At 48.5% G+C, this 45,049-nt stretch carries 34 protein-coding genes (1 of these 34 cut by a window edge); 8 read left to right on the top strand and 26 right to left on the bottom strand.

The window, feature by feature from the left end; translation table 11 throughout:
• Positions 1-98: 98 nt before the first annotated feature.
• Together AC5JBY_RS33590 and AC5JBY_RS33585 are read right to left on the bottom strand one after the other, a co-directional pair.
• Positions 99-1,283 carry an endo-1,4-beta-xylanase gene (locus AC5JBY_RS33590; protein WP_495909098.1) on the bottom strand — a complete coding sequence of 395 codons (1,185 nt, stop codon included), beginning with the start codon at positions 1,281-1,283 and terminating at the stop codon, positions 99-101.
• A gap of 197 nt (positions 1,284-1,480) precedes the next feature.
• Positions 1,481-5,632, bottom strand: coding sequence for a hybrid sensor histidine kinase/response regulator transcription factor (locus tag AC5JBY_RS33585; protein WP_495909097.1), 4,152 nt, complete (start codon positions 5,630-5,632; stop codon positions 1,481-1,483).
• A 179-nt stretch (positions 5,633-5,811) separates the two neighbouring features.
• On the opposite strand from AC5JBY_RS33585, the gene AC5JBY_RS33580 reads away from it, so the two are divergent.
• From AC5JBY_RS33580 to AC5JBY_RS33550, 7 genes are all read left to right on the top strand, one after another.
• Entirely contained in the window at positions 5,812-6,177 is a 366-nt protein-coding gene (locus tag AC5JBY_RS33580) for a helix-turn-helix domain-containing protein (RefSeq protein ID WP_495909096.1), read from the top strand.
• Positions 6,178-6,223: 46 nt separating this feature from the next.
• Positions 6,224-10,462 (top strand): hybrid sensor histidine kinase/response regulator transcription factor, encoded by a 4,239-nt coding sequence (locus tag AC5JBY_RS33575; protein ID WP_495909095.1) that lies wholly within the window; start codon positions 6,224-6,226, stop codon positions 10,460-10,462.
• Between the two features lie 400 nt (positions 10,463-10,862).
• Entirely contained in the window at positions 10,863-14,183 is a 3,321-nt protein-coding gene (locus tag AC5JBY_RS33570; protein ID WP_495909094.1) for a SusC/RagA family TonB-linked outer membrane protein, read from the top strand.
• Between the two features lie 12 nt (positions 14,184-14,195).
• Positions 14,196-16,121 (top strand): RagB/SusD family nutrient uptake outer membrane protein, encoded by a 1,926-nt coding sequence (locus tag AC5JBY_RS33565; RefSeq protein ID WP_495909093.1) that lies wholly within the window; start codon positions 14,196-14,198, stop codon positions 16,119-16,121.
• A 71-nt stretch (positions 16,122-16,192) separates the two neighbouring features.
• A complete protein-coding gene (locus AC5JBY_RS33560; RefSeq protein WP_495909092.1) occupies positions 16,193-18,097 on the top strand; it encodes a glycoside hydrolase family 43 protein in 1,905 nt (634 codons plus the stop codon).
• 24 nt (positions 18,098-18,121) lie between these two features.
• Positions 18,122-21,247: a beta-galactosidase, LacZ type gene (gene lacZ / locus AC5JBY_RS33555; RefSeq protein WP_495909091.1), complete on the top strand. Its 3,126-nt coding sequence runs from the start codon at positions 18,122-18,124 to the stop codon at positions 21,245-21,247.
• A gap of 136 nt (positions 21,248-21,383) precedes the next feature.
• Entirely contained in the window at positions 21,384-22,226 is an 843-nt protein-coding gene (locus AC5JBY_RS33550) for a glycoside hydrolase family 16 protein (RefSeq protein WP_495909090.1), read from the top strand.
• A gap of 95 nt (positions 22,227-22,321) precedes the next feature.
• Here AC5JBY_RS33550 and AC5JBY_RS33545 read toward each other — a convergent pair whose 3' ends face one another.
• From AC5JBY_RS33545 to nudK, 21 genes are all read right to left on the bottom strand, one after another.
• Positions 22,322-23,152: an alpha/beta hydrolase gene (locus AC5JBY_RS33545; RefSeq protein WP_495909089.1), complete on the bottom strand. Its 831-nt coding sequence runs from the start codon at positions 23,150-23,152 to the stop codon at positions 22,322-22,324.
• Between the two features lie 163 nt (positions 23,153-23,315).
• Positions 23,316-23,909 (bottom strand): Crp/Fnr family transcriptional regulator, encoded by a 594-nt coding sequence (locus tag AC5JBY_RS33540; RefSeq protein ID WP_495909088.1) that lies wholly within the window; start codon positions 23,907-23,909, stop codon positions 23,316-23,318.
• 77 nt (positions 23,910-23,986) lie between these two features.
• A complete protein-coding gene (locus AC5JBY_RS33535; protein ID WP_495909087.1) occupies positions 23,987-24,541 on the bottom strand; it encodes an NADPH-dependent FMN reductase in 555 nt (184 codons plus the stop codon).
• Positions 24,538-25,677: a redoxin domain-containing protein gene (locus tag AC5JBY_RS33530; RefSeq protein WP_495909086.1), complete on the bottom strand. Its 1,140-nt coding sequence runs from the start codon at positions 25,675-25,677 to the stop codon at positions 24,538-24,540. The genes AC5JBY_RS33535 and AC5JBY_RS33530 overlap by 4 nt, the downstream gene beginning before the upstream one ends.
• A gap of 253 nt (positions 25,678-25,930) precedes the next feature.
• A complete protein-coding gene (locus tag AC5JBY_RS33525; RefSeq protein ID WP_495909085.1) occupies positions 25,931-26,431 on the bottom strand; it encodes a hypothetical protein in 501 nt (166 codons plus the stop codon).
• Positions 26,432-26,464: 33 nt separating this feature from the next.
• Positions 26,465-27,340, bottom strand: coding sequence for an NmrA family NAD(P)-binding protein (locus AC5JBY_RS33520; protein WP_495909084.1), 876 nt, complete (start codon positions 27,338-27,340; stop codon positions 26,465-26,467).
• Between the two features lie 458 nt (positions 27,341-27,798).
• Entirely contained in the window at positions 27,799-28,191 is a 393-nt protein-coding gene (locus tag AC5JBY_RS33515) for a VOC family protein (protein ID WP_495909083.1), read from the bottom strand.
• A gap of 62 nt (positions 28,192-28,253) precedes the next feature.
• Entirely contained in the window at positions 28,254-29,099 is an 846-nt protein-coding gene (locus AC5JBY_RS33510) for a hypothetical protein (RefSeq protein WP_495909082.1), read from the bottom strand.
• Between the two features lie 256 nt (positions 29,100-29,355).
• The gene (locus tag AC5JBY_RS33505; protein ID WP_495909081.1) at positions 29,356-30,042 is read right to left on the bottom strand and encodes an acyloxyacyl hydrolase; all 687 of its coding nucleotides are present in this window, start codon (positions 30,040-30,042) and stop codon (positions 29,356-29,358) included.
• Positions 30,043-30,150: 108 nt separating this feature from the next.
• Positions 30,151-30,918, bottom strand: coding sequence for a LytR/AlgR family response regulator transcription factor (locus AC5JBY_RS33500; protein ID WP_495909080.1), 768 nt, complete (start codon positions 30,916-30,918; stop codon positions 30,151-30,153).
• Entirely contained in the window at positions 30,915-31,910 is a 996-nt protein-coding gene (locus tag AC5JBY_RS33495) for a sensor histidine kinase (protein ID WP_495909079.1), read from the bottom strand. The genes AC5JBY_RS33500 and AC5JBY_RS33495 overlap by 4 nt, the downstream gene beginning before the upstream one ends.
• 91 nt (positions 31,911-32,001) lie before the next feature.
• Entirely contained in the window at positions 32,002-33,189 is a 1,188-nt protein-coding gene (locus AC5JBY_RS33490) for an MFS transporter (protein ID WP_495909078.1), read from the bottom strand.
• A gap of 108 nt (positions 33,190-33,297) precedes the next feature.
• The gene (locus AC5JBY_RS33485) at positions 33,298-34,377 is read right to left on the bottom strand and encodes an NAD(P)H-dependent flavin oxidoreductase (protein WP_495909077.1); all 1,080 of its coding nucleotides are present in this window, start codon (positions 34,375-34,377) and stop codon (positions 33,298-33,300) included.
• A 22-nt stretch (positions 34,378-34,399) separates the two neighbouring features.
• Positions 34,400-35,131 carry an SDR family NAD(P)-dependent oxidoreductase gene (locus tag AC5JBY_RS33480; RefSeq protein WP_495909076.1) on the bottom strand — a complete coding sequence of 244 codons (732 nt, stop codon included), beginning with the start codon at positions 35,129-35,131 and terminating at the stop codon, positions 34,400-34,402.
• Positions 35,132-35,143: 12 nt separating this feature from the next.
• Entirely contained in the window at positions 35,144-35,362 is a 219-nt protein-coding gene (locus AC5JBY_RS33475) for a tautomerase family protein (protein WP_495909075.1), read from the bottom strand.
• A gap of 26 nt (positions 35,363-35,388) precedes the next feature.
• Entirely contained in the window at positions 35,389-35,925 is a 537-nt protein-coding gene (locus AC5JBY_RS33470; protein ID WP_495909074.1) for a YceI family protein, read from the bottom strand.
• Positions 35,926-36,037: 112 nt separating this feature from the next.
• Positions 36,038-36,613 (bottom strand): Crp/Fnr family transcriptional regulator, encoded by a 576-nt coding sequence (locus AC5JBY_RS33465; protein WP_495909073.1) that lies wholly within the window; start codon positions 36,611-36,613, stop codon positions 36,038-36,040.
• A gap of 88 nt (positions 36,614-36,701) precedes the next feature.
• Positions 36,702-36,950, bottom strand: a complete 249-nt coding sequence (locus AC5JBY_RS33460; RefSeq protein WP_495909072.1) for a hypothetical protein — start codon at positions 36,948-36,950, stop codon at positions 36,702-36,704.
• 141 nt (positions 36,951-37,091) lie between these two features.
• Positions 37,092-38,489 (bottom strand): hypothetical protein, encoded by a 1,398-nt coding sequence (locus tag AC5JBY_RS33455; RefSeq protein ID WP_495909071.1) that lies wholly within the window; start codon positions 38,487-38,489, stop codon positions 37,092-37,094.
• Positions 38,490-38,784: 295 nt separating this feature from the next.
• A complete protein-coding gene (locus AC5JBY_RS33450; RefSeq protein ID WP_495909070.1) occupies positions 38,785-39,654 on the bottom strand; it encodes a pirin family protein in 870 nt (289 codons plus the stop codon).
• Between the two features lie 110 nt (positions 39,655-39,764).
• Entirely contained in the window at positions 39,765-40,340 is a 576-nt protein-coding gene (gene nudK, locus AC5JBY_RS33445; RefSeq protein ID WP_495909069.1) for a GDP-mannose pyrophosphatase NudK, read from the bottom strand.
• Positions 40,341-40,476: 136 nt separating this feature from the next.
• Between nudK and AC5JBY_RS33440 the strand changes: the two genes are divergently transcribed.
• Positions 40,477-41,298, top strand: a complete 822-nt coding sequence (locus AC5JBY_RS33440; protein ID WP_495909068.1) for a hypothetical protein — start codon at positions 40,477-40,479, stop codon at positions 41,296-41,298.
• Positions 41,299-41,499: 201 nt separating this feature from the next.
• On the opposite strand, the gene AC5JBY_RS33435 is transcribed toward AC5JBY_RS33440, so the two are convergent.
• The 3 genes from AC5JBY_RS33435 to AC5JBY_RS33425 form a co-directional block, all read right to left on the bottom strand.
• On the bottom strand, positions 41,500-43,011 hold the full coding sequence (locus tag AC5JBY_RS33435) for an alkaline phosphatase family protein (RefSeq protein ID WP_495909067.1): 1,512 nt from the start codon (positions 43,009-43,011) through the stop codon (positions 41,500-41,502).
• Between the two features lie 64 nt (positions 43,012-43,075).
• Entirely contained in the window at positions 43,076-44,557 is a 1,482-nt protein-coding gene (locus tag AC5JBY_RS33430) for a SusD/RagB family nutrient-binding outer membrane lipoprotein (protein ID WP_495909066.1), read from the bottom strand.
• Positions 44,558-44,566: 9 nt separating this feature from the next.
• A protein-coding gene (locus AC5JBY_RS33425) for a SusC/RagA family TonB-linked outer membrane protein (protein WP_495909065.1) crosses the window boundary here: on the bottom strand, positions 44,567-45,049 show its end. 2,730 nt of this gene lie beyond the right edge of the window; only the last 483 of its 3,213 coding nucleotides appear in the window; the start codon falls outside the window, past its right edge; its stop codon occupies positions 44,567-44,569.

The following is a 45,049-nucleotide window of genomic DNA, read 5'->3' as shown; positions in this document are numbered from 1 at the left end:
GAAATCAGGCCGCTTAAAATCTTAAAAAAAAGTCCAACTTTTTGGGGTCACTTCACAATCGCCGGCTTTTTGTTTGAACTGTTGAGGTCCCGTATCGATCAATCATTCAATTTTTCGGTAGTAGTGCTGTTGTTTCGGATGCCGATCACTGCGTAGAAGGCTGGTTTCGGTTTGCTCTCCCGGTCGAATAGCAAAGGGTAATTCGTTCTGCCGCGGATAGGGAAGTTATTTAACCACGACTGGCCATCGTTCACGCCCCAGAAAGTAACACGGCTTATTTTGTCCTTGTGCTTAAGGAACAGCCTGAATAAGTCTTCGTATGCCTTGCCCAGCTTAACCTGCACTGAATCGGGCAGGCCACTGGTATAAGGATTCATTCCTTCTTTGGCTTCGGCCGTGCGGCCAACGTCGGCTGTGTTGTTCTGCCAGGGATTGGGCAGCACGGTGAGGTCCAGTTCCGTGAACATCACTTTCACGCCGAGTGCGGAGTAGGTGAGGATGCTTTCCTCGATAGCTGCCAGCGGCAGGTTGTTGATATGCCAATGCCCCTGAATGCCCACACCGTCAACACGTACGCCAGCTGCTTTTAGTTTCTTGATCAGGGCAATCGTACCTGCTCTTTTCTTCGGCTGTTCGATATTGTAATCGTTGTAATAAAGCTCTGCGTCGGGTGCTGCTTGCTGAGCCAGCCGGAAAGCCTCCGTGATATATTCTTCTCCAAGATATTGCAGGAACACAGATTTACGCAGCGAGCCATCTTCATTCAGTGCCTCGTTCACTACATCCCAGGAGGCTACTTTCCCTTTGAAATGACCGGCAACTGTTGTGATGTGACTGGTAAAGAACTGTTGCACAGAGTCTGCGTTTTTTACGCGACGCATGTAGCCTGGCAACTGGCTATGCCAAATAAGTGTATGACCATTTACAGGCATCTGGTGTTGCTGTGCGTAAGCTACGATCCTGTCGGCGGGTTCAAAGTTGTACCGGTTCCATTCGGGATGTAGGTGCATCGACTTCATCTGGTTCTCCGGCGTGATGGCATTGAATTGCTCAGGGATCAGTTTGGCTGTTATCGGTTCCTTGCCCGACACCTGGTCCAGGTTGAGCGCAGTACCAATTAGGAAGTCATCCTTGAAAGTTGTTTTCAAAGAAGGTGTGCCGGTAGTTACTATAGAAGCGGCTGCCGGTGTTGCTGCAGAGCTGGCTGTTTGCCGGGCAGCACAGCCGGATAACAGCAGTGCTGCAAACAAGCAGGCAGGTGCTAATGGTAATGATCTGTTCATGGGTATGATGAGTAGATGAATGTTTAATTGGAGTTTGCTATTGCAGAATACAAAAGACGAAAAAAAATAGCAATAAGAATAGCCGACAGCCATCTTCCTTCAATAATTGAGACGATAAAGCTAAAACGGTTGAGTCAGTGGTCAGGCCGCTCCAGCGGCCAGACTACTGACTCAACGTGTTTCTTGTCTGTTATACGCTAAGAATTGCTTGTACCTTTTTTCACTTTGGCAATGTATTCGGAGGGTAGCAGGTTGAATTTGCTTTTGAAAGATTTGGCAAAATAGTTGGGAGTGGTGAAGCCGACCAGGTAGGCGATCTCTGCAATGGTCATATCGCTTTTTTCCATCAAGGCAGCAGCTTTGTCCAGCCTGTAAGAGCGTATATATTCAACCGGGGTTTGTCCGGTTAGTTCCAGCAGTTTATTGTACAGTGAGCTGCGGCTCATACCTACTTCCTTGCTCAGGCTCTCCACCGACAGTTGCGAGTTGGTGAGGTTGTCTTCGAGGTAGCGCACTACCTTATGCAACAGTTGTTCGTCGGCCGATTCTACTGTTACTTCTGGCGTAAGCACTTTGAGCTGCCGGGTGTAGGTAGATTTAAGTGTATTGTTCAGGTGCAGCAGGTTTTTGATCTTTACGTGCAGTACGTCGAAGTTGAAAGGCTTAGTGATGTAATCGTTGGCGCCCGTTTCCAGTCCGGCGATCTGTTGCTCTTCTGCTGTAAGCGCCGTAAGCAGTATCACGGGGATATGATTGGTGCGCTTGTCGGTCTTCAGCTTTTGTACCAGCGTGATGCCATCCATCTCGGGCATGGTAATATCGCTGACGATCAATTGTGGATGATGCGCCAGTGCTTTTTGCCACCCTTCTTTGCCATTCGCTGCTTCCAGCACCTTGTAATGATTCCGGAGATTGTCTTTAAGGTAAAACCGGAAGTCTTCGTTATCTTCTACCAACAGCACCAATGGCAGATCGGTTGCGCTAACTGGTGGAGTTGTTATTGGCGCTAATGTCAATCCTTCAGCGGTTACAACGTTGTCTTCGGGTAAAGAGGAGGCTGCAGCAGGGAGTGCCGCTTGCTTTTCGGCAGGATCCATGAGCACGATCTGTAAAGGCATTTCGATAGTAAACGTAGAACCTTGTCCGGGTTCACTGTCTACTTCAATTGAGCCGCCATGCATTTTGATGAACTCTTTGGTAATGGACAGGCCAATACCTGTGCCCTGGTTCAAAATAGCTGAGCTGGAATTGGTTTGGAAAAAACGTTCGAATATCTGGTCCTGTTTGTCTTTTGCAATACCAATACCGGAGTCCTTCACTTTTATTGCCACCCACAGATGCTGCGGATCGGCCGGCTTGTCCAGCGTTGACAACTCAACACGTACATTGCCACCTTCGAGCGTGAACTTGAAAGCATTGGAAAGAAGATTGAAGAGAATGCGCTCCAGTTTGTCGTGGTCGAAGAAAGCGTGCAGCATAGGAATATCACTCCTGAACAGGAAATGAATATGTTTCCTTTCTGCAAAATCCATGAAAGCATCCGTTACCTCTTTAAGGAACGTTACCAGCTCGCCGGGCGCCAGCTGCAGGCTCAGCTCATGTTCTTCCATTTTGCGGAAGTCGAGCAACTGGTTCACGAGGTTCAGCAACCGCCGTGCATTGCGTTTGATCATGCCCAGTTTGTCGAGTCGGTTATCGGTCTTTTCACTGGTGATCAGTTGATCCACTGGCCCCATGATCAGTGAGATCGGTGTTCTGAAATCATGGCTCAGGTTGGTGAGGAATTTGATCTTCAATCGGTCGAGTTCCTGTATGCGTTTGGCTTCCTGCCGTTCCTGTTCCAGCAGGAATTTTTTCCGGAGGCGTTTAATACCCAGGTGACGGCTATACAGCAACAGGCCACAAATGACTGCCGCATAAAAGATATATGCCCAGGTAGTACGCCAGAAAGGCGGGTGTACGTAAATACGGAGGATGGTATCGTTACTGCTCCATACGCCGTCATTGTTGCTGGCCTTCACGCGAAAAGTGTATTCGCCCGGATCGAGGTTGGTATAGGAAGCCGTGTTGATAGTGCCGGTATAGTTCCAGTCCTTATCGAAGCCTTCGAGCTTGTAAGCGTAATTATTTTCTTTCGGAAGCGTATAGTTGAGCGCTACGAAATTCAGGACAAAGTTTTGTTTGTAGGCAAGGTTCACCTGGTCAGCCACGGAAATATGCGATTGGATCGGCGCATCTTCTCCAGGTATAACCGACTTGTTGGATATCTTCAGATCAGTCAGCATTACCTGTGGCACATTGCGGTTGACGGTCAGCTTGGCAGGGTCGAAGTAGTTGAACCCTTCAAGGCCGCCAAACATAAGATCGCCTTCCGATAAACGGATGCCCGAAGAGCGGACAAAATTGTTATTCTGCACACCGTTATGATGCGTGTAATTACGAAACGTTTTTTTTGCTACATCGAAACTGCTGATGCCGGTGTTGGTACTGAGCCACAGAAGGCCGTTGAAGTCTTCGATGATCTGGTACATCGTTGTATTCTGTAAACCATCTTTTTCAGAGAAGGTGGTAAATGTTTTTTGAACAGGATCATAGAGGCTAAGACCTTCACCAAAAGTACCCAGCCACATGCGTCCGTGACTATCGCGCAGGATCGTCTGCACCTTATCACTGGGCAGCCGGTTATTGCCTTGGGTGTAAGTGGTCCATTGTCTGCGCTGCGGATCAAATACATTGACGCCACCACCATGCGTACCAATCCACATATTGCCGGCTGTATCTTCTTCGATGGCCCGCACGTATCCGTTCATGGGCAGCATTACTTCATTGCCGGCATCAGGCCGGGGGCGGGGAGTCAACTTCATTACTACTTTACCATCTTTCAATACATTCACCCCTTCACCATTCATGCCGATCCATACCTGTCCCTTGCTGTCTTCCTTGATACAAAAGACGTTGTTGGAGTTGAGATCGCCGGCGCCGGGACCTTGCCTCATGTACTGACGTTTACCGGTAACAGGATCAAGGATGATAAGCCCCCACGCGTACGTGCCGATATACAGTTTGTTGTCGCGCGACATTTGCATGGCCAGTACAGAAAGCGGATGCTGGCCATGAACAGGCAGGCCAAGGTCAACTGCACTTACCTGGTCGGTTTTCCGGTTATACCGGAACAGACCGCCACCGTCGGTGCCGATGAATACTTCTCCATTCCTGCCTTCTGCAAAAGAACTGACGATAGCCGTAGGACGCGTTTGCGGAAAGAAAGATCTACTCAGCTTGATATCGAAAAGATTCAGGTTCTTGTCGTATTTGTTGATGCCGCCACGGAAAGTGCCCAGCCAGTAAATGCCCTGTTGATCGATGTAGGCACATTTGATCCATTTACTGGTGAGGCTATGCATATAACCAGGCCGTGGGAGATGCGTGATCACCCGCTGTGAACGTGTGTCTGCTATGTTCAGGCCTTCGGAAGTTCCTATCCACAGGTTGCCAGCTTCATCAGGCGCTATGCAGTTGATCTCACGGCTGCTCAAAGCACTCGCAGGGCCGCTCAGGTAGCTATAAGAATCGAAGCCGGCCCCATTGGGACGGAAAGTGCATAGCCCGGCAGGTGTACCTATCCAGATTGCTCCATCCTTGTCTTGCGTGATAGCCCTGATCTCATTGCTGATGAGACTGCCTGGTTGATTGGGAATGTATTGATAATGCCTAACCCGTTTAGATGCCCATTCGTACAAATAGATCCCTTGCATAGTGCCTACCCAGATACGTTGCTGGTTATCTGCAAAAACAGCGGTCAGCACTTTGGGCGTTGGGCGGCCATTATCGGCTGACGACAGGTCGATTCGTGATAAAGTATTAGAAGTGGGGTCCAGCTGGAACAGGTTTTCGTATTGTGCCACCCACACTTTGCCCGACTGGTCACTGCAAATGCCCCTGACCACCCCATTAGCGGGCAGTTCGCCGGTTTGGCCTTTGGTGGGATAGTGAATGAAAATATCCTTTTGGCGGTCGTACCGGCTCAGGCCGCCGCCGCTGGTGCCGATCCACAGGTTGCCTGCCGGGTCTTCATGAAGCGTCAGTATTTCGTTGGCCCGCAGGCTGGTGGAGTCGCCGGGAACGTGCCGGTAAACGGTAAAATTGGTGCCGTCGAATTTATTCAGCCCGTCATCCGTGGCAAACCACATCATCCCATAATGGTCTTTGGTGATAGCATTGACCGAATTCGATAAAAGGCCGTCTTTGGAAGAAAGTGCTGTGAAGTTAATATGGGCCGGTTGCGCCCATCCTGCATATACAAGCAGCAACAGCAGTACGGAAAGGGCGGTATGTTTAAAATTGAACATAGCGTAAGACAATCGTTAAAACGCTGAAACAGAATGCAGGGGAGAACATTTGTGCGACAAATTTCAACAAATGAAGCATCCAACGGTCTCCCGTCCAGCTACCTTTATGACTCTGTGAAATTGACGTTTATTTTTCGCTTTTCCGTCTCAAAAATAGCCGTTCTAAAAAACGATGTGCCATGAGCAGTAAAATAAATCCCCGGGAAAAAGAAGAGCTGTTGAAGAAACTGCAGGAATGCCTGTTTGAACAGTCAGCCACTAAAGACCTGAATGTAGAAAGTCTGGCCAGGCTCATGCACATGAGCCGTCCTACGCTTTACCGGAAAATGAAGATCATTTCCGATCGCACACCCAATGAGCTGATCAATGAAATACGCCTGAAAAAAGCAGCAGAGCTGTTGGCTGCCGGAGACCACCGTGTATTTGAGGTAGCGAAGATGGTGGGGTATACCTCCCAAAGCAGCTTTGGCAAATCCTTTCTCAGGCAATTCAAGGTAACCCCTGCTACTTACCAGCGCGCGAAAAAGATCATGGACGCCGCGTAAAAACCCTAAATTTGATCGTTATCGTGTGAGATAGCGTATCAGAAAAATGCAGAAACTCATTGCTTGTTTACTGGGGCTACTTTGTTTGCAGGTACTCGTGGCGGCTGATGATCCCAGGATTACGCGCCTCGGCGTGGAGAAAGGCTTGTCCAACAACTCCATACGCTGCATTTACCAGGATAGGGATGGCTTTATCTGGTTTGGCACCTTCGATGGCCTCAACCGCTACGATGGCTATGAGTTTAAGGTCTTCCGCAACAAACAGAACGACTCCCTTTCCCTGCCACACAATTATATATATTCCATCCACCAGGACCAGCAAAAGAAGTTATGGGTGGGCACCGGACAAGGGTTGAGCATTTACAACAGCCTTACGTCAAAATTCTTACCAGCCTGGTTCACTCCATATGGTACCAGCACCCGCGAAAAGATCACGGCGATGGTCGATCATATAGTGTCCGACGATAAAGGCAATGTCTTTATCGGTACCAATGGCCGTGGACTGATGGTGCAACTGGCGGGAACAACGACGGCCATACAAATACCTTTAAAAGAGGCGGGGCGTGAACGACTGGATTATGGCGTGGATGTAGAGATCGACGACAAGCAGCGTGTGTGGTTGTTTGTCTCAGGCAGTGGTTTGTTCAGGTATCACCGGGGCACCCAGCAAATAGAACCTGTGAGCAATGCCATCAAATTTGCGCATACCCTGGAAGCCGATAGTGAAGACAATATCTGGATAGGCACTGCCAATGGCTTGCACAAATACTCACTCACCGCAAGAAGCTATGTAAAGACCTATACAGCCGAAACAGGTAAGCTCACGTCCAATAACATTTCCTCTCTTTCATTCGATAAGAACAAACAACTCTGGATCGGAACAGAAGGTGGAGGAGCCAACATTCTCAATCCGGTTACAGAGACAGTTTCCCATATATTGCCGGGCGAGAACAGCCGTTCATTATCCAGTGAATCGGTGACTGTTATTTACCACGACAACGAATCGCGCCATTGGCTGGGCACCCTCAAAGGAGGCGTCAATATCATCGATCCGCAGATCAGCCAGTTCCAAACCATTGCCCACGATCCGCTCAATCCCAATAGCCTCGTCAATAATTTTGCGGCTTGCTTCTTTGAAGATGCCAATGACAACCTGTACATCGGTACGGATGGTGGCGGCATGAGTATCTGGAACCGTAAGACCAATACTTTCCATAACTACCGGCACGATGCGGCCAATCCCCGCTCACTCACCAGTAACATGGTCACTGGTATCCTTATCGATCACCGCAACCGTACCTGGGTCTCTACCTTTGGCGGCGGCATCAATAAATTCAACAAAGCAACGGGTACCTTCCAACAATACAAGTGCATCAATGATGTTACAGGTATAGAGAACATCAACGTTTGGAAATTACTCCTCGATAGAGAAAATACGCTGTGGGCCACCACCTTTGGCAGTGGAAAATTATACCGCTACAATGAACAGACAGACCGGTTCGAAGTATTCGACCAGGAATTGTATGACCTTGTTTCCATTTTTGAAGATACACGGGGAGCCCTTTGGGCTGGCAATTCCCATCAACTGGTCAACATCGATAAGCACAATAAAAAACATCGCTTCTTCGAAATGAAGAAACCGGTGAGGTCCATCTATGAAGACCATAAAGGAAACTTTTGGGTAGGGACGGAAGGCGCAGGTATCCTGTTGTTCGATCGTGTGGCGGGCAAAATAATGGCCCAGTATGCCGATGCGGATGGACTCAGCAACAATTCAGTACTCAATATTTCGGAAGACAGGCTGGGCAACCTTTGGTTAAGCACATTCAATGGCCTTTCTACTTTTGTACCCACACAAAAGAGCTTCAACAACTATTACCAGGGTGATGGATTGCCCAGTAACCAGTTCATCTACAGCGCAGCCTTACGCCTGCGGTCGGGAGAACTGATCTTTGGCAGTATCAATGGCTTTGTACTGTTCGATCCCGGAAAGATCAGGCCACGCAGGTACCTGCCGCCGGTGCTCATCACGGGCATGCGCGTCAACAACAACCGCGTTACCGAGAAAAGAGAATATATAAAAGATACGAGCGGCAATCACATTGCCAGTCTGCGTATGCCTTATAATGATGCTGTGTTGTCGGTTGACTTTGCGGCACTCGAATATTCATCACCCGGCAAAATATGGTATGGCTACTACCTCGAAGGATGGGACAAAGGCTGGAGCTATACCAATAACATCCGCACCGCCAACTACACCAACCTGCGCGAAGGCGATTATACCCTGCATATTAAATCCACGAATGCGGCAGGAGAGTGGAATACGAAAGAAACCATATTGGCCATTCGTGTACTGCCGCCCTGGTACCGCACCTGGTGGGCGTATGCGTTGTATGCCTGCGTGGCCGGTGGGCTGCTCTACCTCTATCTGCGATACAAAGCCCGGCAAACACGCCTCGAGTACCAGGTACAGATCGCCCGGCTCAACGAAACCAATGAACGGACAGAAAGAGAAAAAAGTCAGGCCCTCCTGGGATTGGAGAAAGCAGAGCGCCAGCGCAGCGAAACTGAGCTGGAGCTGGCAAAAGCCGAAAAGGCAAAAGGAGAAGCGGCGCTGGAAGCACAACGCGTGATCAATGAAAAAGAACGTGAGCTTAACGAGAAAAAGCTGGCCTTCTTTACCAATATCTCACATGAGTTCAGAACGCCGCTTACCCTGGTGTTGAATCCCATCAAAGACCTGCTGAAGAACAAAGAACAACAGGTGGAAGCAGGCGATCTCCGGATAATATACCACAACGCAGGTCGCATGTTACGGCTGGTAGATCAGCTCCTGCTCTTTCAAAAAGCCGATAAAGAGCTCGATCAGCTTAAAATAACGAAAGTCAACCTTACTACATTAGTACGAGAAGTATATGCTTCCTTCACACAGGTAGCCAAAACCCGTAAGATCGAATACCTGTTGCACATAGAAGACGATGAAGAGGAACAATTCATCTACGCCGACCGCGAAAAACTGGAGATCATATTATATAACCTGTTGTCGAATGCCTTTAAATATACCCCCAGCAATGGACGGGTATACATTCAGGCGCAATACGAAGAAGAACAGGTTGCTATTCAGATAGGAGACAGTGGTCCGGGCATACCTGCCGATGCACGCGAGAAGCTGTTTGAGAAATTCTATCAGGCCAACACGGCAAAGGCGGGATTTGGGATAGGCCTGTTTTTAGTAAAACACTTCGTCAATGCCCACAAGGGGACCATCGACTATACCAGCGAAGCAGGAAAAGGTACGGTGTTTACCGTGCAGGTGCCGATAGGCACGGAATATCTTGCTTCAGGGCAGGAGATTGGAGAAGATGCAGAGACGACGATCATCGAAGAGTTGCCGGAAACAACGATGCTTACGGAGGCAGACGACCCGGCCTTGCAGGATGCCAACACGCCCCTCACCACGGAAAGCCGGAGTATATTGGTCGTGGACGACAATGCCGAGATACGCCAGTACATACGCCAGCTGTTCAGAGGGCAGTTCCTGGTTTACGAGGCGCGGAGTGGGGAAGAAGCCCTTACCCTGGCCGGTCAATACCTGCCCGATGTGATCATCAGCGATGTGGTGATGCAGCCCATGTCGGGCATCGAACTTTGCCAAAAGATCAAAAGCGATCCTGCATTGGGGCATATCCCGGTGATCCTCGTTACGGGCAACGCCTCCACGGAAGCGCGATTGAGTGGGGTAGAAGGTGGGGCAGACGATTACATTTCAAAGCCATTCGACAGGGACCTGCTGGTAGCCCGTGTGGCTGCCCTGCTGAAGAGCCGGAGCAACCTGCAGAAGTACTTTTATAATGAGATCACCCTCCAGGACAACCCCCTGAAGATCTCCTCCAACTACAAGGAGTTTCTGGATAGTTGCATCACCATCGTGGAAGCCCACCTCGATGATGACCAGTTTTCCATTGCCACCCTTGCACGGGAACTGGGCATGAGCTATTCCAAAATGAACAAGAAGATCAAGGCTGTGTCCGGTCAGCCGGCCAATGCCTTTGTGAGGTTCATACGCCTGCGCAAAGCCGCCGAGCTGTTCATCAATACCAATTATAATATCTCCGAAACGGCCTTCCAGGTCGGTATCAGCGACATCAAACATTTCCGCAAACACTTCACCAGTCTCTTCGGTATGAAGCCCTCCGCATACATTGAAAAGTATCGCCGGCACCTCGGAAAGCAGTACAAACTCAATGAAAAAGTAGTGAAGCGCGACGAAACGGCACCGAATTGATCGACTTGCCTGACTATCAATAGCTTGATTTCAGAATGACGTAGATTTGAAGTATCACTCCATGTTAAAATGCCCCCTTTTTAGCAAAATAGCCCCCCTGTCCCAAAGTTAAGGAACGCATAAATTGTGATACATTTAGTAAAGATTGCTAAAACCCCTAAGCAAGGTTTCACAAACTGCTTGCGTATATGAAAAAAGTAAACCGATTGACGTGCTGCCCCTGGCTTATTAGCCAGCCATCCACACATTACTCATCGTTCCTTCCTCCCTGATCGACAGATCACACAAGCTTTTTAAAACGATAAAATACAGGCGACTAACTAACTGCCGGACTTGCCAATGATAGCAAACTGCCCGGTTTATTTACAAACTGAAATTAACACTGAAAATCAACAGCTTTATGCAAAGATTTTTACCCAACAAACAAGGGGCGATCATGCTGCTGCTTGCCTCCCTGTTTATGCTGCCGCTAACGATGCTGGCTCAAAACCGCCAGGTCTCGGGTACCGTCATAGACGCTACCACCAATCAGCCTGTAGTAGGCGTTTCCATTACCATTGCCGGTAAAACCTCCGGAGGAACGACTACCGACGGGAACGGAAAATTCTCTCTCGAGGCGTCTGTTGGAACCTCCCTCACCATTTCATCATTAGGGTACGCCGAACAAACCATTAAGGTACCCGCCTCCGGCGACATCGCCATCAGGCTGCAGGTAAGCAGCAAGGAGATGAACGAAGTAGTGGTGATCGGTTATGGACAAGCCCGGAAAAAAGACCTGACCGGTGCTATCACACAGATCAAGCCCGATAAACTGGCTGATCAAAACCCCAACACGGTGCAGGATGTTCTTCGCGGTACACCTGGTATCAGCGTAGGTCTCGACCCCAACGCCAAAGGCGGCGGTTCTATCCAGATCCGCGGTCAGCGTTCCGTATACACCGATGGAGGTCACAACGACCCCCTGATCGTGTTGGACGGAATGATCTTTTATGGTGAATTATCTGAGATCAACCCCGACGACATTGCCCAGATCGATGTACTGAAAGACGCCTCCGCCGCTGCTGTATACGGAGCCAGGTCTGCCAATGGTGTGTTGATCGTTACCACCAAAAGAGGACAAAAAGGTAAACCCAAGATCAACTTCACCAGCAACCTCGGCATCACTACCATGGGCGCCAACCGTGAAGTATTTGATGCGAATGGTTATATGAGATACCGTGAAGACTGGTACTCATCCGCCACCTACGGCGTAAATGCTGCCAACAACAATGCATACGAAGCCTACCAGGTACCACAATCTGGTTGGGGCACTGCAAAAAGGCCTGGGTTCTACCACCAGCCTACCGAAGCCAACCTGGCAAAATACGGTGTCACCCTCGACCAGTGGAAAGCTTATACCGCAGCTTCCAACGGAACAGCCAGCGATAATGAGATTTGGGCTAAGCGTTTGCTGCTGTCGAGCACCATACTCGAAAACTTCCTCGCCAATAAAACATTCGACTGGTACGACCATTCCTTCGGGACCGGCCTTAACCAGGATTATAATATAAGCGTTTCCGGCGCCAACGAACAGGCCAACTATTACCTCTCTGCCGGATACCTCGATAACAAGGGTATCATTGTAGGCGACAATTACAGAGCCATCCGCTCCAACATAAAAACCGAACTCAAAGTGACCAAATGGTTCGAGATCGGCGCTAACATCAACTTCCAGAACCGGACCGATGGCAGCATTGCTACCGACTGGCAAAGACAAGTGATCCGCAACTCACCCTACGCTCAGTATTATGATGCTACGGGCAAACTGGCTGTGCATCCCCAGGGCGACGCTATGTTGAACAACTATGGCTACAATTACGATTTTGACAAACAGTACCTCTCCCTCCAGAAAGGATACACTGTCCTCAATGCGATTGTGAATGCCCGGGTGAAACTACCTTTCGGTATCACCTACTCGTTCAACGCTTCACCCCGCTACCAGCAGTTCCGTGATCGTTACCACGAGTCGAGCCAACACCCCGACTGGAAAACAAACAACGGTCTTATCAACCGTGAGCAGACCCAACGCTTTGACTGGTCACTTAACAATACCATCAACTGGGAAAAGACCTTTGCTACCAAACATCGCTTTGCCGTTACCCTCGTGCAGGAAGCAGAGCAACGCGCACAATGGAAAGATAGGATAGAAGCCCGCGACATCAGGCCCAGTGATATCCTCGGATACCACGAAGTGCAGAACGCCGATAAAGCAAAAAGTAACTTCGATTCTGAAGACATTTCAGAAGCTGCCGATGGTATGCTGGCCCGCCTGTTCTACTCCTTCGACGATCGTTACATGATCACCGGATCATTCCGTCGTGATGGTTACTCAGCTTTTGGTGCAGATAAAAAACGCGCCAACTTCTTCTCTGCTGCTGTGGCCTGGACCTTCACCAACGAAAAGTTCTTCCACTGGGAACACATGAGCACGGGTAAACTCCGTTTCTCTTACGGACAGAACGGTAACCGCTCACTGGCCGACGTATACATGGCCCTGGCCAACCTGACAGCAGGTACTGGTGCAACAGCAGGTTACCTCGACCCCAACGGCAACCTCGTACAATACAGGTACCTGTTCATGGATCGCCTGGCCAATACCCAGCTTTCCTGGGAAAAAACAGAGTCTGCCAACCTGGGCCTCGACTTCGGATTCCTGAATGATCGCATTACCGGTTCGTTCGATTACTTCTACACGCCGACTGTCGATATGATCATGCAGCGTAGCTTGCCTGGTTATTCCGGCGCTTCCAGGATTGCTTCCAACCTCGGTAAAGTGTTGAACAAAGGCTTCGAGCTTACGATCAATACCACCAATATCAAGAACAAGAATTTCAGCTGGAATACTACTTTCGGGTTCTCTAAATACAAGAGCGAGATCCAGCACTTGTACTATGAGTACACTACACCAGTTACAGATCCTTCTGGTAATATCACCACCTACAGAGAGCGTGATGATATTGGCAACAGGTGGTTTATCGGACAACCGATCGGCGTTATCTGGGATTACCAGGTAATCGGCATCTGGCAGAAAGATGAAGCGACAGAAGCCGCCAGGTATGGACAACGCCCCGGTGATCCTAAAGTAGCCAACAACTACACTGCCGACGATATCAAAAATGCCAACGGTACTACTACTCCGGTATATAATGATAATGACAGAGCGTTCCTCGGACAATCTTCACCGCCCATCATGTGGTCGCTGAGAAACGATTTCACCTGGAAGGACTTCAATTTCGCTTTCAACATGTATTCATATTGGGGACATAAGTTCACTGCAGGCATCTACCTCAATCAGGATAACGGTACCTCGCTGGTGACCAACCTGGCCAATACCTGGAAGAAGAGCTACTGGACCCTCGATAATCCAACCAACGACGTAGCTCGTTTGGATGCCAAAGGCCCTGCCGGCGTAGGCTCACCAGGAAAACTCTACGATCGCTCCTTCATCCGTTTGGAGAACATTACGGTAGGTTATACCCTGCCCCGCAACCTCCTCGGCAAAACAGGTATCGAAAGAGTGAAAGTATTTGCCAGCGTGCGCAACGTAGCGGTATGGACCAAACAAAAGAACTGGGAATACGGCGACATCGAAACATTCAATACCAGTGGCGATGCCCCGCAGATGTTCCGCTCGGGTATGGCGCCAAGGGCATTCAATTTTGGATTAAACGTATCTCTCTAAAAACGATTGACAATGAAAAAGATGCTGAAAACGATATTCAATAAGAAAACAGCATGCGCCATCGTATTGGGCGGTATGCTCGTTACACAACCCGGTTGTACAAAACAATTCCTGTCGCCGGACCCCACCTCCTTTTACGCACCGGATGGTACCCTCGTTAACCAGGCTGGTCTCGATGCAGCCTTGGCTACCGTAGACCGTCACCTGCGTACCTACTGGAGCTATTTCAACTACCAGGATTTGAGTCTCCCGATCGCCACTGATTACATGTTCTCCGACATGGCCGTTGCCAGTAAGACCGATGATGGAAATATCCTCATCGATCTTGCTACCCGTGTAACGCCCACCGATATGCCCGAGAGAATGATGTATTTCTGGGATGAGACGTACAACGGTATCAAATATGCCAACACAGTGATCGGTTACGTAGACAATGCGACCGGTATGAGTGATGAAACCAAGAATATATACCGTGGCCGCGCTATTTTCCACCGGTCACTGCGCTATCTTGATCTGTGTTTCAGGTTCAAGGATGTACCCCTGGTAACCAAGTTGCTGAAAGGACCTAAAGTGGATTACAAAAGCACCAAACGTGAAGAGATATTGAAGATGATCACCGCTGAGATGGAGAAGGCGGTAGAGTGGGTGCCCGAACAAAAGAACATGAGCCTCGTAGGGTTGGTCAACAAAGGCGCCTGCCGCCAGTTGCTGATCAAATGTTACATGGCTACCGGTCAATGGCAGAAAGCCGTCGATCAGGCCGACATACTGATCAATAGCTCCGGATATTCTTTGATGACAGCCAACTTCGGCAACTTCATCAACCCCTATCCGCAAACATGGCCCATCACGCGCAACGTGATCTGGGACCTGCACCGTCCTGAGAACAAAGGCATCGCCGCCAATAAGGAATCCATCCTGATGATGGTGAACCGCAACGGTACCGATGCCGGTACGAAGATGAACTTCATGCGTAACTTCCTGCCCTGGTTCGATGCCGCCGGTACTACAACACCCGATGGAAGAAACCAGGCTTTAAGGTATGTTGCTACTTCTAATAGCATCTTCCGTGCACAATACGATTATACACATGCCCTGGGCCGTGGTATCGCACACATCCGCCCAACATGGATGGCCACCAACGAGCTGTGGACAAACATCAGTGATGCCGGTGACCTTCGCCACAACAGTACCGTGGGCAACTGGGCACGCGTAGATTCATTGAAATACAATGACCCTGCAAACGCTACCTGGTTTGGCAAGAACCTGCGCTTGTATAATGGTGCAACCCTCCTTTGCAACGACACCATCCGTCAATGGTTCGATTGGCCGCATTACAAATACTACATTGAAGATCCCCTTGAAACAGGCAACGTCAACGAAGCGAACCACCGCGGTGGGGCAGGAGACCTGTATTGCTACCGCCTGGCAGAAACTTACCTGCTCCGTGCAGAAGCTAAGTTCTACCTTGGTAATGCTTCCGGCGCTGCAGACGATGTAAACAAAGTAAGACAGCGTGCAGGATGTACACAATTGTTCACTACGGTGTCGATTGGCGATATCATGGACGAACGCGCCCGTGAGCTCAATATGGAAGAATGGCGCTATGCCGAGCTGAGCCGCGTATCCTATTGCCTTGCATTGAGCGGCAAAGCCGACGAGTGGGGTAATACCTATACCGTGCAGGACCTCGCTACAAAAAGCTATTGGTTCAACCGGGTATCACGTTATAATAACTATTATAACAAAGGAAAAGCAGTTGTAAGAGGCCGTTCCTATACGATCGGTGCACACAATATCAACTGGCCCATCCCCCAAGGTGCGATCAATGCTACGGGCGGCGCTAAGCTTCGCCAGAACCAGGGCTACAGTGGCTACGATGCAGCCATTGTAATGTGGGAAAAATGGGAAGATGCAGTAGCAGACGAGAGCAAGTAACAAAGCACAAAAGTGCAAGAACAATAATCACCAGCCTGCCACCCGGCAGGCTGGTTTTACTGAAGATTCACATGCAAAGATTTATTGGCCTGAGCGCCGTGTTGTTGATAAGTACCCTCCTGCAGGCACAATCACCTTACAAAGCCTATCTGTTTGCCTATTTTACCGGCAACGACAAATACGAAGAACAGATCCGTTTCGCACTCAGCAACGACGGCTACCACTACCAGGCACTGAACAACAACCTGCCAGTTATTCCCTCCAAAAACATTAGCTCCACCGGCGGCGTCCGCGATCCCCACATCCTGCGTGGTGCAGACGGCAAAACATTTTACATGGTCGTTACCGACATGGTCTCCGCCAACGGCTGGAATTCCAACAGGGCCATGGTATTATTGAAGTCGACAGACCTCATCAATTGGACTTCATCAGTAGTCAACCTACAAAAGCGATTTCCCGGCAACGATAGCCTCCTGCGCGTATGGGCGCCACAAGCTATTTACGACAAGGCCACCGGCAAATACATGATCTACTTTTCCATGAAACACGGAAAAGATCCGGATAAGATCTATTATGCCTACGCCAACAAAGAATTTACCGACCTCGAAGCCGGGCCCAAACAACTATTTTATTCGCCCAACAACGGCGCCTGTATCGATGGCGATATTGTAAGCAAAGACGGAAAATATTACCTGATCTTTAAAACAGAAGGCGCAAAAACAGCCGGTCTGAAAGTAGCAGTCTCCGATAAGCTCACAGAAGGATATGAATTGCGCGATGAATACATACAACAAACCACCGATCCGGTAGAAGGTGGGGGCGTATTCAAGCTCAACAACAGCAATGAGTACATCCTGATGTACGATGTATATACCAAAGGAAAATACCAGTTCACAAAGACCACCGACCTGCAGCACTTTACCGTTATCGATCAGGATATTTCGATGAACTTCCATCCCCGTCATGGTACGGTAATGCCCATTACAGCTGCTGAGGCAAAGCGCCTTGAAGCAAAATGGGGTGCGAATACAACAAAGAATAAAAACGCTAATAATCCCGTCCTTGCCGGCCTCTATGCCGATCCCGACATCATCTATGCAGAGAAGACTGGTAAATACTATATCTATCCCACCAGCGATGGGTTCACCGGCTGGTCGGGCACTTACTTCAAAACATTTTCATCGCCCGATCTGGTACATTGGAAAGACGAGGGTGTAATACTCGATCTGCCCAAAGACGTGAAATGGGCCAACAGGAACGCCTGGGCGCCCACCATCACCGAGAAAAAGATCAACGGCCAATACAAATACTTCTATTACTTCACCGCTGCACAAAAGATTGGCGTAGCCGTAAGCGATAATCCGACGGGGCCTTTCGTAGACATGGGCAAGCCCCTTATCGATCAACGACCCGATAGTGTAAGAGGCGGACAACAGATAGACCCCGATGTATTCACCGATCCGCAAACAGGCAAATCCTATTTATACTGGGGCAACGGATACATGGCAGGCGCAGAACTGAATGAAGACATGGTAACCATCAAGCCCGGGACCACTAAAATATTGACACCCGATAGAACATTCCGCGAAGGCACCCATGTACTCTATCGCAAAGGCGTGTATTATTTCCTCTGGTCCGAAAACGATACCCGTGATGCAGATTACCGTGTGCGCTACGGAACATCCGATAGTCCGCTCGGCAAGATCACTATACCTGCTAATAACCTGGTAATAGCAAAAGATACCACACAGGGCATTTATGCTACAGGTCACAATTCCACCATACAGATACCGGGCAAAGATGAATGGTACATCGTGTACCACCGCTTCAATTATCCCCATGGTATTGAAATGGGCAAAGCGGCCGGCTACAACCGCGAGGTGTGCATCGATAAACTGGAGTTCAACAGCGATGGCAGCATCCGGCTTGTAACGCCTACACATAAAGGCATCAAACCGGTGACAACTAAAAAATAACAGGCAATACAATAACAGACCAGTATGAAAATGAAAATAGTGAGCGCCCTTATCCTGGCAGGAATGACGTTGGCAGCCGCCCCTGCATTTGCCCAACAGGCCAGCAATGACTGGGAGAACCCTGCCTTGCTGGATGCAAACAAAGAAGCGCCCCACGTCACCTTCATGCTATTTGATAATGCGAACGATGTAACAACAGATGACTATGCACGTTCCCGCTCATACCAGTCACTCAATGGCAGCTGGAAGTTTGCCTACGTAGACCGCTACGCAGATCGCATACAGGACTTCTATCGTGAAAACCTCGACACCCGTCAGTGGGCAGATATCACCGTGCCTTCCAACTGGGAGTTGAAAGGATTTGGCATACCCATCTATACCAATATTGCTTATCCCCACCCCAAAAATCCACCAGCTATCGGACCGGATAACCCCGTGGGCACTTACCGTAAAGAATTTGATGTGCCTGCAAACTGGGACGGACAGGAGGTGCTGTTGCATTTTGGTTCCATTACCGGTTGTGCATTCATATACGTTAATGGTCAGAAAGTAGGGATGACCAAAGCCGCCAAAACCCCCGCTGAATTCAATATCACCAAACAATTACGTAAAGGAAAGAACCTACTGGCAGTACAGGTCTTCCGCTGGCATGATGGCAGCTACCTGGAAGACCAGGATTTCTGGCGTCTCAGCGGCATCGAGCGTGACGTATACCTGTACGCACTGCCTAAACAATCTGTGTGGGACTTTTTCCTGCAGCCCGATCTCGATGCGCAATACAAGAATGGACAGTTCAAAGCAGCCGTAACGCTCAGGAACTTTCAACCTGCCGCTTCCGGCAAAGGAACCCTTGTTGTTAGCTTGCTCGATGCAGCGGGCAAGCAAATTTGGAAACAGGAGCAGAAATATACCACTACTGCCGACAGTTTTCAAACCATACAATTTCAGGGAAAGATTGCCAACGTACTGAAGTGGAGTGGGGAGAATCCTAATTTGTATCAATGTGTGATCAGCATGAAGAATGAGGCTGGTACAAACCTGTTCACCGGTGCAAAAGTGGGATTCCGCAAAGTGGAGATAAAGAACGCACAACTGATGGTGAATGGCGCGCCCCTGGTCGTGAGAGGCGTAAACCGTCACGAGCATGACGACGTGAACGGCCACGTACCCTTGAAAGAAATTATGCTCACAGATATCCGCCTGATGAAAGAACTGAACATCAATGCCGTCAGGTGCTCTCACTATCCCAACGATCCGCTGTGGTACAAACTCTGCGACCAGTACGGTATCTATGTGGTAGACGAAGCCAACATCGAAACCCACGGCATGGGCGCTGAATTCCAGGCCTGGTTCGACAAGAGCAAACACCCGGCTTACCTGCCCCAATGGGCGCCGGCACATATGGACCGCGAAGTGCGCATGGTAGAGCGCGATAAGAACCATCCCTCCATCATCATCTGGTCGCTGGGCAACGAATGCGGCAATGGACCTGTTTTCCACGACGCGTACAAATGGATGAAGCAACGCGACCCATCACGCCCCGTGCAGTTTGAACAGGCAGGAGAAGACTGGAATACTGATATCGTTTGCCCCATGTATCCCTCCATCAACAACATGAAGCGGTACGCAGCCGATACCTCTAAGAAACGTCCCTACATCATGTGCGAATATGCTCATGCCATGGGCAACAGCAATGGTAACTTCCGCGAGTACTGGGACATCATGGCTACGTCACCACATATGCAGGGAGGATTCATCTGGGATTGGGTAGACCAGGGACTCAAAACAAAAGACGACAATGGAAAAACATATTGGGCCTACGGTGGTGACCTCGGTGGCTTCTATTGGCAGCACGATGAAAATGGTGTAGCCGATGGTATCCTCAGTTCCGACCGTACACCCGATCCCGGCGCATATGAAGTAAGAAAGGTATACCAGCCTATCGCCTTCACTGGCAAAGACCTCGCTGCAGGAAAGATCAATGTGAAGAATCTCTTTTCCTTCACCAACCTCGATCAATATGATTTCAAGTGGGAGCTATACTCCAATGGCAGAAAGATAAAAGAGTCTGCATGGACGATGACGCTGGCGCCCGGTCAGCAAACCGACATTACCCTGCCGGCGCGTGAATGGAAAGGCGAAGGAGAATTACATCTCGTGGTAACAGCACTTACCAAAAAGGCAGAAGGCATATTGCCAGCAGGACATACGTTCGCAACAGAGCAATTCCTGATTGCGGGCGACTACTTTGCCAACCGCGCAAGAGTGGGTGGCAATCTCCAGGTTAAGAAGTCGGACGCTAAACTTGAATTCGAATCCGGGGATATTACCGGGGAAATAGATCTGAAGCAGGGAACTATCAGGAACTACCGGTCAAAGACAGGTGCGCAATTAGACCGTTTCCCTGAACCCTACTTCTGGCGGGCGCCTACCGATAACGACTTTGGCAACAGCATGCCTGCCCGGCTGGGTATCTGGCGTGCAGCACATCAGGCCAGAACGGTGAAAAGCGTCACGGCAGGCGAGCAAACGAGCGAAGGCATCGCGGTAAAAGTAACGTATGACCTTACGTCCATTGCAGTACCATACACCATTGAATACTTCATACAGAACGATGGCAGCATTCGTATTACGGCCGCTATGGACATGACGGGACGTGAACTGCCCGAGTTACCAAGATTCGGCATGCGCGTTCGCCTCGATGGCCGTCTCGATAGCCTGCAATACTATGGCCGTGGCCCCTGGGAAAACTACAGCGACAGGAAAGAATCGGCCTTTATGGGCGTGTACACCGATAACGTGCGCAACCAGTATTATAAAGGCTATATTCGTCCGCAGGAAAGCGGTTACAAAACGGATGTTCGCTGGCTGGCGCTTACCAACGCACAGGGAAAAGGCTTGTACATCGACGGCCTGCAGCCGATTTGCTTCAGTGCTATACAGTACAGCGCCGAAGACCTCGATCCGGGACTCACCAAAAAGCAACAGCATCCGACCAACCTGCCGCCTTCGCGTTCGGTGTACCTCAACATCGATCTCAACCAGCGCGGGGTAGGAGGAGACGATAGCTGGGGCGCCTTGCCACACCAGCAATACCGCCTGCTCGATAAAAAGTATTCCTACAGCTATGTAGTCAGGCTGATTAATTAGTTTTCAGTCGTCCCGACCAAAGGTCGGGATGACGGTTTTCAGTCGCCAGCTCTGGCTGGTGACGAGTATTTCAAAGCCTCTGGCTTTGATCGTGGTAAAAGGGTTAGTTGATTCAACGATATAAAAACACTCGATCTTGAAAAAACTATTATACATAGCAGCTGTCGCCATCGTGGCAGGTTGCAGCACCTCCAAAAAAGTTGATGGCAAATATGCCAGTGAAGGCTATAAGTTAGTCTGGGCAGATGAGTTCAACAAGAAAGGCACACCCGACACCACCAACTGGGGATACGAAAGAGGCTTTGTGCGCAACGAAGAACACCAGTGGTACCAGCCGGAAAACGCGGTGTGCAAAGACGGGCAATTGGTCATCGAAGCAAAGCGCGAACAAAAGTCCAACCCGCGCTACACGGAAGGAAGCAAGGATTGGCGACGCAGCAGACCCAATATTGAATATTCTTCATCCTGTCTGCTTACCCGTGGCAAACACGACTGGCAATACGGTCGCTTTGAAATGCGTGGCCGCATCAGCATCAAAGATGGCATCTGGCCTGCCTGGTGGACGCTGGGCGTCAGCAAACCCTGGCCCGCCAACGGTGAGATCGATATCATGGAATACTATAGTGGTAAACTGCTGGCTAACATTGCCTGCCTTGCCCCCAACCGCAAAACAGAATGGTTCAGCAACACATTTTCCATCGACTCCATCGGTGGCGAAAAATGGGCCAGCCAGTACCACACCTGGCGTATGGATTGGACAGAAGAATACATCGCCCTGTACGTTGATGATATCGAACTCAATAAAGTATCATTAGAAAAGCTATACAACAAAGACGATAGCAAATACAATCCCTTCCGCCAGCCACATTACATGCTGCTGAACATGGCCATCGGCGGACTGAATGGAGGAGATCCTACTAAAACAACTTTCCCCCAACTATTTGAAGTAGATTATGTGAGAGTCTACCAAAAGAAATGACTTCACATCGTTTTGTCATTTCGAACGAAGCCATTCGCGACTATGAAGTGTAAGCCTGTAGCGGCGCAGTGAGAAATCTGCTTGCGAAGTAAAAGCTACGCACCTGAAGCTGCAATAAACTCCGCGATCATGTCCAGCGCTGTCTGCGCATGATCAGAATAGATATCCTGTTGCGGCCACACGTGCACAGCGCCTTTAAAAAGTTCAAGGCGTGCAGCGACACCGGAGGAGAAAAGGCGTTCGTACAACACAAGCGAATCTCCCTCCAATATTTCATAAGTGCCACATAAGATCAACACCGGTCCCAACCCTTCAAACGAAGCATTCACTGGCGATACCAATGGATCGGTAAGTGGCCTTTCGCCGGCATACAATTGAGCACATTCCAGCAGATAGGGCTTGGATAAAATTGGGTCGAGGTCTTTCTTCAGCCGGAAACTCTCATGCTTGCATTCCAGGTCAGCCCACGGCGAAATAACGACGCTGAAAGCTGGTAATGGTAATTGTAGCTGGCGAAGCTGTAACTGAACAGCCATGGTGAGGTTGCCGCCCGCACTATCGCCAATAATACCGTAGCGGAAACCCGTTTGGTCAGCCTCCAGCGATTGGATCACACGAACGACGTCATCGATGCCGGCAGGAAAAGGATGCTCAGGCGCAAGCCTGTATTCTATAAATAAGATACGGCGTCCGGTCCTTTGAGCAAGATAACTCACCAGGGGGCCATGAGAGCGGACAGAACCAAACATAAAAGCGCCACCGTGCACATACACCAGGAAGTCTGCAGGTTGCTGCTTGCCGGCCTCATAAAACCAGTAACAGTCCACACCGGCAATAGATACATATTCCTGGACAATATCTTGCGCAGCTGGATATAGTAAGCCGAGCGATTCGAAACCCTTTCTTTGTTGAACTACATCCGTCATAAATAAACATTTACCACAGCAAAATTGCATGTTACAACCTCCTGAAAAATTAAGATATCTTAATTTTTCAGAACAAAGCCCGACGTGTCTCTGTAATGGCGCAAGCATGCAGCGTAGATAAGTGAGGAGGGGTGCTTGTGCCTGACTTTGGACTATAAACAAGTTATTTCTGCCTCAGCGCTTTGGAGCGTATGGTATTGAAAAATTCAGGCGTAAAGCCAAGGTAGGTAGCAATATGCTTTTGAGGAATGCGCTTGTCGAACTCCGGATATTTTTCCCGGAAATAATTATAACGTTCTTCGCCGGTCATGGTAAGTAATTGCATAGTCTTCAGGTGTTGCTGTGCCAGCGAATGTTGATATGAAAGCCGGAAGAAACGTTCCAATGATGGATGCTCCGATAAAAAAGATTCAAGCCCGGCATGTGTTAGCTGGATCAGTTCACAATCTTCCACCGCAATAATATTGCAAAACGCCGGGGTAGACAGTGTCCGGCTGTACAAGTCTGATATCCACCAGTCTTCAACAGCGAAGTAAATATTATGCTCCAATCCTTTGTCATCTGTATAATAGGAGCGGAGACATCCCTTCACTACATAATATTCATGCGAACAAACCTCGCCATTGCGCAACAGTAGCTCTCTTTTTTTGAGCAGCTTATGTGTGGTGATGGAACAGAGCGCAAGCTCCTCAGTTGGCGATAATTGAGTATGACGATTGATATTGGCTAGAAAACGTTGAAGCGACACATCTGACATACAGTACCTCGGCTGATTTAAAGATGAAGGTACTTGATTTGAGCGGCATCATACCTGGTGTTGGTCCAAACAGCTGATTAAGCATCATCCCCAATGCGATTCGCAACCAGCATCCTGAAAGCTTCGATGAAAGATAGCAGCGCTTCCTGCGTTTTAGTGTCAGTGATCTCTCCCAGATCATTGATCTTACCTTTCACACCCTGGATCAGCAGCGTAGTATCGGAAGAGAAGGCTGCCATCAGTGTACGCATGATGCGTTGCAGTTCCTGGTGGCCGGTTTCACCATGAGCAGAGGCAGTGATAATGCCCAAAGGCTTATCTGTGAAAATAGTAGTCGCAACACACCATTCGATAGCATTCTTCAAACCACTGGGAATGCTGAATACATATTCAGGCGTGCAGATAATGACACCTGCAGCCGCTTCAACCGCTGTTCGCAGGGCAACTACTTCCGGAGGAGGATTATTAGCTGACGATTCCGGATCGAAATGAGGCAAATGTTTAAGACTATTATAAACATTGAAATGCAAGTCGTCAGGAGCATGAGCAGAGAGCCAGTGTACCAGTTGCAGGTTGGCTGAACGCTCACTGGCGCTACCGATGATGACCAAAATTGTCTTTTGTATTTTCATTCAAAAATTTCCGCCAGCTTCTCCCGCAAAGCCTTTCCCCGCAAGTCACGGGCAATGATCTTTCCGGAAGGATCAACAAGGAAGTTGGTAGGAATACTCCGCACACCATAAATTTTTGCCACTCCATTATCCCAACCCTTCAAATCACTTACTTGAGCCCAGTGCAGTTGATCCTTCTCGATGGCTTGCAGCCAGGCAGTCCGTTGACCGCCTGCGTCCAGCGACACACCCAGCACATTAAAACCCTTATCCTTGAATTGCTGATAGGCAGCCACGAGGTTAGGATTCTCTTCCCGACAGGGACCGCACCAGCTGGCCCAAAAATCTATGAGCACATACTTCGACCGGAAGTCGGACAGCTTGATCATCTTGCCATCAGGCGCAGCTTGCTCAAAATCGGGGGCAGGCTTACCGATCTGTGTAAGCTCAGGCGCAGCCAGTTGCGTTAAGATGCCTTTGCCAAGAGCCGTTTGCTTCAAGGCAGGAGATAATAGTTCATACACCCTTTTCGATTCTGCATTCACTGCTGGCTGAGAGGCGGTGTGCGACAGGCTGATGAGGCTGAGATATGAGTCGGGATGCTTTTGAGCAAAAGCAAGGTGTACTTTGAAAGATTCATTGAACAACGCTTGCTCCCGGGCTAAAAAACCGTCCCTGACAGTCTGGTCCTTTTGTTGGGCTTCAGGTAAAGCCGTGAATTCTTTATTCAGTGCAGCGAGTTGGTCATCGTTGGTTTTTAACATCTCCCTGAGTTCCTGGTGTTGCACGTGTATTGGAGAGCCTTTTACCTGAACGTTTTTTAAAGAGTCTTTCGCGGCAAGCTGAACAGCAGTAGGCTCCAGGTACCAGCGGAAATAATCCATGTTCTCTCCCCGGGCAAGTTTATCTACATAAGGATTCTTGTGAAGGAACAGGCCGGAGTATACAGGATAATGCAGCTTGCCTTTAAAAACAAAACGTCCGCCGGTCTGCACCAACGCCGAATCAGTGATCTGCTGATCTTCCACCTGGTACACAAGAAAGACCTTGTCCCCATTTTTCAAGGCATCTACTTTGCCGTTAATGGTAAAGCTATCCTGAGCAGGCAGAGATGATGCAGCATGTAACAATAGAAAGGATAACAACAAACGGGTCATATAAAAGACAATTTTAATAGGCTTCGAATAAGAGGTTAAAATTACCGAAACTCTTTCACTTTGTCATTTCAAGCGGTTCTCCCTTCTTTGTAATTTCGGACGGTTCCCACTTCTTTGTCATTTCGAACGGAGCGATAGCGAAGTGAGAAATCTGCTATCGAAGCAAAGGAATCTCGAAGCAAACCGCTAACTGGCGCAAGTATGCAGTTTGGCTTTGTGCGGATGGGTACTTGTGCCCTGGAGAATAAAGCAACTATTTAAACGTATCAAAAACAACTTTAGAATAAGCATCATAAGTTTGCTTCTCTGCTTTCGGATATTCCAGCAAGGCAAAACAAAACGCATCTTCCTTGATGATCATCTTATGATAAAATACCTTGTTCTCTTTAGTACCGGAGAGGACATAGAAGTTGGCTCCTTTTTTCTTATAGGTAATAACAGTTGAAGCGCCCGCTTTCTCAAGGCTGCCTACGTCCAGTGCAAACTGTTGCTGCAATGTCAATGGATCACCATTCGCATCCTGGTTCAGTCTTCCAAAAACGGTCAGGATTACCTCGCCCTTTTTATTGGTAAACCTCCGCCCATCTCCATTCTGAGCTTCTTCCTGTGGCGTTAGCACGTTGGCAGGATAATCGATACAATAACCAAACCGCCCATTGCAATATTGGTTAGCAAGAGTAGAAGTCGCTTTTGGATTGACATTCATTTGCAATAAGGCAAACAAAGCCAGCAATGATAGATACAAAATATTCATACCCAAATATAACCGGTTCTGGGATAAAAGAATTTAAGCGGGTTGCCGCTGCTGTTGATCAATCATCTTCCGCACATATTCTTCTATCGTCGTCGCCCCTCGTATCGGATTCTTCGCCACCTCAAAATCTGGTTTTAATACAATCCTTGTCATGGCGGCCATAGAAGCCGCGGCTTTCGGAGAGAATCCGGCTTGTTGCATGGCCGGTTCCCATTGATCAGGAGGTATCGGTACTACTTCAACAGGTTTTTCCAGCGCCTTGCCAAACGCAGCAGCCACATCTTTGGGAGAATATAACTGTGGACCTTCCACATAATGTAAACCAATATCAGAAGTGGGAGCCATCAGCAATCGGGCAGCTACTTTGCCAATGTCCTGGGGAGCTACCATCCCAAGCTGGTGATCAGGAGGAAAAAAGCTATACAATTTTCCTTCTTTCGCAACACTATCATAAGCATTGTCCCAGTTGCTCATATAGTACCCTGCACGGATAATACTGACAGGAATATCCAGTTTGTGCAAACCTTGCTCCATATCATACAGCACACCCAGATCGCCAATGCCGATACCCGGCTGTGCGCCATAAGTTGATTCGGCCACTACCTTTTCAATACTGGAACCTTCAAGCGCCTGCAAGATGGCGGCAACGCTGGCCAGTTCTTCCTGAACCGTATCGGAATCAGGTGGAGCAGGAGGATTCAGCAAAAATAGCCGGCTGCCTTGTTGCAATACCTTCCTGAGATCTTCAGGTTGATGAATATCAACGATGGCTGCTTTAGCGCCGCGCTTTTCCCATTCCGCAGCTTTCTCTGTGCTGCGCGTCACCACGACAACTTCCTTGCCTGCCTGCAATAAAGAGTTGGCCACTTCTGATCCTACATGACCCGTTGCGCCTAAAATGATGTACATAACATTAGAATTACATCCTTACGGACTTAAATATTATGCCATGGCTGGCGCTGTTCATAAAATACCAGCTTGTCCTTGTTTGGTCCAATTCCTCCTACTTGGGAGGGTTTCGCCTTCACCCGCAGTTGTGTCCATTACTTGTTAGCACTACATTTGATTAACGACACTATTGATGACAATTGGACAGTAGAAATGACAGAAAGGAAATTTTTACACGGGAATGCAAAAAATCTGCTGTAGGGCTGGAGTATAGCAGAAGTATGTCAACGGTATGTCAGAAGTATAGATAGTGTATTCAAATAGTGGAGTTGACCAAAAAGTGCAGTTTTCACCAAAAACAGCAGGGCTGCTGGCGCCCATCCCTTGTTGGAAAGGTTAACCACTCTCTAGTTCATTGACAATTCGAAAAATTGAGTACAGGTGTCTTCTCCTTTTCAACCTGTCAACCTATCAACTAGTTACCCTATCGGTGTACATAGTTCAACGAGAAAGCCATTGAGGTCGCGCACGTAAGCCACTGTCTGGCCCCAGGGTTTCAACGCAGGACGGCTAACCTCAGTAGCGCCTGCCTTCAACGCAGCTTGAAAAGCAGCATCGACATCAGTAGTCGTAAAAGCTACTTCCATACCCAAAGGTTGCTGCTTGCTGTCACCGGCAATGAATCCGCCGGGGATCTCATGCGATATCAACTCGATCGTGGCAAAAGCAAGCGAGGTGCCACCCGTATCCAGTTGGCCAAACTCTGCAGTGTCTGCAATAAAAGAACGCTTAAATCCAAAAGCGTTTTCGTAGAATTCAATCGTCTTAACAACATCTTGCACGTAGAGAATAGTATAGCCAAACTTGAGCATAAAGAAAGATTTGAAGAAGGCTCAAAGTAGAACAATTTCGCGAAACTAAGGCCAATAAAACATTACTCTTCCGTTGCCTTTCTGAACTCTTGAAAAACCTTTTTACGATATAGTTTCAGAAGCTTCCTTTCCAGTTTGAAATCACTCAAATCTGCATTAACATCCATGCCAGTAAAATAAAGCCGCGTTTTACCCGCCTTCATAGTGCGCATGGTAAAATCGAGGTTACGCAAAGTGTCCCCATCGAGAATGAGTTGATTGATCTTGTATAACTTTAGATCAGGATCAATGATCTCCTCACGGTAATTTGGATTAATTATAAAAGGCTTGATACTATCAAAAGCCAGCTGGTCATCCTGCAGCTTTTGAACGATCTCATCCTGGCTATAACGTAAAGTGATATAACAGTTATAACACTTCAGATTGCCGTCGGTCCTTACATAACGATAATATCGGGGAGGCTGGGTTGCCATAAAGCCAACCATCAACGGGATCAATACAAACGCCGGATGAACCCGGCTGATCTTGATAGCCTTCAGCCGGTCGATATGCTGCATGATGTAAAATGGTATGGGTAGCAACAACAATACGAATAGGTCAGAATAATCGACCACCCGTGTAATTCCAATAGGAGCCACCCGGTTATAAATATCGATCAGTCCGGATGAATAAGGCGACTTCCAGAAGATGAAAAATACAGCACTGATCCATATAGAATGATAACGAATAACAGGGAACAGGTAAGCCAGCAATAGTGGTAATAAAATGATACCTGCTGCATCAGATAGTTTACCTGTCAGCCAATTGGAAAATTCCCATTTGAATAGGTGATCGTTCAACAACAATAAAGCCAGACAGGCAAGCGTAACATAGTTAAGCAGTAAGTATCGGTTGCGGGAGGTGGTCATAGCTGGAGAAGAGTTTAGATACTAAAAATACTTGTTTAAACGGGCCACTTATCCGCCCCGTAAAAATTTAACTTTCCTGCAACCACTATTCGTACGGGATAAACGAAACCTCTTCCCGGTAATAAACCACCCCATATAACAGCCAGTTTATATAAGTGTGGTACAGGCTGACAAACAACAATACCACCACAATCGCCCAAAGTATAATACGCATCGTTTTTATATTCATAGCAGTTATATTAATAGTGAACGCTACTCAAGGTCTGAACGAAACACCTACAAAGAATCCATTACTATCATGAGAGGGATTACGTTCCACTCCTTTGCTATCCCCGTTTGATACATGCACATGGCGTATGCCCATCGTAAGAGCAGTAAAAGAATTTAAGCGTACCTCGGAGCCAATACCATATTTAGTGATCCCATTGAAGTAGGTGCCCATCCGTGCATCCTGGTGCGTAGGCTGGGGGAATCGATTCGAGAAATAAATAAACCCTCCGCCCGATTCGAAATACAGGTTCCAGTTAGTCCGATTAATAGGATAGAAGCGGGCAAAAGGCCGGATGGCAATACCTACGGGACTATTTACACTATCACGTGGAAAATAAATACCGGCCTCTATGCCGACCGACATCCACCTACGCAGTTGAAAATTGATACCACTACTGCCTTGTGCCAGGAAAGTATAAGGATATTTATAACCCCACGAAACACCGCTCTCGCTGAACACAGAAACACGCTGTTGCAAATGAGGATCACTTTTGGTGAGCAACAAGCCGGCACCAACAGCCACAGCTGGAAGAAGAAATCCCATCGCCGTATGCAATTGCACCGGCTTAAAACCTAAAGGATTGGTATACCACTTGTCCTGTGGAGGATATTGAGCATAAGAATGATTACATACAAACAGAACGACAATGAAAAAAAGAAATAATGAACGCATGGCTATAAGGAATTTAGTACATGCGCAAAAATGTAAAAGCTGGAAGAGCAATACACTGGATATTGGGGTAAAGCAGGCAAATCGGCAGCTAAAGCAGGCAGGGGTTGCCTACTGATTGCTGCCTTCCAGCCAATGAAGAAAATCAGAGGCTTTGGCCTTGCTCACGATAACTGTTTCCGGCGTAGGAGCCTGCAGCTTCACAACGAGCTTGCGGGCGAAAAAACGTTCAGCATTCACAATTGCGTGCCGGCTGATCAGGAATTGCCGGTTGGCCCGATAAAAAAGAAAGGGATCAACGAGTTGCTCCAATTCATCGAGCGTAGAAGTCAGGAAGTACTTTTGATTGTTGAGCGTAGATACAGCTATCAGGTTATTGTCAAGATAAAAAAAGGCGATCTCCTTTACAGGCAATGGAATGATCTTTTCCTGCTGATGAACCAGCAAAGCAGTCTTATACGAAGGAGGTAACTGTTGCAGCAGGTTGTGCAGCCCTTGTTGCGCAGACCCCTTATCAAAAGCAGCCTTCAACAAACTGAACTTGTCGAGCGCCTTCGCCACTTTTTCCCGTGTGATAGGCTTTAGTAGGTAGCTCACCGCATTGGTGTCAAATGCGTGCAGTAAAAAATCATCGAACGCTGTACAAAAGATCACAGGCGTTGAAATACGCTTTTGCCTGAACAGGTCGAAACAAAGGCCATCCGCCAGTTGAATGTCCGAAAAGATAAGATCGGGTAGCGGATGCGTGGCAACCCATTGCAGCGCCTGTTCCACCGATTCGATAGTGGCTACTACTTCAATGTCTGTATCGATCAACTGCAGGATATGTTGCAGCTCCCGGGCAGCCCTGATCTCATCTTCGATAATTAAGACCTTCATGATACAACCGGAAGTTTTACAGTGAAAGAAGTGGCACTTTGTTCGATCAGGATGTCCTTGTCAAACAACAATCGGTAACGTTGCGCAATATTGCCCAGACCGGTTCCCGTACCTGTTGTTGCGGACGACTTCGGTTGATAATTATTTTCTACCACCAGCAAGTCCTTATCGCCATAGATCGAAATGGTCAACGGTTTATAGCTCGCGGCAACATTATGCTTGATGGCATTCTCGATCAGCAATTGCAAAGTAAGCGGCGGGATCTTTGACGATAAGATAGCATCCGGCACATCGACCCTGATCACGATGGCGTTTTCCATCCTTGTTTTGATAATATATAGATAAGAGTGACTGAAAGCCAGTTCTTCTTCCAGTCGGGCAGTATTACTTTCCTTATACTGCAATAAATAGCGATATACATTCGAAAGCTCGTTTACGAAATCCTTAACCACCTGCTCCTGGGTCAGTGTGCTTAACGTATTGAGCGTGTTGAACAGGAAGTGCGGACTGATCTGTTCCTTCAGTGAAGAAAGATTAGCCCGTAGTTGAGCCTGTTTCAGCTGTTCGAGTTCCAGGCCGGCCCGTTGCTTTTCACCCAACACATAGAGATAGTACTGGATGAAATAAATAAAACCACTGATCAGACAGCCACGTACCAGCACCACTACCAACCTTCTCATAGGAGCTACTGCAAAAGGATAAACCATGGCACGGGCAAAAAGCTGATCATACAAATAAGCACATAAGCCCATCCCAATGATAATACCGGCGCGTAGCCAGATGCGTCTCGCAGCAGGCTGTAGCCGGGCAGTTCGAACGATTACCGATGAATGAATAAGCCAGCAGCAGTAAGCAAACACAAAAAAATAGGCAATGCTGGCTAAAGAGGTTGACCAGCTGACACTTTCCGACCTGAGCAGGCGCGGAAAGGAGGCCATCACCGAGATGCCGGCACACAGGAAAAGACCAAGGACCCGGTTGTTCTTTTTCACGCCCTTAAATTATCGAATTCTCCCACCCCAAACAGCAACGGAAGGCGAAACGGGCAAAAAGGCTGATTAAGCGGGCAGTCCCTTTAAAACCTTATGCCTGCCGGGGCCGCAGATCACCCAGCACAAGCACAACAGTGATGATACCGATCACAAAAAAGCTCACCACAAGTGGGAAGACACTATGCACCAGGAAGTGACTGATCAGCGAGCCAAGAGAAGCCCCAATGAAAAAGAACGCAGTACCATATACAGAAGCAGCTACGCCTGCCATCTGTCCCATCGGTTCCAATGCAAGCGCACTGCTGTTGGGTTCTATCGCCAGATTGATAGCCATCAAAAAAGCCACCGCTACAAAAAAGAACAACATATTGGGTGGATCGCCGAAAGAGAAAGTATAGACCAGCAAAACACTGCTGATCACGGTGTAAATGATGAGCAGCCATTTAAGGGTAACACGTGCACCATATCGCGAGGAAAGACGCGAATTGGTAAAAGAAGCAATCGACATAAGCAGCCCGATACCGGCAAAGATCCAGGCAAACAATTCCGGCCGGCCATAGATCTCACCCACAATATGTTCAGAACTGGCTACGTATGAGCTGAGTGCCGTAAAAAGAACAGTAGTGATACAGGTATACCGCATGAACACCCGGTTGCCGATCACCTTCCTGATCGATTGACTTACACTGGCCCAGTTGAGCGGCGTCCGTTGATCACGCGGAAGTGACTCTTCCAGCCGCAACGACCACACAAAAACGATCACTGCGAACAGGGGAGGAGTGAGAAATACCCCTTGCCAGGAAGAAGCTGAGAGAATAGCCATGCCCAGGAAGGGAGCCAGCACAGGCGTAAACAAAAAGATGGTAAGTATCAACGACATGATCCTTGCCATCTCATCACCCACAAAGCGGTCCCGCACCCCGGCAATGGTCGACATAAAAACTGCCGACGCGCCCATGCCGGCTACAAAGCGGGCGGCAAACAACAACGGCAGACTCGGAGCAAAAGCTGCTGCCAGTCCACCAGCTATATATAAGGGAAAGCCCACTCGTAGAATGGGCAGTCTTCCATAGCGGTCCGATAAAAGACCAAAAATAAGTTGAGCCACCTGGCCCATGAAAAAGAACCCGATCACCTGGGCGGTAGCCGTAGATTCAGCCGGCAAGCCAAAGTGAGCACGCAGTTCGCCAAAGGCAGGCAACATAATATCGATACCCAAAGCCGTCAACATCATGGTACAGGCCGACAAAGCAATAAATTCACCTGGTTTCATTTTCATAGACAACAAAACTATCGACTATACCAATAATAAACAGGGTGTGAGACAGACAATAAAGAGGGGTAATTAGGACAATATCGTGAACCTGCCCGACGTCCACAAACCAGTTTATTTACTTTGAATTAGAGCGCCCGCTTCTTCGATCAGCGACTCCATCAACACAGCAGCCTTTTTATGCTTCAATATAGGAGCAATCTGTCCACCCCAGAACAGGATCATATCATGCTTTTGCTGCTCGATGGCAGCTTTCCGCAACGATGACATAAAGGTGGTTTGTAAAGGAAAGGGGAGAATGTTTTGTTCTTTGCCAATTACGTCAACACCAACCGGTGTGCGCAACCCCCTGCCCAGCCGGCCAGTGAAAGCACGCGTCAGCATGGTATACTTTGCAGCGGCTGAGAACAGCGCAGCTTTATGCGCAGGCAAAGCGCCTGATTCATCAGTAGCAAGAAAAGCCGTCCCAACCTGTGCAGCATCAGCGCCCAAAGCAAAAGCAGCAGCAATACCACGGCCGTTGGCAATGCCACCGGCAGCAATAACGGGCACCTTCACCTTTTCCCTGATTAGCTGCAGCAACACAAAGGAGCCGGTAATCGATTGTTCAGCCGGTGCCAGGAACGATGGCCGGTGACCGCCCGCTTCAAAACCCGAAGCAATGATCATATCCACGCCCGAGTTCTCCAGCGCTATCGCTTCGTCAAGTGTAGTAGCTGCACCCACAAGCACAACCCCACGTTTATGCAGGTCTTCAATAACCGTAGACGGAAGCAGGCCAAACATAAAGCTGAACACTTTCGGTTTGATATCATAGATCACCTGCAATTGATTCTCGAACCTTGATTGAAAAGGAGCAGGTTTGGCAGGTAGTTCAATACCCGCGGCATCGAAATAAGGTTTGAACTGAACCTTCACCCGTTCATAATGTTCATCACTCACGGTGCCATTAACGGCATCAGTATCGGAAACCCATAAATTCAGGTTGTAAGGCTTATCCGTAGCAGCTTTGATCTGCTTGTTGATATCATAGATTTCGGAAGCACTCATGGTGTAGGCGCCATAGCCACCCAGGCCGCCCATATTGGAAACCGTACTCACCAATTCAACAGAAGACAGGCCACCGCCAAATGGCCCCTGCAAAATGGGATATTGAATGCCCAGTAGCCCGGTTGCTTTAGTATTGTACCACATAGGTAAAACATTTAAAGAATGATCAAATGTAATGGCCTGCGCCCATACCACCATCCGCATGGATGATCGCACCGGAAATATATTTATTCTTCGCTATGGAGTATACCATTTGCGCTATCTCCTCCGATTCACCAACACGGTTGAGCAGGTGCAGGCCCGCAAGCTGATCAACACCTGCACCATGCATAGGTGTACGGATCACGCCCACGGCAAGCGTATTCACCCGCACATTATCCTTGCCAAACTCGGCAGCCAGTTGCAGCGTAAGCGCATGAATGGCCCCCTTGCTGGCAATAGGAGCGGAGGCTGGCGCTCCACCTATAGCATGATACACGAGCGGCGTACCAATATTGATCACCACACCATCATGCTGCTTCAACATCTGCGGCAGAATAGCCTGCGTGGTAAAATAAGTACCCTTCAGGTTGGTATTCAGAAAACGGTCAAGATAGGCTTCGTCCACTTCCAGGAAAGGCTTGAGGTCATAGATACCGGCATTGTTTACCAACACATCAGCCGAGCCAAACTTTTCAAGAGCGGTTTGCAATAAACGTTCACCGGTCCTCTTGTCATGTACATCACCCGTCACCATGGCGAGCTGCTCACCGGCGCCCAACTCCTGGTACACAGCCTCCAGCTTATTGGCAGTGGCAGAATTGATCACCACATTATCACCTTGTGCCAGAAAATAACGCGCCACTTCTTTACCGATGCCCGAGGAGGCGCCAGTCACAATCACAGTTTGCTTTTTCATTGTCGACATAATTTATTTTTTATCAGCAGTAATACCCTGTTCCCGCAGCACAGAAGTTTGCACACCGGCATAACCCCAGTTGTCAGTATCGATCTCCTTAATAACGACATGCGTAAGATGCGGGTCCTTATTCAATACTTCAGTGATCAGATCAGTTACACCTTTGATCAACTGTTGCTTTTGTTCTCTGGTAACACCTTCACGGGTTACTTCAATTTTTACGTAAGGCATACAATAAGATTTTAAAGATTAAGAAATTAGTTGGCAGATTGGCCGGTCAGCGACACATGCAGATCGAAGTTGTTATAGATCAGCGTATCGCCCAGGTCCTTGAAGAAATTACCGGAGCGAAACCGGATATTATACTTCGTACGGTCCACTGTGATCTTGCCGGAGGCGGTTACCGTACTGCCATCACGGTTCACTTCAGCATCGAAGCTCACAGGGTGAGTAATACCCTTGATGGTCAGGTTGCCATCGATGCGGTAATCGATACCGTCAACAGGCTCTGCACCGGTGATCTCGAAGACAGCTTCAGGGTACTGCTCTGTACCGAAGAAGTCATCGGAAGCCAGGTGACCGGCAAATTGAGCATTGGTAGCTGGGTCAGTTACATCCAGTATTTTGATGGAGGCAACGTCGATTACGAACCGGCCACCCGAAAGCAGGTCATTGTTGAATGACAGGTTGCCCTCTTTAATGCCAATAGTACCATTGTGGGCGCCGGTTACTTTACGGCCTACCCAATCAATATTGCTCTGAGGAGCAGCGATGGAAAAAATTTGTGTGTTCATCTTTTGAAGTTTTAATTTGATGACACAAATTTCCAACGAAGCAACAGGATAGCTACGTGACCTACATCACATTCCAAAAAGAGGAGAGGCAATGTGACCTATGTCACAAAGTTCAGGAATTGTTGTAAAGACGGCTAAGCGTCTCGCGGGAAATACCCAGGTAGGCGGCAATTAAGTGTTTGGGGACAAGGTTATAAAGTTGAGGATACAAATTGAGCAACTCCTCATAGCGGTGGCGCGCATCATTATTCATCAGCGAAAGCAGGCGCTTTTGCGAGGCTACGTAACCTTTGTTGGTACGCCAGCGGAAGAAGTGCTCGATAGCATGAAACTCCTTGCACAGCTTTTCACGATCTTCATTAGAGAGAGCAAGAACCGTGGCGTCGGTAATACAATCAACACTGATAGTAGCTTTGTTGCCACTATAAAGTGCGCTGTAGTCGGAGACCCACCAGGTAGGCATGGCAAATTGAAGAATGAACATCTTCAGGTTGTCATTAATGAAGAAAGACTTAAGGCAGCCTTCTAAAACGAAATACTCGGCATGGACAGAGGTGCCTTCCGTAATGACCGTTTGCCCCTTTTTATACGATTGCAGTTTGAAATGAGAGAAGACATGATCGAATTGATCATCGGGAATGGCGATAGTCTTAGAGATATGTTCACGGAGAATAGCCTTGGCGTCCATTGAATACCTTGTTAAGGAGTTACAAGGTACAGCATTTTTCAGCATTGCCTGGCGCCGGCAGGCAATATGGGTATCCTCATTAGCACGCTTATGAAAGCTCCTTTTCAAGCGTGGCAGCAATTGCTTGTAGCAGAACTGGGTCCAGCGATTCTCCAGCCTGCGCATGTTCAGGAGGCACAATGGCCCGGTACTGTCGTTCCTCATCCGGCTCAAAAAGTACCGGCACCTCATCCACCAGCACGCGGATGCGGTGCGTATAACCCGTCACCTCCAATTGGATCTCCACTTGCTTCTCCGCATTCTTATACGGCACCGAAATGAAAATAGGCTCACTCATATAAGCAAAGATAACGTTCTTGACGCTCTGCGAGGCTTGTAGCCTCACTCGCTCGCCTCTGGCGAGTGAGGCTATTGAGGGGCCTCTGGCCCCATCGAAGCAAACGCCCTGGTTCGTGTCCCCACGAACCAGAACCAAAAATCAAGGCGTCTTCCAATCCTCCTCCGTCAAAACTGGATTGAACTCCGTTTTAGTCGTATTCATAACAATCGTGTGTTGACCATCCGACGACTCCGTAACAGCAGGGTAGGAGATACCATTCGATGTAATGAAGTTCTTATAAACAGAGAAGTTGCGCGATTCGTTAATGGAATAGCCATTCGCTTTCAGCGAATAATCAGGACCGATCAGGTATACCAGCCTATGATTATCCACAAAGAAAGTAAGCAGATAATCATTGTCCGACCGCGACACCGATCCCTTCAGGAAGTAGCTGTTCAGTCCCTTGTGAAGTCCAAGGATGCCCTGGTATAAACCCAGTTGCAGATCAGCCTTTTCATCTGCAGATAGCGCTTTCTTAACACCATTCATCCACTGCCAGCCAACGTTGCCGTCCAGCTGCTTTACCAGCAGCAGCTTACCATTTTGCCTGAGTTCTGCACGTAGCTTGTTCTGCTTAATATCGGTCAGCATAACCGCCTGCAGGTTGCCGGTTAATGTAGCAGTTTCCCGCACGGTGTTTATCTTATCAAGGTTCTCTCCGCCATATTGCTGGCGTAATTGCTGCAAAAGAATCGCTGCCGTAGGAAGTGTGCCGGTGTTCGTTGTAGTGCGTTGCCCTTGCGTATTATTGGCTTTCTCTGTAGTTGCTGTCTTTTTTTCTTTATCATCCTCCCGGAAATAAAACGCTCCACCCAATACGATCAGGTCTTCTTCATTGGGTGGACTATAAAAAAAGCTTTGCCTGGATACTGTACCATCCTTGAAGGTCAGGGTTATTTCCCCATCACTTAGTTTATACGTGCCACTGGTCTGGCTATTATTCTCCTGCTTACCACCAATGGTGCCACCTGCTACATCCCCTCCAATACCCACAACCCCGGAGTGGTTGAAAGAAAAATTCCCCTTGCCGTCAAAAGACAGGTAGTTGGAGGAAAACGCAGCTACATGGGGCATGCCTGTACCCATACCACCACTGGAGGAAGCGGATTTCTTTTCATAGGTAGCCGCCGATAGCGAGGATGCGGGCTTTACTTTGTGTAGCGTGTGCTTGATGCCAGCTGTGCTTTCCAGGTTGCCATTGGAGGCAAGCGTATACCGGGTATTATCCCGCGCATCCTTGAAAGAGAGCTGTACCACATTGCCCTTGATGGCATACGAGCCATTCACTTTACTTTTCCAGTCTGCAGTGCTCAGGTCATTATTGAGCGTGCCGTCGTTCCTGAAATAAATGACAATATGGTTGATCTGCATGCCATTGAAAGGAGTCGAATATAGTTCGGCGCCTACATACACGCCATTCAGTTTCTGCGCCTGCGCCCTGCCGGTCAATGCGGCCAAAAAGAATAAGGCGATAAATAAAAAATAGCTTTTCCTCATAAAGGGGAAAAGCTAAAAATCCTTGCCAAAAACGTTTGCGGGGAATTAATTTTCAATAAAATCTGCCGGGGCCTACGCTTTCTTTCGAACATTCCCTCCCTTTTGTCATTGACCTACACCTGCTTTCGAACGTTCCCTCTCTTTTGTCATTTCGAACGGAGCCATTCGGGACTATAAAGCGTAGGTTATTGTGGCGAAGTGAGAAATCTGCTTGCGAAGCAAAAGGAATTGCCCGGTCCTTTAGGGCCGGGGCACTAAGCAAAAATTTCCTATTTGGGCTTTAGCCCAAATGTAGTTACCACTTTAGCTGTTGCTCCTCCGGCACGGTCGTGATATGTTGCATCTTCCCCTGCCGGTAATCCCGGTACAAACGGGGAATATCATCATTACTGTCCGCAATAAAAGGCCCATGCGATACGATCCTTTCACCCAGCGGCTTCGCGGCATACAGTACAAAGCGGGCGCCTTCATCAGCAGTCAAAGCCAACTCACTGGGCGCATCCTCATCAGACTTACTAAGCCAGCCGGTCTGATCCTGCTGCAGTAGTGCCCGATCAGCTCCCACTTGCACAGTGCCATCCAGCACATACAGAAAAGCATTGTGATTGGCGGGAAGCGAAAGAACAGTAGAAGCACCTGCATCCAGACTGATATCAGCGATCGTCAGCGGTACATAATTTTGAACAGGAGAAGACAAGCCAGCCAGTGAGCCGCTGTACAACCTGATATGCACGCCATTTTCATGTTTGGATGGAACGTGCGCCAGCGGCAGGTCTTGTACACGGGGTGGTGCCTGCCTGTCTTTTTGGGGAAGATTGAGCCACAATTGGAGGATGCGCATCTTGCCGGGCTTGTCGATGATCTCGGCATGCACAACACCACTGCCGGCAGTCATCAGTTGAAGATCGCCGCTTTGCATCTTATGCTTGTCATCACCCAACTCACCTTCCAGTAACAAAGTCACCGTTTCAAAACCGGCGTGCGGGTGAGGACCACCTACGGGATTATGGTCCTTCTTATCAATCATATCATCCATCAATAGGATGAATGGGTCAGACTGCTTATAATTACTACCCACCACTGGCCGGGCAAGGTGACCGGCGCCCAGGAAACCGGGCTCAGCCACCGGCCTTTCTATCTTTAGAAGTGTTCTTTCAATAGCCATAATGCATGATTTACGTACCACAAAATTACCCTGCATTAATGGCAAAAACTATACACTATACCCAAGGGTAGCGGTTTCCTGCAGTATACCGTTAAGGTTTTCCTAATACATCATACCAGGTTATGCAGCCGCGCATATTGCAACAACATAATGGTCTTCGCATCTTTGATCTCACCCTGCTGCATCAACTGCCAGGCCGATTCGAACGGAAGCTCCAGCACCTCGATGTTTTCCTGTTCAGCCTCGATACCGCCACCATCACTTACCTTCATATCCTTTGAATATTCAGCCACGAAGAAATAGAGGATTTCCGTTACTGAGCCTGGTGACATATACGCCTCGAACACCTTCTCCACATGAGACACTTTATAACCGGTCTCTTCTTCAGCTTCGCGCAGAATGCAATCCTCCGGATTGTCTTTGTCCAATAACCCTGCACAAGCTTCTATCAACATGCCACTTTCATTACCATTGATAAAAGTAGGCAGCCTGAACTGCCGTGTGAGGATAACAGATTTACTGGCTTTGTTATACAGTAAAATAGTGGCGCCATTACCCCGGTCATAAGCTTCACGCGTCTGTACCTGCCGGCTGCCATCGCCCTTCGTCACTTCATAAGTGAACTTCTTGAGCGTATACCAGTTGTTGGAAAGGACTTCCTCCTTCAGAATAGTAATACTTCGCATGGAGCAAAATTATGCAACCGCTCCGAACCCCGACTCAAAAAACATGCTGTTCATGACCTAAAAACGACGGTCCATCCGGTTTAACAGGCGGCTTTCCCGTTCATGGCCTAAACTTGCCCCAAATAAGCTGATCGCTATGCGTTACATTAAATTATCCAGTATAGTGGTGATTGTCGCCCTTATCCTCACGAGTTGTAAAAAAGACAAGGACAAGAACCCGCCGGGCAACAATCCTCCCGATTACAAATACCTCCTCAAAACCATCGAATGGGACAATGGCACAAAAGCCACACTCTATTACAACACCGACAATACCATTAAGACGATTGGCTATACCCACCAGAACCTCGGCGATGTGGTCGATTATGCCTGGTCGGCAAAACGCCTGATCAACATGTCTTACGGCTCCTCTTTATACACCAATACACTCAACTACAACAACGATAAACTGGTCAGCGTTGTGAATGCCTACAAAGACCTGCGCCTGCCCAATGGCTATAAATTTGAGTACGCCTACAATGCCAACGGTACCTTAAAGGAACTTAAATACTATACGATCAACGAAGCCGGTGCTAAACTGATCACCACTACTACCTATATTTACGATGCCAGCGGCAACCCGCAAACCATCACCACTACCCAGCTCAACAACATCAAAATAATATACACCATAGACTCATGGTCACAGGAATGCGAGTTCAATCCCTGGATCTTTATTTCTGCTTCTCTCAGTGAATACTTCCAGCTCTACAATTACCCGGTATTGAGCAAACTGAAAAAGCTGCCGGCCAAACTCACTAAAACAGTAAAAGAACCCGGCATGCCCGACAAAGTAGACAGGATCACTGAGAACGTCTACACGATTACCAACCAACGACTTGATAAAACCGTCACAACACTATCATATCCCGGACACCCGGAATTGGATCAAACACAAACCGCTGTATACACTTATTAATGATTGATAATGTTGATTGGAGCTAAGCGTGAATATAAAAGTGGAGAGAGGAATTGAAAAGAATACCAATCGTAGCAAAGGGAATTGCCCGGCCCTTCAGGGCCGGGATTAAGAAATCTCTTTCTTTGGGCTTTAGCCCAATTAAACAAATAGGGCGTCCCTGTAAAGAGACGCCCTCGTTTTATTGATAAGGATACGTAGTTACTTACGTTCCGTCTTGGCCCCATCCACATACTGATACTTGCCGAGGATAGTTCTCTCCATTGTCACCTTGTACGTTCCACCAGGATAGCTGGCCTGCGTTTCAATAGTTTCTTTTTTCGCTTTGGTGGCTGCACCGGCCACTGGCTTGCGCAGCATTTCACTCATCACCCGTCCATCCATGGTAGCAGGGATAGTGATGTTGAGGATATGCAGCACAGTAGGAGCGAGGTCTACGTTGGAAGTAGGCAGCTCACTTTCAAAAGCATTTTTAAAAGCAGGACCGGAAACGATCAGCGGAATATGAACATCCCAGTGACTGATAGTGCCATGACCAGCAACACCCGGCAGAAAGCTGGCGCCTGCATAACCGGCACTGTTCACCCGGTCATCCCAGTTGGCATCCACGAGAATATCAGCAGCGCGTGAGTGGTTCCAGTGGATCGTCTCAAAGCTCAGCGTCCCTTCTACAAACCCTTTCATATCACCCGGCTTGGCGCCTTTGGTAAAAATAGCGCCAACAAACTCCTGTGGGCGCAGTAGCGCTACGATCTTCTTGATCGTCTCGGGGTTATGGTCCTTGATGTAAATAGCGCCACCGGCAGTTACGATATCATCGGAAGTGGCACTTTGCTTCAAGCCGTTGTCGATCAGTAGTTGATTCAAACCCTTTCCACCTTCACCCACATGCGTCATGAAACCATGATCCGTCGAGATCAGGATATTAGTGTATTGCGTAAGGCCTTTGCTTTCCAGCGTCGATACGATGCGTCCAAACTCTGCGTCGACTACTTTGATAGAAGCCATGGCGTCAGCAGAACCGATTCCCTTGGCATGCGCGGTACCATCCGGATCAGAATACCAGATAGCGCTCACCAGCGGACCATTATCACTCAGTCCATAACGGATCAGCGCATCTGTCACCCACTTATGCTTGCCGCCACCGGGACCCACAGGCCCGAGGTCTTTAAAAATACTGTCCTTGATAGATGCAGGCAATATCATGGCAGGGTTGATGACGGCGCCACCACTGATAGTATGGTTTTGCAATAAAGCCTGACCGGTAGAACCGGAGCTGAACACCATCATCTTCTTGCCCTGCTTTTGCAGGATCTCACCAAGAGAGATAGTTGTAAGGAGCTTGCCATGCGTAGCCTCGGCGATCTTGAAAAGGTCTTCAGCCTCACCGGTGTTGAGACTTTTGTTATTAACCACTTCCGGGAAGAAAACACTGTTGCCCATCAAACCATGCGTCACGGGATAGCTGCCGGTAGAGTAGGAGGCAGAGTTTACCCGCGTTACTGTAGGGAACACGCTATGGTGCGATTTGCCATAAGCACTGCGCTTCTTGAAAGCATACAGGTTAGGCATGGCCTCCTGCGTAATATAATCGGGACGCAACCCATCAAAAAATACGATCAGTGTCCTGACCTCTGGTTTGCCAGCAGAAGACTGTGCTGATGAGTGCAACATCACGCACCCCGCCACCATCGTCACTAAAAACTTTTTCATGTTATAAAGCATTTATAAAATAGTTGTATTTATTACTCCGAACTCTCAACTCTGAACTCACGACTTACTTATTCCACCACACCTTGATATTCGTATTATCACCACCCATGCCCGCCACCGCATCTTTCAGGCTTTGCGCATTGAGCGATTGCAGGTAAGTAGGATAAGGCACACGTACGGGGAATTTATTCTCGGCAGGGATACCTGTGCCTCTCGGCAATACAGGATAACCCGTCCTGTTCTTTTCAAACCAGGACTGATAATCTACGAAGAAATAAGCAATGTATTTCTGCAACATGATCTGCTCCAGCTGGCCTTCAGTAGAAGCCCCTGCATTATACGCAACACCGGGACGCGTGGTAAAGTCAGCAGGCATCGTAGCGCCCCATTGCGCCATGGAAGCCGCAATACCTTTCTCATAATGTGCCTTGGCAGTAGAGCCGGTAGTGAATCCTCGCAACGCCAGTTCAGCCTTGATGAACTCCACTTCAGCATACGTCATCATCACACCCAGCCCCTGGTAAGTTTTCAAAGCATCGGGATAGCTGGAGTTGGCACCCACGGCATACTCCATAGAAGTAGGATAGCCACTCTCGATACCACTGAACGTATCAACGCCATTCTTAGGCACCTTGATAGCCCATATATTACGGCGTGGGTCACGATCAGTATTAAGCTTGTCCATGAAGAACTTGCTGAAGTAAGCACCATCACGCCATTCCAGCTGACGCGTATTGTAAAAAGGATTGTAATAAGGGAAGGTGCCGGGATACTTGAAAATAGCTTCATCATCATTGCTGGTAAATACAGGACGGGCAGCAGCATTGCCAAGTATCTCATTGATCTGTTGCGTCACATTCACCTCGCCATCACGTTTGAGAATGCGCAGCAGGAGGCGCAGCTTCAGGCTGTTGGCAAACTTCTGCCACTTCCCAATGGCGCCGGCAGGATCTTTACCAGAGGCATTTGCATTATACACCATATCGCCGCCATAAGTAAGCGCCTTTTTCACGAGCAGGCCATTAGCCTTGTCGAGGTCTGCCAGCAGTTTGGGGTAGATGGTTGATTGCTTATCGAATTTAGGCAGGAAGTTTCCATCAGCACCCTTGGTAGCTTCAGAATAAGGAACATCGCCATACAGGTCGGTAAGGATAGAATAAGCCCAGCTCTTATAGATCAGCGCAATAGCCTTATAGTTGGGCTCATTCAGGCTATCAGCACTCCTGTAGATGTCTTCAATATCGGTCAAATACCGGTAAAAGTTGCTCCATACTGCAGCGCCCGGATTGATGACATAACGGTGCAGGCCACCACCACTGCTGCTGGCGCGGGGAGCATCCACCTGCATCAGCTCATGCGTAAAGAAACGGCCCTCATTGATGGTCGTATTTACGATCCGGTATTGCAACTGGCCCAGCATCACACCCGGCGTGCTTGCTTTAGGGCGATTAGGATCATCATTCAGTTCATCGAAATTCTTGGTACAGGCAGTCGCCAGTAAAACAACCGGCAACAGCACACCCGCAATAAGTTTATAAGTCTTCATAACTCCTGATTAAAATTTTACAGTAAGATTTACACCCATAGTTCTGGTCGAAGGGAACTGCGTAAGCTCCACGCCAGGCGTCAACGTACCACTGTTCAGGTTGCCGCCTTCGGGGTCGAAGCCGGGAAAGCTGGTAATATTGAACAGGTCTCTGCCATATAGCGCGATACTTGTTTGCTGCAGGTGCAGCTTGTCGATCAGTTTCTTAGGCAGGCTGAACTCGATACGCACTTCACGCAGCTTCAGGTAAGAAGCGTCGAAAATGTTCACCTCGGTATTGCTGATAGCGTAGTAGTTGTCATAATAATTAGCCGCTGGCACTTTCACAGTGTTAGGCACATACTTGTTGCCCGCTGCATCCCAAACAACACCATCACCTACAACACCGCCATCGCGGCCGGGCAGAGTAACCTTTGTTTTGCCCAGCGTATTGTTCTTGTGATTCGTTTGCGAATACATGCTGCCACCTTTTTGGCCATCGAACAAAAAGCT

It is taken from the genome of Paraflavitalea sp., assembly GCF_059502485.1.
Note: the sequence above shows the minus strand (reverse complement) of the source record. Positions and strands in the feature narration are given on the sequence as shown.

What these genes read in the sequence shown, in the direction of transcription:
- AC5JBY_RS33585 (WP_495909097.1), bottom strand. Translation starts at nt 5,632, where the DNA reads ATGTTCAATTTTAAACATACCGCCCTTTCCGTACTGCTGTTGCTGCTT.
- AC5JBY_RS33485 (WP_495909077.1), bottom strand. Translation starts at nt 34,377, where the DNA reads ATGTGGTACAATACTAAAGCAACCGGGCTACTGGGCATTCAATATCCC.
- AC5JBY_RS33525 (WP_495909085.1), bottom strand. Translation starts at nt 26,431, where the DNA reads ATGAATATTTTGTATCTATCATTGCTGGCTTTGTTTGCCTTATTGCAA.
- AC5JBY_RS33580 (WP_495909096.1), top strand. Translation starts at nt 5,812, where the DNA reads ATGAGCAGTAAAATAAATCCCCGGGAAAAAGAAGAGCTGTTGAAGAAA.
- AC5JBY_RS33570 (WP_495909094.1), top strand. Translation starts at nt 10,863, where the DNA reads ATGCAAAGATTTTTACCCAACAAACAAGGGGCGATCATGCTGCTGCTT.
- AC5JBY_RS33490 (WP_495909078.1), bottom strand. Translation starts at nt 33,189, where the DNA reads ATGAAAATGAAACCAGGTGAATTTATTGCTTTGTCGGCCTGTACCATG.
- AC5JBY_RS33545 (WP_495909089.1), bottom strand. Translation starts at nt 23,152, where the DNA reads ATGACGGATGTAGTTCAACAAAGAAAGGGTTTCGAATCGCTCGGCTTA.
- AC5JBY_RS33505 (WP_495909081.1), bottom strand. Translation starts at nt 30,042, where the DNA reads ATGCGTTCATTATTTCTTTTTTTCATTGTCGTTCTGTTTGTATGTAAT.
- AC5JBY_RS33530 (WP_495909086.1), bottom strand. Translation starts at nt 25,677, where the DNA reads ATGACCCGTTTGTTGTTATCCTTTCTATTGTTACATGCTGCATCATCT.
- AC5JBY_RS33435 (WP_495909067.1), bottom strand. Translation starts at nt 43,011, where the DNA reads ATGAAAAAGTTTTTAGTGACGATGGTGGCGGGGTGCGTGATGTTGCAC.
- AC5JBY_RS33590 (WP_495909098.1), bottom strand. Translation starts at nt 1,283, where the DNA reads ATGAACAGATCATTACCATTAGCACCTGCCTGCTTGTTTGCAGCACTG.
- AC5JBY_RS33430 (WP_495909066.1), bottom strand. Translation starts at nt 44,557, where the DNA reads ATGAAGACTTATAAACTTATTGCGGGTGTGCTGTTGCCGGTTGTTTTA.
- AC5JBY_RS33520 (WP_495909084.1), bottom strand. Translation starts at nt 27,340, where the DNA reads ATGTACATCATTTTAGGCGCAACGGGTCATGTAGGATCAGAAGTGGCC.
- AC5JBY_RS33460 (WP_495909072.1), bottom strand. Translation starts at nt 36,950, where the DNA reads ATGAGTGAGCCTATTTTCATTTCGGTGCCGTATAAGAATGCGGAGAAG.
- nudK (WP_495909069.1), bottom strand. Translation starts at nt 40,340, where the DNA reads ATGCGAAGTATTACTATTCTGAAGGAGGAAGTCCTTTCCAACAACTGG.
- AC5JBY_RS33455 (WP_495909071.1), bottom strand. Translation starts at nt 38,489, where the DNA reads ATGAGGAAAAGCTATTTTTTATTTATCGCCTTATTCTTTTTGGCCGCA.
- AC5JBY_RS33560 (WP_495909092.1), top strand. Translation starts at nt 16,193, where the DNA reads ATGCAAAGATTTATTGGCCTGAGCGCCGTGTTGTTGATAAGTACCCTC.
- AC5JBY_RS33480 (WP_495909076.1), bottom strand. Translation starts at nt 35,131, where the DNA reads ATGAAAAAGCAAACTGTGATTGTGACTGGCGCCTCCTCGGGCATCGGT.
- lacZ (WP_495909091.1), top strand. Translation starts at nt 18,122, where the DNA reads ATGAAAATGAAAATAGTGAGCGCCCTTATCCTGGCAGGAATGACGTTG.
- AC5JBY_RS33535 (WP_495909087.1), bottom strand. Translation starts at nt 24,541, where the DNA reads ATGAAAATACAAAAGACAATTTTGGTCATCATCGGTAGCGCCAGTGAG.
- AC5JBY_RS33540 (WP_495909088.1), bottom strand. Translation starts at nt 23,909, where the DNA reads ATGTCAGATGTGTCGCTTCAACGTTTTCTAGCCAATATCAATCGTCAT.
- AC5JBY_RS33565 (WP_495909093.1), top strand. Translation starts at nt 14,196, where the DNA reads ATGAAAAAGATGCTGAAAACGATATTCAATAAGAAAACAGCATGCGCC.
- AC5JBY_RS33475 (WP_495909075.1), bottom strand. Translation starts at nt 35,362, where the DNA reads ATGCCTTACGTAAAAATTGAAGTAACCCGTGAAGGTGTTACCAGAGAA.
- AC5JBY_RS33465 (WP_495909073.1), bottom strand. Translation starts at nt 36,613, where the DNA reads ATGGACGCCAAGGCTATTCTCCGTGAACATATCTCTAAGACTATCGCC.
- AC5JBY_RS33500 (WP_495909080.1), bottom strand. Translation starts at nt 30,918, where the DNA reads ATGAAGGTCTTAATTATCGAAGATGAGATCAGGGCTGCCCGGGAGCTG.
- AC5JBY_RS33515 (WP_495909083.1), bottom strand. Translation starts at nt 28,191, where the DNA reads ATGCTCAAGTTTGGCTATACTATTCTCTACGTGCAAGATGTTGTTAAG.
- AC5JBY_RS33450 (WP_495909070.1), bottom strand. Translation starts at nt 39,654, where the DNA reads ATGGCTATTGAAAGAACACTTCTAAAGATAGAAAGGCCGGTGGCTGAG.
- AC5JBY_RS33510 (WP_495909082.1), bottom strand. Translation starts at nt 29,099, where the DNA reads ATGACCACCTCCCGCAACCGATACTTACTGCTTAACTATGTTACGCTT.
- AC5JBY_RS33440 (WP_495909068.1), top strand. Translation starts at nt 40,477, where the DNA reads ATGCGTTACATTAAATTATCCAGTATAGTGGTGATTGTCGCCCTTATC.
- AC5JBY_RS33575 (WP_495909095.1), top strand. Translation starts at nt 6,224, where the DNA reads ATGCAGAAACTCATTGCTTGTTTACTGGGGCTACTTTGTTTGCAGGTA.
- AC5JBY_RS33470 (WP_495909074.1), bottom strand. Translation starts at nt 35,925, where the DNA reads ATGAACACACAAATTTTTTCCATCGCTGCTCCTCAGAGCAATATTGAT.